Source organism: Vibrio sp. 2134-1, from assembly GCF_033339495.1.
Genome location: NZ_JAWOUS010000020.1, coordinates 1 through 57671, shown reverse-complemented (window position 1 = coordinate 57671; position 57671 = coordinate 1). Strand labels below are relative to the sequence as shown.

The window sequence follows — 57671 nt, the reverse complement described above, 5'->3', positions numbered from 1 at the left end:
TGAGCTGAGGCTTGATCCATTCCATACAACAAGGCATCACTCGCTTGCTGGCCTATGTTGTACATACCCCAGAACATGGCAGGGAAGACCGCCAGCCACACCATGATCATAATACGTTTTAAATCGATGCTATCTCGAACGTGAGTCATGCCCTGGTTTACCTTACCAGGCGTGTAAAAAATGGTTTCGACAGCTTCGAAAAGTGGGTAGAACTTGTGATACTTCCCACCTGGACCAAACTTAGGTGTCGCTTTCTCAAAGTAATGTTTAAGGCTCATAACGCTCCTCCTTTATCTAAAAGATGGTACGCACATGTGTAAAAAGCGATCGTTTTTTAATCTCTTCGTCTTCCTTCTTCGTATTTCACCTTGTTCGCCACTCTTCTGTCTCCTCTTTAAATCCGGCGAACAGTTTATCCAACGAAAAAGGGACCGCTCATGGACACACTCGCCATTGACCTAGCTAGATTCCAATTTGCCTTTACTGTCTCTTTCCACATTATTTTTCCAGCTTTTACGATTGGTTTGGCAAGTTATCTCGCTGTATTAGAGGGCTTGTACTTAAAAACGGGCAACAAACAGTACATGCAAATCTATAAGTACTGGCTCAAAATCTTTGCCATCAGTTTTGGTATGGGTGTGGTGAGTGGCATCGTGTTGAGCTATCAATTCGGTACTAACTGGAGCGTGTTTGCCGACAAAACAGGCCCAATCCTAGGCCCGCTAATGGGTTATGAAGTTTTTACTGCGTTTTTCCTCGAAGCTGGGTTTTTAGGCGTGATGCTTTTCGGTATGGATAAGGTGGGTAAGAAGCTTCACTTCGCCGCGACTTGTATTGTCGCATTCGGGACGTTTTTGTCTGCTTTTTGGATACTTTCGGTTAATAGTTGGATGCAAACACCAGCGGGCTACAGTATCAACGAAGCCGGACAGTTTATCCCAGAAGACTGGTGGGCGATTGTCTTCAACCCTTCTTTTCCTTACCGGCTCGTTCATATGTTGCTCGCCGCTTACCTTACTACTGCCTTTGTTGTAGCTGGCGTTGCCGCTTATCACTTACTAAAAGCAAACCATAACCCTCTAGCCAGAATTATGTTCTCGATGGCAATGTGGATGGCTGCCATCGTGACACCAATTCAAATCGTTGCTGGAGACATGCATGGATTAAACACCCTTGAACATCAACCCGCCAAAGTCGCCGCGATGGAAGGGCACTATGAGTCTCACCAAGGCGCGCCATTGATCCTCTTCGGTATCCCTAACGATGAAGAAAAACGTATGGAATACGCACTGGAAATCCCCAAACTCGGTAGTTTGATTTTAACTCATGACCTCAACGGTGAAGTGAAGGGATTAGATGCTTTTCCAGAGGAGGAACACCCTCCTGTCTCTATCGTTTTCTGGTCTTTCCGAGTAATGGTCGCGCTTGGTTTTGGCATGCTTGTTATTGGTTTGTGGAGCCTATGGCTAAGAAAGCGTCGCAAACTATTTGATTCAAGGGCACTTCAACGTATTTGTGTCCTGTTTGCCCCTGCGGGGTTCATTGCAGTTTTAGCAGGCTGGATAACCACCGAAGTCGGTCGACAGCCTTACACCGTATACGGTCTTTTAACCACAGCCAATTCGGCATCGCCTATTGATGCCGCCGCGGTGAGCGTCTCCCTGACGGCGTTCATCGTGGTTTACTTTGTGGTTTTTGGAGCTGGCTTCTTCTATCTCCTACGTTTGATGCGCAAGTCTCCAACTCGATATGAAGAAGGTCTAGATAGCCGACTTCCTGATGGCACGAAAACTGATGCCATCACACATTCTAACCATCTAACCTAGGAGCTAACTCATGGATTACGCATTAATTTGGTACGCTTTGATTGGGCTCTCTGTTCTGATTTATGTCGTGTTAGATGGCTTTGATCTCGGTATTGGTATCCTATTCCTCAGCGCTAATGACGATGAAGAGCGCGACATGATGATGAACAGCATCGCTCCTGTTTGGGATGGGAATGAAACTTGGCTAGTTCTTGGCGGTGGTGGGCTTTTTGCCGTGTTCCCTCTCGCCTACGCGGTCATTATGCCAGCACTCTATGCTCCTCTGATTTTAATGCTGCTCGGGTTAATTCTGCGCGGGGTTTCTTTTGAGTATCGCTTCCGAACACAACGCGGAAAGTTTTTATGGGATAGCGCTTTTTTCATTGGTTCACTCACCGCGGCATTGATGCAAGGCATTATGCTCGGAACCCTGCTCCAAGGTATAGAGGTTAGTGAACGAGCATACGCAGGTGGATGGTTTGATTGGCTTTCGCCATTTGGCGTATTTTGTGGCTTGGCGCTTGTTTGTGCTTATATTCTGCTCGGTTCATGCTGGTTATTAATCAAGCTTCCAGAAGAGCTGATGGGGCGCTATTACGTGGTCGCGCGACGATGGGGGCTAGCGATGGTAGCCTGTATATTCATCGCCAGTTTGTGGCTGCCATTGAGCCAAAATATCGTATTTGAACGTTGGTTCTCATTACCAAACTCGCTACTGTTTTTCATATTACCAATTATTGCAGCGGCACTTATTTGGCAGCTATTCAAAGCCTTACTCGATCACAAAGCCGTCCGAGCCTACGTTCTTGCGATCGGCCTGTTTCTTTTGTCCGCGATGGGTTTCGGTGTCAGTACATTCCCTTACTTGGTCCCATTCGCACTCACTTATCAAGACGTCGCCGCGCCAGATAAGAGTTTGGCATTTTTACTTGCCGGTGCGGTGGTATTACTTCCTCTGATCATAGCCTACACGGCTTATTCGTACTGGGTTTTCCGCGGCAAGATTAAACGTGGAGAAGGATATCACTGATGAAACTAAAACCCATTTTGTGGTTCATTGGCATTTGGCTGGTAAGCGTGGTCGCCTTGTTTATCATCAGTTCGTTGATACGAACTGCGATATTGTAGGCCCAGAGTCTACTGCACCACATCTGAAGCCATTGAGGTCTATACTCAAGCAAGAGTAAAACAACGGAGTGTTTTTATGACCTTAAAGCGGTTTCTGGTAACTTTGATTCCTTTGACGGTTCCACTGTTTTCACCAAATGCTTTGGCCGTAGACAAGCAGATGTCATCCGCCATGAAAAGTAAAATGCGGTCTATTTGCTCCGCAACAAACGAGCAGGGCCGTTGGCAACTTGCTGAGGCAACTCCTGACGCCAGACGCTCACTCAACATGGTGCTTTATCAAATGAATGCCGATGATAAATTGAAAGCAATTCATGAGGTGAGAACCAAAATGGTCGGCGGCACCCATTATGCGTTTGAGTTCGAGTTGCAAGATGGTCAGGTCTGGAATGCAATTGTATTGCACAGTGCCCGAGGCGATTACATGATAGAAAGACACGCCAAGAAAGGCGAACTCTGCCCTAAAGATGGCAACTCCTAATTCCCAGATTCAAATACAATAAAGGCGACAGTTACATCGCCTTTGTTTTATACCGTTTTCGCCTCTATCTTTTCATTCACTTTATCGCAAATGTACTCCCCAATCGGCATTGCAGATGTCGCTGCTGGAGAGGGGGCGTTGCAAACGTGCAGGCTTCTTGCGCTCTCGGCAAACAAAAAGTCATGAACCAAAGTGCCATCGGATAACACCGCTTGCGCACGAATACCCGCAGGATATGGTTTGAGGTCTTCGACCTTGATGCTTGGGCAGTACTTATTGACCAGTTTGAGATAGCCCGGCTTCCACCACGAGTTCTTGAACTCATCCAATCCGGTTTTTAGATGCTTTTGTGTTACCTTCCAGAAACCGGAGAATCTCAGCATTTGCATGGTATCTTGCAAGCTGAAGTTGACCTTATCGTACCCTTCTCGCTTCCAGCCTTGCACCGCATTTGGACCAACAGTCACACTGCCATCAATCATACGAGTCAGGTGGACGCCCAAGAATGGCAAATCAGGGTCGGGAATTGGGTAAATAAGATGATTCACCACTTGGTCGTGTTTGCTATCTAAGCGGTAGTATTCACCACGATAAGGGATGATCTGAAAGTCAGTTGGAATACCCATCATCTTAGTCATTCGATCCGCCATCAAGCCGCTGCAAGTAACCAAGAACTTAGTATTAAGCTGCATCGTTTGACCGTCTGAAATGCAGGTCAGTTGGACTTCCTCGTCCTTCTCTTCGGCAGCCACCACTTTGGTTCTCAAGCTGATTTGACCGCCGAGCTTTTTGAATTCTTCCGCCATCTGCTCAGTGACCAAACGATAATCAACAATACTGGTGGTTTTGACATAAATCGCGCCCAAGCCTGTGATGTTTGGTTCAGCCAGTTTGAGTTGAACTTCATCGAGTAGCTTTACGTCGATGCCGTTGACATGGCAGCGCTCATAGAGCGCATTCATGCGTTCGACTTCTTGCTCATTAGTGGCAACCAACAACTTGCCACAGTTCTCCACCGGAATATCGTGCTCGGCGCAGAACGAAATGGTTCGCTCTACCCCACGCTTACAAAAATCCGCTTTTAAGCTGCCCGGTACGTAGTACACCCCGGCATGAATCACGCCGCTATTGTGTCCGGTTTGGTGCTGGGCAAAACCGGACTCTTTCTCAACCAATAAAATGGATTTGTCTGGATGACGTTGCTGTAGTTGCCATGCTGTCGACACACCAACGATACCGCCACCAACAATGATGTAGTCATAAACTGATTTCATACGACCTCTTATAAAACCGATAGTTGAGATTGTTGCAATTTGAACTTGCGACCACTGTAAATGAACACCGCGACAAATACCGCGCAGCTTGCCACACGAACCAACATTGGGATGTCGTGCCAAACCAGCAATGTACCCACCACTACCAACAAGAGACGCGTCAGAATGTTTAGAGGACCTTCCAAGTAGCCTTCAATCGCACCAATCAATGCATAGGTACCGATGATGGCAAAGAAGCCTACGGTAATTACCGACGTCACATCCCAACTGACCAAGCCTGTATAGGCAATAAGTAGCGGTACAAGATACAAACCTTTGGCGATTTTCCACGCCATCAAACCAGTGCGCATCGGTGGTGTTTTGGCGATGGTTGCTGCTGCAAAAGCGGTCAAACACACTGGTGGCGTAACGTTACTGTCTTGCGATAACCAAAAGATGATGAGGTGAGCAGCCAGCAATGCCAAGCCTACCGCTTCCATACCCAAACTTTGCTCTAGTAGGGTTTCCATAAAGTCCGCAGGTACTAGCGCCACCATTTCTTTCGCGGTTTCCAACGCCATTGGTGCATTAAGCAGTTCCAACTTTTCTGGCGCCGCCAACATGAAGATCGCTTTTGCTTGTTCAGGCAATTGACCCGACACCATCAATTCAAGCAATTGGTTTTCCGCAATCAATTTGTAAAGCGCAGGGGCAGACAGTGTACCCAATACAATATACGCCGCTGTCACGGGTAAACCCATACCTAAAACAAGAGAAGCGAGCGCAATCAGAACGATCATGATGAACAAGTCGCCATTCGCCCAACCGTCGATCATCAATGAGAACGTGTTGCCGATGCCCGTTGTACTGATCACGTTGATCACCAAACCAATACCCACCAGCAATACCGCAGTTGTCGCCATGTTTTTCGCACCTTGTGAAAGTGCTTCGATGATCGCTTTTGGTCCCATCTTGTGACCTTTCGAGAACCAAGAAGCCACCACCACAGAAATGATCGACAAGCCCGCAGCGTAAGTTGGCGTAAAGCCTTGAACCAACAAAGTAACCAATACCGCCAACGGGATAAGGTTGTGCCAACCGCTGATCAACACTTTTAATAGAGATTCATCGCTGGTCGTGATTTTTTGAACCCCGCTGCGTTTGGCTTCGATACGCACAAAGAACGCCACAGACAAAAAATAGATAAGAGCAGGAATGAAAGAAACGGCAATAATATCAACATAAGGAATTTGCGTGTAAGACGCCATGATGAAAGCACCCGCGCCCATCACTGGTGGCATCAACTGACCACCTGTCGACGCCGCAGCTTCAACGCCCGCTGCAAAGCGCGAAGGGAAACCTGCTTTTTGCATTAAAGGAATACTGATAACACCGGTGGAAACCGTATTTGCCACACTAGAGCCAGATACTGAGCCCATCAAACCGGAGCCGATCACAGCAATAAAACCGGGGCCGCCGATGATTTTGCCAGCCGCAGCACGTGCCACATTGATGATGTAATCACCGACACCAGAGCGCACAAGAAACGCACCAAACAGAATGAACATGAATACGAAAGTCCAACTGATGCGCGAGATAGAGCCAAACATGCCCTCAGAAGAATAGAAGCTACGGTAGAGCAAGGTTTCCATGCTCAAACCCGGGAAGTGGAAAATACCTGTCGCCCACTTACCCCAAAGCACAACGTAGCTCAGACACACCACAATCAGCACTGGAATAAACCAACCCATGGTGCGTCGGATAAGCTCAATCACAATCAGGATTGCCATGATGGCAAAGACCCAATCGCTGGTCACGAACTTGACGCCACGTTCATACAGCGCATCTTCGGCATAGGGAATGTAGAGCAAACACGCGACTGCGCCCATGGCAATTAACACATCGATGCCGAGTGCAATCTTACTCTGCTTAAGAGAGATATGAGCCGGATACCAAAGCGCACAAATCACCGCAAAGCCAGCAAAGTGGGTCGCGGAAATCCATAACTCTGGTAACGTCGATAAGGTATTAAACCAAATGTGCAAAGCAGACAACACCACGCCAAACACTGTGATTGTGGTGGTTACCCACGGAAAATCAGTGCGCGTGGGCAGCTCAAATTTCTGCAATTCCTTTTCTATTGAGTCGCTCATCTCATACTCCAAGCTCTGGCGGCTTTTTCCATCTTAGAAATCGGTAGGGATAAAATGCCCCGAGCCGAAACTCGGGGCGAAGTTGGCGTTATTTCGCCATTAGGTCTGATGGGATTTCGATGCCCATTTCTTTGTAGTAACGCACCGCACCTGGGTGAAGAGGCACTGGCAAGCCAGCGATCGCTTTCTCAATCGCCATTGCTTTTGTTGCTTTGTGGATGCCTTGTAGGAAAGGCAGGTTCTCGTAGATTGCTTTGGTTAGCTGGTAAACGTCTTCTTCCGAGATATCTTCACGGACTGCCAAGAAGTTAGGCTGTGCAATGGTAGTGATCGGCTTATCTAGACCCGGGTACGTGTTCGCTGGGATCTCGTACTTCGTCCATAGGTTGTAATTGCCGTTCGCCTCTTTGATTTGTTCGTCAGTAAACGAAAGAATCGAAATGTCTTTACCCAACGCAGCAAAAGCTTGAGTGACCGCACCAACAGGTACACCCGCAGGCGTGTTCATGCCGTCAATGGTGCCGTTTTGAAGTGCGCTCGCACTGCCGCCGTAACCCATGTAAGCAAGATTGAATTTATCAGGGTCGACCTTCAGACCTTTCATGATTTGGCGACCAGAGTTCTCAGTACCTGAGTTCTTCTTACCGATAGAGAACTTCTTGCCATCTAGGTTGTTCAGATCAGTAACTGTGCCCGTTTTTGCTAGGTCAGAGCGAACAATAAAGTGCTCAACGTTTTGCCACAGCATAGAGACTGAACGCAGCTGCTCTTGGCGACCGCTCTTCTCATAAGGACCTTCACCAGACCAAGCCCATGCACCGTAAAGACCTTGCAGAATCGCGAACTGTGCTTCGTTTTCGTTCAGCAGTTTGACGTTTTCACCAGAGCCCGCAGAGCTGATTGCAGAAAGGGAGAAGTGGTGCTTTGGTGCCAATTTCACTTTGCTTAACGTCGCCAACGCTACGCCCACAGGGTAGTAAGTACCACCTGTCGATGCCGTTGCAAGAATGTAGCTACGATCTTCTGCCGCAGCGTTAGCAGCAATACCAAAAGAAGTCACAGCGACAGCCAAAGCTTTTACCAGCTTATTCATTTTCATTATTACTCTCCGTGTAGTCGTTTCACGATTGGGGATTTACATCATGTTAAACCTTTATTAACAACACATTCCCTAGAGCAATTGAAATGCCAACTTTTAACCCTTTGTATTTATTGAACTAAGCGCTGAAAGACATCAAAAATGAGCAAAATCATGCTGATTTGATAGCAAAGTAATGAGCAAGATCTTGCTCATTGAAGAGAAGAAGGTTGCACGCCTAGATCGCAAAAGGTTAATAAAATGTGATCAAGACAAAACAAATGCACGATTCACTAATGAGCAATATTTTGCCGATGCAATTTTGGATTGAACTGCAACTAATGAGCGTCTTAACAATAAGAAGAAAAAGCGCATCATTCTAAACTGCTCACTTTATCAGCGGAGGTTTATAGCCTAAACGACTACAAACAGAACAAAAATACAGCAAAACAAGCCATGTTAAAGAAATGAAAAGTCATTTATTCTAATTTTGAATTTAAAAAGCAGTTCGATCCACCAGTTCATAAACAAACATTGACCGTATCAACTTATTTTCTACTTCGGGGTTGTGCCAATAGCCCTATGTTCGTTAGTGTAACAACACGCCAAGGCAAACGTATTCCTTGGTATTTTTTCGTCTTTAAGGATCACCCATGTCAGCAACTGCGCAATTACAATTCGCTTTAAAACGCCCATCTGGCGTTACTGCTGCGATCCTCCTGCTCTCTCTGGAACTGATTCAGAGCTGACAGGCTATATCTAAACTTTCTGTCAGCTTGAGAAGAAGCTGACGGGAACACCACATACTCCTCCCATTCCTTTCAGTTTCTTCCAAGCGAAACATAAGAGGAATAACAATGTTAAGCGCACGCAATATCGCCGCTTTGGGCTTCATGACTTTCGCCATGTACTTAGGCGCGGGTAACCTGATCTTCCCTCCATTTTTGGGTTACCAAGCAGGTGAAAACTTTCTGAGCGGGATGTCTGGCTTCCTCTTAACGGGCGTCGGTCTGCCTGCAATGGCATTAGTGATGGTGGCTATCGTAAACGGTTCAGACAAACTAACCGCCGCCCTACCTAAACCTTTGGCAACCAGTTTTTGGGTGATGGTGTTTATCGTGATTGGCCCTGCGTTCGTAATCCCACGTGCGATTACCGTCGCTTACCAATTTAGCTTTGCACCAATGTTTGGTGATGCCGCTTTGGTGCCTTTCACTATTGCCTTCTGCGCTATCACCATTCTATTTGCCCTATATCCGGGTAAATTGGTCGACAACCTAGGCAAGATCTTAACGCCTGCATTAATGGCTATCTTAATCATCATGTCCGTGACTGCTTTGGTTTCTCCTGTAGGAGAGCTAACTGCCGCAACGGGACCATACGTATCTGGCGCATTTGCTGAAGGCTTGACCCAAGGCTACATGACGATGGATGCGCTAGGTTCTATCGGTTTTGGTTGGATTATCTTCCGCGCGATTCGCAGCATGGGTGTGGATTGTCCGAAAGCCACCGCAAAATACACGCTAATCGCAGCTTTGATGTACGCGGTTGCCATGGCGTTTGTTTACATCTCATTGGCTTACATTGGCTCAACAAGCTCATACTTGGGTTCTGAGTTCAGCAATGGTGGCGACATTTTAACGGCGTTCACCTTCAGCCACTTCGGCGCATTTGGCTCACTATTACTAGGTGCCGTGATGGTATTAGCGTGTTTGACTACTGCTATCGGCGTAACCACTGCAGGCAGTGAGTTCTACGACAACACTTTCAGCAAAGTGAACTACAAAGGCTGCGTTATCACGACCATGGTATTGGCTGGTTTGATCGCCAACGTAGGTCTAGAGCAACTATTGGCGATCACATTGCCAGCGGTTGTGGCGCTTCACCCAGTCGCGATTGCGTTGATGATCATGGCACCAGTGCGCAACAAGATGTCGCAAATCATGGTGGTCGCGACCGCATTCACTGCTCTAACGTTTGGTTGTGTTGATGCTCTGCACATCCTAGGTTACATGCCAAGTTCCACTGATGAGTGGATGGGTAATTACATGCCTCTGTACAATGACTTTGCTAGCTGGATTGTGCCTAGCGTATTTATGATGATTGTTGGTCTGCTGTTTACGACGAAAACCAACCAAACCGAACAATTCGAGCTGGTGAATGAATAGCCGTTTAACATAAGACATCGCTCAATAAGTGCGTTACTATGTAGCTCGCTTATTGATATCAGGCAAAGGAGTTGCCTGAATGAAAGATTGATATGGGTCGCCTATGGATAATCAGTATCTAGACATCAGAACACTGAACTTTATCGTTATTCTGTTCTCTTGCATTTACTCTATTAGTCTGCTTTGTTATCAATACACTCAGGGTAGAGTCAAAGGCTTAAAAACCTTCTCGATATCACTACTGTTTATTGGTTTAGGCCCTTTTTTACTTGGCTTTAGAGGCTCTGCGCCAGAATGGCTGACCATCGTCATAGCCAACACTCTCATATTAGTCGGCTTCTTGCTTACGCTATATAGCGTAAGCATTTTTCGTCAATACCCTTTAAAATTGGCTCACTGTCTCACCTTGTTAACACCTGTTTTCAGTGGTTCATTTTACTATTTCACCTTCCATGATCCTTCTATCAAAAGCCGTATTATTTATCTGAGCATGTATATTTGTATCGTCACCTTCTTTAGTGGTGTCGCCATGCTTAAAGGTACCCAAAAGGACTTAAAGCTCCCTGTTAAAGCAATGGCTTACTCTTTCTTTGGATTTAGTTTTTTTATGGGATTTAGGGCGCTTTGGAGTACTTTTTCAGGTGAGTTACCAAGTTTTATGGTCGCAGGCCTTATCCATCAGCTGACTTTCTTATTTAGCATCTGCCTGATCGTTGCTTTGAGCTTTAGTATGCTGTGGTTAATTAACGGACGCTTGGTGCAATCCATTAATGCTCTCTCTCATTTAGATGCACTCACAGGGCTATATAATCGTCGAGCCATGGAAGAAATCGTTCCAAACTTGGTTAGTAAAGCACATAAAAAAAACCAAGCAATCAGCATTATTATGACTGATGTCGACAAGTTCAAAGCGATTAATGATCACTATGGTCACACGGTTGGCGACTCCGTCATGGCAACGATCTCCACTATTTTTAAAAAGCATCTTCCTGAGTCAGCCTGCATTGTGCGATTTGGTGGTGACGAGTTCATGATTGTTTTGCTCGAAAAAGCACAGCAAGCCAAAATTTTCGCAGAGCAAATTCGCCTTGCGGTCGAAACTGAAACCGCTTTGCAATCATTTAAAACTGAAGTGACCATGAGCTTTGGTATCAGTCAGTTATCTGAGGGGCAATCACTTCAAGAGGCGCTTGCTGAAGCAGACGAAGCGCTATATAGCTCTAAACATACAGGAAGGAACCTCGTTACCTTGTTTGGAGAAGGTAAAGACCTAAATTATAAGTTTGTCCCAGCTCCTGCCAAAAGCGCATAACATGTTTGTTATGCCAGTGATTTCGAATTAGCTAGAAATCGCACTAAGTATAGTCGGAGCGATTCAAACCAAACTTCTGCATCTTTTGGTTAAGGGTTCGACGTGGTAAATCCAACTCCTGCATCACCTCATTGATGCGTCCATGATGCCTGACTAAAGAATCATGCAGCACTTTACGCTCAAAATTATGTAGCTGAATCGCCAACGGAACGCCTGCTTGTGTCTCTTCGGTTGTAGAAGATGGTCGACTGGAGAGAATTTCCATCACGGAGACGGTTTCATCCAGAGCAAAACGCATTGCTACATTTCTAAGCTCACGCACGTTACCGGGCCAAGCGTAAGCAAGAATGGCTTTTCTATCGGCTTCACTCAGCGGACGACTCTCAGGGTTACTTTTCAGGGCAAAGTGTTCGAACAAGATCAACGCGTCTTCTTCTCGCTCACGTAGCGGAGGCAAATAGATCTGCGCCACATTAAGACGATAGTACAAATCCTGACGAAACTCGTCATGCTCATTGAGATCTTCTTTCGCGGCGGCGATCACTCTTAAATCAACCGAGATCTGTTGGTTACCCCCAACGCGCTCAACCGTATGTTCCTGTAATGAACGCAACACTTTCACCTGCATAGACAGTGGCATACTCTCGATTTCATCAAAGAATAAAGTGCCTTTATCCGCGTATTCCAACTTACCAATGCGCTTTTTACCCGCTCCGGTAAATGCCCCTGCTTCATGTCCAAACAGCTCACTTTCAAACAGGTTCTCAGGAATAGCGCCACAGTTGATTGGCACAAAATGATAGGATCTGCGTTGGCTTTCATTATGCAAACTGGTCGCCACCAGCTCTTTACCACAACCTGTTTCGCCGTAAATGATCACGTTAGTATCAATGCGTGCTAACTTGGCAACTTGTTCTCTAAGCTGTTGCATCACACGGCTTCGGCCAATCAGCACTTCTTCTAAGCCGCTAACGCTAGATAGATACTCTTGGCGATCTTGAGTAGACGTTTGTGCGCGATAACTCTCGACCGCATCGGTCACTCGCTGGGATAGGCGCTCAGGTTGGAAAGGTTTCTCGATAAAATCGAACGCACCGTTTTGCAACGCCCCAACTGCCATATCGACATCACCATGTCCGGTGATCAAAATAACTGGCGTTGGGATGTGATTAGCAATCAGGCTTTCTAGTATCGACAAGCCGTCGGTGTCCGGCAGGCGAACATCACTGACAATCGCATCAAATTCTTGGCTAAGAATGGCCGCTTTCCCCTCTTCTCCTAAACTGAATGCGGTCACGTCGAACCCCGCCAGTTGCAGCCACTGACTGGTAGCCTGACGAACAATGTCATCGTCTTCGATAAGTGCAATTTTAGGGGTGTCGTCAAAAGCCATGAGTTACTACCGTAGGTGGAATAGAAATCGCTCTTTGCTAACGGTAGCAAAAACCACTGAGGAGAAAAGGAGCTAGATCTCACTTCTTGCTTACAAGTCTTTAACATCCAACCAGTTAGGCGCACTCTTTAATAACTGTTGGTGAGAACGCACTAGCTGAATGGAGTCGGTATGCAGCGCAAAAGGAATGGCAAAACATGGCTTGTAGTCGCAATTGCGGCAGTGCTGATGTTGTCTTGCTATAGCGCCAGCAGAGAGGTTGCCCGTCAGTGGTTGAGTGTACAAACTCAAACCGAAGCTCAACAAAAACTACTCGACTATATTGGTGAAGTTCGCCGTGCACTCAAACGCTTCTACCACTTACCTTACCTCGTCACCAATAACCCAGAAACCATCGCGTTTGTGAAAGGAAACCGGACTTATTACGAGCCATTGCAAACCCAACTGACTCAGCTAGATAAAGCCGCCAATACGGAAGGTTGGCTAATCCTGTCTAACTCTGGCGAAGTATTGGTATCGAGTTTGATCGAAGAGCGCTTTAGCCTGTCTGACCGAAAAGCCATTGTGGAACAAATTCACAATCAAGGCGGCGGTGTTTCCTTGGTGAACAAAACCAAAGGTTCGAGCCCGTTGTATTATCTTGCAGCCCCTATCTACGACGGTCTGGATATCGCAGGCATTGTAGTGGTGCAAATCAACCTCAGTCTGTTGACCGAACAGACTATCACTAGCCAAGACATCATTACGTTGCAAAATCGCCAGCAACGCTTTTTCCTATCAAGCAGCTCGCTCTATAACGCAGACTGGTTTAACGAACCGAGCAACGCCGTTCAGTTAGAAACGCAGCGCTTATACGACAACACCAACATCAGTGTGTGGACGCTCAACCAGCAACGCTATTTTGCGCACACCGTTAAATTGGATGATTTGAATTGGTACGTCAGCTACCTCACCCCTTCTCAGCCGATTCAACAAACCATCAACGTGATTGGTTGGAGCGTAGCAGCGCTACTCTTATTGGTTATACTACTCGTCATTATTGGCTTACAACGCCGCCAAAAGCACATCAACCAACAAAGAATTCAAGCTCTGTTAGAAGAGTCTCAACGCCGCTTGAAACAGATGATCAATAAGACCCACGTTGGTTTGCTATTGATTGATGAACAAGGGCAACTGTTCGATCTCAACCCAATGGCGAAGCGTTTATTCTGTTTACCAGAAAGCGTCAATCGACATGCTTTTGCTTGGGAGTTATTCGATGCAGGCAATCCTAATTCCACCACACTTAAGTTGCTCAAGGACTTACCTAAACATAAAGAGCTCGCAGAGATCAGCACGGTCGAAACCATTGCCAGACGCAGTGACGGAAGCGTCTTCCCTGTCCTGTTCTCGCTAACCAGTTTCCCTTGGCATGGCGAGCAGTATTTCCTTGCGACGATCATAGACATCAGTAAGCGGAAAAAAGCCGAGCAATCGCTGCAACAGGTCAACCAAGAACTGGCGCAACGGGTAGAAGAGCGTACTCAAGCGCTAAAAGAAGCGCAAAACCAATTAATTGAATCGAGCAAAATGGCCGCCTTGGGTCGCATGTCGAGCGCGATTACTCATGAGCTCAATCAGCCACTGACGGGCTTACGTACCTTGCTCACAACAAACGAACTGTTAGCAGAACGTGGCGAAACCGAGATGATGAAAGCCAACAACGTATTGGTGCAGAAGCTGATTGATCGCATGGCAAGCATGACCAGCCAGTTAAAGACGTTCGCCTATAACAAACCAGAAAGCCTACAAGCGATTTCTCTTACCTCCGCACTCGAAGAGACCTTGCGCGTCTATCAATCCCAATTAGATAAGGTGGATGTGCGTGTTCGGGTTCCTCATGACTTACCTAACATCATGGGTGAAGAACAACGACTGCTGCAGGTGCTCGGTAATCTTGTCTCGAATGCGCTAGACGCAATGAACAACACCACCAACCCGCAGCTCAACTTGATCGTCAATCCAACTGTTAATCAGGTCGAACTGATCGTCAGTGACAATGGCTGTGGCGTGTCGAATGAGATGCTTGAATCCATGTTCGAACCCTTCCAAACCTCAAAGAAAATTGGTGAAGGATTGGGGCTGGGTTTAGCGATTACGGCCAACAATATGCGTGATATGCAAGGGAAAGTCAGCGCACAGCTCAACACTACTGAAGGAATGTCCTTCATCTTAGTATTTAAACTCGCTCCTCACCGAAGCTGACCCAACTTCTCCCATATCTCAATCCTTTTCTCTCAATAAGAGAGCAATATAAACCCTGTTCAACTTTATAAAGCGAGTTGCCTAACCTACGCTTAACTTGATGAATCGCCACATACCATTCATCAGAACAATTTTTGGTGGTTGACACCAGTTTTAGCTCCCACCGTCTAATTTAATGATAAGTAATTATTTAAAATAAGAATGGATGCGTTATGAGAAAAATAACTTTAGCTGCAGCAGGAGCGCTTTTTATATTATCACCTTACGCTTTTTCTGCACCTTACGCTGCCGACGCTCGAAGTCATGGTATGGGAAATACAGGCGTCGTTTCTGCTGACTATTTGACCGCACCCCTACATAACCCAGCCTTAGGTGCCCTCTATCGAGAAAATGATGATATCGGTCTGCTCATTCCGGCTGTCGGGGTTAATATCCACGACGAGGATAAAGCGTTGTCAGCCGTAGATGACGCCCAAGACCTTTATGATAGTATTCAGGGCATTCCTACTCCAGCGAACGAGGCCGAGCTTAATCGCCTCCTCGATCAGTTGGATAAGAGCGTCCCAGTTGTCATTAACGGAGGGCTAAGCCTCGCAATTGCTATTCCGACGCGCTACATGTCTGTAAACCTGTTTAGCACTGGTTATGTGGAGATACTTGCTGCACCCGATATCTCAGATTCAACAAACACCGCAGATCGATACCTCAATTCTGCCGTTAACCTAGCTGCTTTCGGTAATGTGGAATATGGTATTGCTCTATCTCGTGCTTACACTATAGGCGAACAACAATTCGCATTTGGTATTACACCAAAATACCAACAACTTAAAACCTACACACAACGTACAACACTAGACGACTTTGATATCGAGGATTACGACAAAAGTGAAGTATCAAAGAATACTTTCAATATGGATCTTGGGGTCGCTTGGTATCACAACGCATTTAGAGCAGGCCTTTCATTAAAAGACGTCTTCGAGCAAGATATTGAAACAAAACTGGGCAACTATACCTACGAACTCACACCACAAGCGACAGTTGGCATCGGTTATGTCGGGAACTATGTAGCTCTGAGCTTAGACGCCGATCTCACCAAACAAAAGCGCTTTAAAGAGCTCGACGATGACACTCAGTTTATTCGTGTCGGTATCGAGGGGAATGCTTGGGGGTGGGCACAACTTCGCGCTGGTTATGAAATTGACCTAGAAAATAATCTCGATGACTCAGTGACAGGTGGCATTGGCATCAGTCCTTTTGATGTGATCAGTTTAGACCTCGCTGGCTCTTACGCTGGCGATAACCAGTTTGGTGCGGCGGCGAATTTAGCATTTACGTTTTGAATATGAATGCCAATCTAAATTCACTTAGGTTGGCATTGTTAACAACCATCCTATATATCAATGTTTATCATTACTGACGTTTGGTGATGAACTGATAAAAATACGATCTCGATACAAGTATCGAGGTGTCTCCTACACTATTCTCAAGCAATAAATCCACAAACATTTCCTAAATATAAAGAGTGAGAAGCATGATTAAGTTTCCTGAACATTTTCTTTGGGGTGGTGCCATTGCTGCAAACCAAGTAGAAGGGGCGTACAACCTTGGGGGTAAAGGGTTATCGACATCAGACATGCTGCCAAACGGTATTTTGAGTCCGCATCAAACCCGTGAAGAGCGTACACCGGGTATCAAAGACGTGGCGATCGACTTCTACAATCACTACCCAGAAGACATCGCGCTGTTCAAAGAGATGGGCTTTAACTGTCTGCGTCTCTCTTTAGCTTGGAGCCGCATCTTCCCGAACGGGGACGAACTAGAACCTAACGAAGAAGGTTTGGCGTTCTACGATAAAATTTTTGACGAACTTGCCGAGCACAACATCCAACCTTTCGTGACCTTATCTCACTACGAAATGCCTTACGCACTGGTTGAAAACTATGGCGGTTGGGGCGATCGTCGCGTCATCGAATTCTTCGAACGTTATGCTCGCACAGTGCTGGAACGCTACAAAGACAAAGTGAAGCTGTGGTTAACCTTCAACGAAATCAATATGTCTCTACACGCACCATTTACTGGTGTTGGTTTGCAAGAAGGCGCCAGTGAACAAGAGATTTACCAAGCGATTCACCACCAGCTAGTCGCAAACGCAAAAGCGGTAAAACTGTGTCAGCAAATCGTACCTAACGGCAAAATTGGTAACATGCTGCTTGGCGCAATCAACTACCCATACACCTGTAACCCTGATGACGTGCTTGCTGCAATGCATGAAAACAACAAGTGGTTGTTCTTCGGTGATGTACAAACACGTGGTCAGTACCCTGGCTACATGAAGCGTTACTTCCGTGAAAACGGCATCGAAATTCAGATGGAAGCAGGCGACTTAGAAGAAATTGCATCGGCAAGTGTCGATTTCATCTCATTCAGCTACTACGCAAGTGGCTGTGCAAGTGCGGATCCGAAACAGAAGGAAGTGGGTAACATTGTCGATAGCGTACCAAACCCATACCTTGAAAAGAGCCAGTGGGGTTGGTTGATCGATCCAAAAGGCCTTCGCGTTCTGCTGAACTTCCTTCACGATCGCTACCAAAAGCCACTGTTCGTCGTAGAAAACGGCTTAGGTGCACGTGATGAAATCGATGAAAACGGTGAGATTCAAGATGATTACCGCATCGCTTACTTGAACGACCATCTTGTACAAGCACATGAAGCAATTTTGGATGGCGTTGAGCTGATGGGCTTCACCAGTTGGGGACCAATCGATTTGGTCGCGAACTCAACCGCTGAGATGAGCAAACGTTACGGCTTTATCTATGTCGATCGTCATGATGATGGGCAAGGAACGCTAGAACGTAAACGTAAGAAAAGCTTTTTCTGGTATCAAGACGTGATTCGTACTTCAGGCGGTTCATTGAAAAGCTAAGCCTGTTGTTTAGGTACAAAGTGCAACTAGGCATTCGCCTAAACCATCAAGCCCTGCAATTGCAGGGCTTGAATTTTAAGGTGTTTATTCATTTAGAGATTAAACTGCAATCTCTCCACCGTCTTCACGGCGAATAACCACTGTCGCCGCTCGTGGGCGCACAGAAACACCAGCAGGCGTTTCTTCGGCTGCATCTTCACTGTATGGCCAGTTGCCTGGGTGCTGAATATTCACAAACAATGATTTGTAATCAGGGCTGATGGTAAAGCCTGTTACTTCACAACCATTTGGTCCGACAAAGAAGCGTTTCAATTCAGCTTGATTATCCGCACCAATCACAGCTTGATCACCATTCTCATCTGTTAGCTTAGATGGCACAACAGCCAACATTTGATCATTGGTGTAAGATGTAACTTCATCTGCGCCGTTATCAGTCTGAATCCACAAAATACCACGGCCATCAAACGCTAATCCGTCTGGACTCGCAAACTGGTTTAACTCATTCAAGCCAGAACGGTTGGTATCTGCATCACCATTTGCTGGCGAACCAAACACAAAGATATCCCAATTAAAGTCAGTTGCTGAAGCACCTTCATCCCAACGAATAACATGACCAAACTTATTATTCAAACGTGGATTCGCAGGATTGGTTTCATCTGTACGGCGCGTATTGTTCGTCAATGTTAAATATACTGAACCCGTGAATGGATCAACCGTACACCACTCTGGTCGATCCATTGGTGTTGCCCCAACTAAATCCGCCGCACCCGCAGTATTGATGATAATTTCAGCCAGTGAATCAAAGTGATCCGCTAATGTACCACCAGCGGTTGTTACGCTATCAAGCGTTAATGGTAACCAAGTACCTGTGCTGTCTTCATTGAAGCGCGCCACATACAGTGTGCCTTCGTCCATGTACTTGTCACCCATCGCCAAGCGGTTATCAGGGTTAGCATCTGCTGGATCCCACGCTGCCGCAGATTCAAATTTGTATAGGTACTCAAAGCGAGAATCGTGACCAGAATAAAATACCACTGGTTTGCCTTCTTCAAGCTTACCGAAAGTACAGCCCTCGTGACGGAAACGACCTAGCGCAGTACGTTTCTTCGCACGTGAGTTTTGCGTGTAAGGGTCAATCTCGACAATGTAACCGTGACCATTGGCTTCATTACGGTAATCATCCATCGCACTTGCTCCTGTTGGAGCCACATTAAAGCGAGAGAACTCATCAAGACGCTCTTCTGCATTTCCTGCTAATGTCTCCCACAAGTAGCGTGTGCTTTGGTCATCAACACCAATGCGATCTTGCTCTTCTGTACGAGTCCCGGCGTTAACAAAGTAACCAGGCCAGTTCTCTTCACACGTTAAGTACGTGCCCCACGGCGTGTAGCCGTTGCCACAGTTGTTTAACGTACCACGCGCTTGGCTGCCATCTGGTGAGAAACGAGTGACAGTTAAAGATGTGTAGGCCACCGGGCCAGACAAATCCATGACTGTCGCACCAGTATAACGACGGTTTAGTGGGTCGGTATCAACCAACTTCCACATGTTGTCTTCCAGTTGAATGCGAACCACTGACACACCGTGCGCGTTAATCTCTTTACGCACTTCATCTACAATGGTACGTACGCCATTTTCAACCGTCGGACCATTTGGATGCAGTGCTGATGTGTCGATGTACTCGTGGTTAATACATAGCAAGCCATCTGTAGTACTATCGTTCAATGGGAAAAAATGCATGCCGTCATGGTGCATGCCTAGCGCATTTAACTGATCGGTACTGGTGTTGGTACCATCATTTTGCCATGCGCTGCCTTGCGCATTAAGTGGTGTTCCCCAAGGTACTAGTACTTGTGCGGTGTAGCCTTGTGGAATTGAAACTGCGTCAGTGAGTGAGCCAGGGATAGATTCAAAGTTAAGAACGGCTTTAGATGCGCCCGAACCACTGCTTACTGTACTCCCTGAGTCAGACGAGTTACAACCAGCCAATCCGAAAGCACCAAACGCTGTCATCGCACTGATACCTAAACCACCTTTCAGAATGCTGCGTCGAGATAGGCTCGCTTCTAATACTTCTTCAAATGGTTTGTTTTCACTTTGGTTATAACGCGTCGCGTCAAAGGTTTCCTTGCTCATTTTTACTTTCCCGATCTTATAGTTTAATTAATAAATAAGTGATTAGTTGAACGGCAAGAAGTTTGGATAAGAAAAATGACAAAAGTGCTTAAAACATATGAAACTTGTGTTTCAACAATACTGCAAACCAACCAACACAGCTAACGAAGCAATTAAATTCTGGTCACATAATCACCAACTGTATCGCTTCATTCTGATTTTACTTGGGCTAAAGTGTGATAGAAGGTATAAGGTGTACGAAATCAAATCATCTACGAGAGATAATCATGAAATTAGACAAGATCGATAACAAGAGCCGTCGTATCCGTAAAAAGCTGTTCTTAGGTGAGTTCGCAATCCTAGGTTTCGAGATCAGCTGTGAAACAGACATTAACGACTTCGACCGTTACGATGCATTCGTTGATGACTTTATCGACTACATTGACGAGCTTGGTCTTTGCTTCGGTGGCGGTGGTCTAGAACTGTTTGAAGGCTTCCTATGTTCTACTGACCGTTACGGCAGTGCGACTGAAGAACAGAAAGCGCAAGTTATTAAATGGTTAGAAGCACGTCCAGAAGTGAAAAGCGCGCAAGCGGGCGAACTAGTTGACGCCAACTACCTGTAACTAAAGGGCAACCTGTAATACGCAGAGCTCAGTAAATGGTAGAGAAAGCTGGTCTTAAGACTGGCTTTTTTATTTTTTGAAGAATGCGATAGTAAAAATAGGGGTTTGGGAAGTTGCGCGGAGTGAATGTGATTGTGGTGTTTTTGAGCTGGCAATCAACGGGAAACTGTGTTCCACAGCCAGCTCGTGCCTTTAGGTATAATTAACTATGATTTTTTAGCTGGGGCGTCTTTCGTGTCTTTCCAGTATTGAATACGCACACGATGTAGCTGAGCTCTTCTAGTCTTTTTCATAGTAAAGTCCCTCATCTTATATAAGTAACGCTCCTCATGGAGCTTATTGTCTAAGGTCGTATCCCCTTCAATCTATAAGGGAATCAATCATTTAACCGTGACATATTTCACAACATAATGATAAATACCGGTTTCTTGCAGCCTGTTTTTACTGGCAAACGGCATATTATCTATCTGACACGGTTAACTTACTCACCAGATATGACAGAAAAATGGCAATCAAGTTCCCTACTTATACTGTCATTGAATCTTAATAAGGATTAACAAGGTGGGCATTTCAGATTTACCATACTGTTTATAAAAACCGCAAGAATTTTTATTTCTTTTCAAACAAACCTCTACTCAAGATCAATTCACTTTCATCTTTATCGTCTCCCTTTTAACGCATTGTGATCCAGTTCAATCCACAGAACTCGGAACAAAAAGCGCACATTAATACATTCACCACCAAACTTGTGCGAGATCTCTTACAAGAGTTGTAAGCAAATAGATTAATCACCTCTAAGAGCAATGCCAGAAAAAACATTAAATATATGATTTAAAAGTAATATTTAAATTCACTTAAAATAATAAGTAAAAATAATTTAGAAAAGTTAATTGAGTCAAATCAGCAAAACATCAATACTCAATTTGTCGACAGGATGTTGGCGGGAACAGGAAAAAAGCCTAAAGGATTGGGTATCTTCAGGATGAAGATTTGATAGCTTAGGATGAGTTGTCAGCAAGGATGTAGTTAAGCTCTAGGATAGAGTTCGCCCGTCAGGATGATAGGCAAGAATGGACACCGCTAGGAAGGCGATGAACAAGGAACTCGGTTAAAGGACTTAGCCACAATCAAGGATAGATGCAGGGAGCACCTATTAGTAGCTGGATTGCTGCGAAAAAGAATAAGCCCCGTCTGGGAAACCAGGCGGGGTTTTATTTTGTCTGTAATGTATTGATAGCGATTCATCTTTATCGTTTAAGTCTTCTCTGTTTTCATAAAACACCGTGCTATCATTTTCTTTACGTCTCCCAACAAAGCTCTCAGAAAATCACACACTATGCTTAATCCTGTTTGGTTACATACATTTAAGACATTGATTGAAGTCGGTCATTTTACGCAAACGGCAGAAAAACTTTTTATGACTCAGCCTGGCGTCAGCCAACACATCAAAAAATTAGAGCAAAGTTGTCAGCATGCCTTGATCAAGCGCGAAAACAAAAGCTTCGAATTAACCGAGCAAGGCAGGATTGTCTACGCATATGCGCTCGAGTTAGAAGATAGAGAGAAGAAGCTGCTCGAAGAGCTCAGTTTTGATGATGCGTTTTCAGGCCACTGTAAACTGGCTTGTTCTGGTGCAATGGCGTTAATGTTGTATGGGCCCATTTTGGAGAAGCAAAAACAGCACCCGAGCTTATCGTTACATTTAGAAGCCGCGCCAAATCAATCTATTCTCAACGCCATAACGCAAGGGCACATCGATATTGGTATCGTGACTGATGTTCCCAACAAAGGTCTGTTTCACAGTGAGCGAATTGGTAAAGAGAGGTTGTGCTTGGTTCTGCCAAAGCATTATCAAAATAAGCAGATAACGCCACAACTCTTGCATGACTGTGGTGTCATTAGCCACCCTGATGCCGAGCATTACATGACGCTGTTTTTTGACCAATGTGAAGAACCACAGCTCCAAGAAATTAAGATGAGCGATTTACCATTATCCGGCTACGTAAATCAATTGAGCCAAATTTTGCTGCCTGTCAGCAAAGGACTTGGCTTCACCGTGCTGCCTCAAAGTGCGGTCGACAATTTTCCATTAAAAGACACGTTATACATTGCTCAACTGAAAAACACTGTATGTGAAGAGCTATTTCTGGTTCGTAAGCGCAGTCGTGCTCTACCTCTGCGCTATCAGACCATCAAAGAAGTGTTATTGGATGTGATCGGTGGTGCGCATCAATGATGCTAGCCACTCTTCGCTGGTAATGCGTTCCTCTTGGCAATCCACCCAATATGGTTTGCCAGATAACCAACTTTTCGACGCAACTTCTTTTATAAACACATCCACGGAATCAACGTCATCTTTGGCGTAATCCCATTTATTGCGCATGTGTTCTGCTGCTTCTTGATTAGTGTACGACTTGCCGTTGCGGATAAAGGTGCAAGAGGATTGCTCAACTCGTGTTATCAACGTCGAGATATCTTGCTCTACTCCTGCTAGTGCAAAGGTAGGCAGAATGCTTAATGTAAGTAACAACGTCCACTTTGCTTTCATCGCACCTTTATCCTTATCCCTGACCAAGTAACTACTAATAAGTGACTTAACTATTCTGATGTTTGGCTGTTTAGCTCAGCCATTATTGCCACCATGCCTTCGCAGGCTGAGGCTCCGCAATCGCCAAGCGTTGACCAATCTCAGGGCTCACTAACGTTACACCGCGCTCTTCACTGATATCTAACGCGCGTTGCATCGGCTCATTCCAATCATGCATCGATAAATCAAACGTACTGTTGTGAATTGGCATCATCACTTTGCCCTGCACATCAATGTGTGCTTGAACGCTTTGCTCTGGGAACATGTGAATGTCTGACCAAAGTTCATTGTATGCGCCGGTTTCGATCATAGTGAAGTCAAACGGACCGTACTTTTCGCCAATCTCTTTAAAGCCATTGAAGTAACCAGAGTCACCACTGAAGAACACTTTATGTTGCTGTGCATTGATAACCCAACTGCCCCACAGCGTCGTATCGCGGTCTGTCAAACCTCGACCAGAGAAATGCTGAGTCGGAGTTAGTGTATATTCAATGCCGTCAACAGAGTGTGACTCCCACCAGTCTAGTTCGATCACTTTCTCTTTGGGTACACCCCAATTCACCAGTAATTGGCCTACTTTTAACGGCACCAAGAAAGTGCCCACCTTGTCGCCTAGCACTTTAATAGAAGCTTTATCTAGGTGATCGTAATGGTCATGACTGATCACCACCACATCGATAGTTGGCAAATCTTCTATCGTGATGGGGGTTTGGTGAAAGCGTTTTGGCCCTGCCCATTGTACAGGAGACGCGCGATCACTGAATACAGGGTCGGTCATTACCAGTTTTCCATCGAGCTTCATTAATACGCTTGAATGACCCAGACGATAGATGACGTCATCTTGCTCTTCTAACAGTTGCCGCGCTGTGATCGCATGCACTGGAATTTCAATCGTTGGTGTTGGGTTAAGGCGCTCAGTCGTAAAATACGCTTTCATGATTTCGAACATGTCGCCCAAACCGCTTTTGTATTCCAACTCTGTATTTGCAAATTTGTCCGGGTATGTTGGCGCTTTTTCAGTATCAACATTAGAACAAGAAATCATTGATGTACCCATCGCGAACGCTCCTACTGTGGCTAGCAAAGTTTTTTTCATAAAAAGTTAACCCGAACAAAAGTAAACTACACGGTGCAGTTTACATTCTAATTATCAAAAGTAAACTACTTAGTGTAAAATAGATCAAGAAATGATCTTCTTAACTTAGCAAGCTTATGAATGTAAAAAGAAAAAGTCGTAGCGAAACCAAAAGAGAAGCCATCTTGTGCGCGGCAAGGCAAGCGTTCCAAGAGTTTGGGGTGCAAAACACCAGCATGGATAAGCTCTCTGCAATCGCACAAGTCTCTAAGCGCACGGTCTATAATCACTTCCCTTCTAAGGAAGCGATCGTGACGGAGTTGCTGACTGAGCTTTGGCGTTCGTCAATAATGGAAAGCGATATTAAACGCTTGGCCACTCTGCCACTCAAAGATCAATTGATTGAATTACTCTACAGCGAGATCATTGTGGTGACGGAACCAAACTATATTGAGCTGGCAAAAGTGGCATTTGGGCACTTCTTATTTAAGCCAGAAGATCTCAAAGAACAAGCAGAACAAATGTCGAAACAGGAAACCGCCCTGTACCGCTGGCTTACGGAGAAATCGAACAGTGGCGCTTTGCAAATTGATGATGTACATATAGCAAGCACTCAATTGCACAACTTACTTAAAGGCAGTGCATTCTGGCCGCAGTTAATGGGAATTCGCCCCTCTTTGTCGAATGAAGAATCTAGGCTGTTAGCTACCCAAACGGCGGAACTTTTTTTAAGTCACTATCAAAACAGCTAAAAACAGCGGTCAAATTGGCCGCTTTTTTAAGCGATAATTCGTGACAAAGCGATGAAATTTTTGCTCAATTTTATTTATCTCACCCTTGACAGTCTCATACCGCAAGGCGTGAGCGTTCGATAAAATATTTTTGTCGTGTCGACGATGCTTTTTCGTTTTCATCTCACAAAAAAACGCCCTAAGGTGCGCACCTCTGACGACGTGGTTGTTCAACCACAATTCTAAATCGTTGAAGTAAGTAGGTTATGTCATAACATGATCACCTGCCTACTGCATTCTATGCTCTATACTTATATTTTAATTTGGTACTGACTTACTAAGGAATTGCCATGCGTATTGCTATTCTCTCTCGTAATGAGAATTTATATTCAACCATGCGCCTAAAACAGGCGGGTGAAGAACGTGGGCATCAAATCGATGTGATCGACACGCTTCACTGTTATATGGACATTACGAGCAACAACCCTAAGATCCGCTACAAGGGTGAAGAATTACCGCAATACGATGCTGTTATTCCACGTATTGGGGCATCTATTACGTTTTACGGCACTGCTGTTGTACGTCAGTTTGAAATGATGGGTACATTTTGTGTCAACGAATCTGTCGCGATCAGCCGCTCTCGTGACAAGTTGCGCTCATTGCAACTGCTATCACGTAAAGGCATCGGTTTGCCACGCACTGGCTTTGCTCACCATCCTGACAACATTCAGGACGTGATCAAAAACGTTGGTGGCGCACCTCTAGTAATTAAATTGCTAGAAGGCACTCAAGGCATTGGTGTTGTACTTGCTGAAACAAATAAAGCGGCAGAAAGCGTGATTGAAGCTTTCATGGGTTTGAAAGCTAACATCATGGTGCAAGAATTTATCGAAGAAGCAAAAGGCGCGGACATCCGTTGTTTTGTTGTCGGAAATAAAGTAATCGCCGCAATGAAGCGCCAAGCAAAAGAAGGCGAGTTCCGTTCTAACCTTCACCGTGGCGGCTCTGCACAACTCGTGCGTTTGAGCAAAGAAGAGCGTGCGACCGCTGTAAATGCAGCGAAAGTGATGGGCTTGAACCTTTGTGGTGTGGATATCCTTCAATCTAAAAATGGCCCAGTGGTAATGGAAGTGAATTCTTCCCCTGGTCTAGAGGGCATCGAACTAGCAACGGGTAAAAACATTGCAGGTATGATCTTCGATTTTATCGAGAAAAACGCTAAGCCAAATTCAAACCGTACTCGCGGTAAAGGTTGATTTTTGTTTAACGCACAAGAGAGCCAAAAACCGGCTCTCTTGTTACTCGTCGCTAGGATGACACTATGAATCAGAAAATGATCATTGGGAATGCCGAAGCTATTTGCTTGCCAGAGTTAGGGATTACTCACCTTGAAGCGCGTATTGATACAGGCGCTCAAACCTCTTCATTACATGTAGACAATATTGATTGCTTTGAAAAAGATGGTCAGTCTTATGTTGCATTCGATCTGCACCCAGATGTATACCATTTAGAACAAGTGGTTCGCTGCACAGCGAAACTAAAAGCAAACCGTAAGGTTAAATCTTCTAACGGTACTTTTGAGCACCGCTGCGTGATCACAACGATGCTGCGTATGGGCGACCAACAATGGCCAATCGACATTACGTTGACTAACCGTGAAAAAATGACTTACATGATGTTGTTAGGTCGTCAGGGCATGGCAGACAAAGTGCTCGTTGATCCTAGCCAATCTCACTTATTGGCATCTTAACCCCGTAGCTTCAGATGAGTGATCGAACGTTTTTGTTGAGCATCACTCGTCTGGCTTTATCTTCGCCTATTTCCTACGAAATAACGCAAACAACAATCCCTTCGCTTTAACTTTTGTCACTCGCCAGTGCGTCATTGGCTTAGTCGGCGCTGTATTCAAAATGTGCTGATACGCTTTTTCATCCAAAGTCACCTCTCCCCCATGTGCCAAAAGCAAACATTGCGGATTCATCTCAAACACACGCTTTAATGATTGCCGATATTGATTCGGATGAAATATGGGAAACGGCGCAATCAGATGCTTTTTCACCTGCACCATTAAATCCGCCACATACAGCACATCTTGTTCAGAATGATAAACCGACAGATCTCGGTCGGTATGCCCAAGCGTTTCTAGCACCTGCCAATCATCAAATCCAGGAATAAACTCTCCATCAATAAGTTCAATATCTGGATTTAACTTGCGGGAATACCAAAGGTTTTGCTTTGGTTTACGCATCCGATTCGCCATCCAGCGTGCTAACATTAAATCGGTCAAATGCATTAGCCAACCGTCTACACCGCTATACCACTGGCTCTCTCGCTTTGCGGCCAATAGCTTACATCCTGTTAAATCACGTAGTTTGTGCGCACCACCAGCATGGTCTGGATGCATGTGGGTCACAACAACCAACTTTAGGTCAGAAAAAGGACGATGGAGTTGATGTTCAATAAAGTCTTTAAGATGAGGAATGTCTGCTCGACTGGCACCATCAAGCAACAATAATTTATCGGGATATTCGGCGAGATACATGGTCTGAATGTACCCCTGAATTCTGTGCAGCTGCAAAATATGTCCTTATTTTAGTGAGATGCTTCATGACCGAATCCTTACTGGTCAGACCAACTATAACAGCAGAATGGACGCTTCGGTAAACAAATATTCACACGTAGCGACGACAACAAATCATAATCGAGATGATAGATTTTAATCATTAGACTCAAGGGCCCTTTTATCCGTTAATGCGCGCACACGGAGTTCGTGTCAGGGTATGAGGTAAATACCTCATGATTTGCTTTTTTGTACTTTTCCTTCTAATTAATTAAGGAGTTAAGTACATTTTTGTGAGAATCGAGTTGGAAAAAGCAACTAAATTAGACCGCATCCGCGCGGACTACAACGTTCACTACTGGAGCCAAGGTTTCTACGGCATTGATGACCAAGGCGAAGTATATGTATCACCACGTAGTGATCGTGCACATCAAATCCCTTTCAGCGCTATTGTAAATGAGCTAGAAGCGAAGCAGTTAAATCTGCCTGTATTAGTACGCTTCCCGCAAATCGTGCACCAACGTGTGCATGGTATTTGCCACGCATTCAACCAAGCAATTGAAGAATACCAATATCCAAACAAATACTTGTTGGTGTACCCAATTAAAGTAAACCAACAACGTGAAGTGGTGGATGAAATTCTAGCGAGCCAAGCTCAACTAGAAACCAAGCAGCTTGGTCTTGAAGCGGGTAGCAAGCCAGAATTGTTGGCGGTACTTGCATTGGCTCAACAAGGTAGCTCCGTGATCGTGTGTAATGGCTACAAAGACCGTGAGTATGTGCGTCTTGCACTGATCGGTGAAAAGCTGGGTCACAAGGTATTCATCGTACTAGAGAAGCTTTCTGAGCTGGATCTGGTACTAGAAGAAGCGAAAAGTTTGGGCGTAAAACCGCGCCTTGGTTTACGCATTCGCCTCGCCTCTCAAGGCGCAGGGAAATGGCAAGCAAGTGGCGGTGAAAAATCGAAGTTTGGTTTATCAGCATCGCAAGTGCTTAGCGTTATTGAACGTCTTAAACGCGAAGGCAACCTAGACGCGATGCAACTGGTTCACTTCCACCTTGGTTCACAGATGGCAAACATCCGTGATGTACGCAATGGTGTGAACGAGTCTGCACGTTTCTACTGCGAACTACGCGCACTCGGTGCAAACATCGAGTACTTCGATGTGGGCGGCGGCTTGGCAGTGGATTATGACGGCACACGCAGCCAATCATCGAATTCGATGAACTACGGACTTGCAGAATACGCACGTAATATCGTCAACACAGTGGGCGATGTGTGTCTGCAATACGAACAACCAATGCCAGTGATCATTTCGGAATCGGGTCGCTCGCTAACAGCGCACCACGCTGTATTGATTTCTAACGTAATTGGTACCGAATCGTACCTACCGGAAGAAGTACATGAGCTTGATGATGACGCTCCGCTTTTGCTACAAAACATGTGGCGAAACTGGGAAAACTTACAAGATGGTACAGACGCTCGTGCGTTAATTGAGATTTACAATGATACCCAAAGTGATTTGGCAGAAGTGCACTCTCAATTTGCTACAGGCGTGCTTAACTTGGAGCAACGTGCGTGGGCAGAACAATTGTCACTGCGCATTTACTTCGAATTAAGCCGCAAGATGAGCACTAAGAATCGCTTCCACCGTCCGATTCTGGACGAGTTGAGCGAACGTCTTGCGGATAAGTTCTTCGTGAACTTCTCTCTCTTCCAATCTCTACCAGATGCTTGGGGTATTGATCAGGTGTTCCCTGTTCTGCCACTTTCTGGTCTTGGCGAGGCGGAAGAGCGTCGTGCAGTGATGTTGGACATCACATGTGACTCTGATGGCGCGATCGATCACTACGTTGATGGTCAAGGCATCGAGAGCACGCTACCTGTACCTGCTTGGAGCAAAGACAAACCGTACCTAATGGGCTTTTTCCTAGTAGGCGCATACCAAGAAATCCTTGGTGACATGCACAACCTATTTGGTGATACCCACAGTGCTGTAGTCAATGTTGATGAACATGGTCAATTTGAGATCAGTTACATCAACGAAGGTGATAGTGTAGAAGACATGATGCGCTACGTTCATATCGACGTGGATGCGATTCGTGACAATTATAAACAATTGGTTTCACAACGAGTTGAAGCCAATGAACAAGCACAAATCCTAGCAGAACTAGAACAAGGTCTAGCAGGATACACCTATTTAGAGGACTTCTGATATGAATGATTTGTTTACTAAAACTGATTATTCGCTTTACTCCAACTCTATGTCGTTTTTACGTCTGCCGTACATTCGTAACCCGGTATCGGCAGACGCAGACGTTGTGGTGTTGGGAGTCCCTCTGGACATGGCAACATCTGGGCGTCCAGGTGCGCGTATGGGTCCAGATGCAATTCGCCGTGCCTCAGTCAACTTGGCATGGGAAGGTAAGAAGTTCCCGTGGAGCTTCAACGTATTGGATAAACTGAAAGTGATCGACGCAGGTGATCTCGTGTTCGATTGCGGTGATGCGGAAGATTTTACTTACCGCCTTGAAGCGGCAACCAGTGAAATTCTAAAAAGTGGTAAAACCATGTTGGGATTGGGCGGTGACCACTTCATCACACTGCCTATCCTGCGTGCCTATGCGAAGCATCATGGCCAAATGGCGTTGATTCACTTTGATGCTCATACGGACACCTATGCAAATGGCAGTTCATACGACCACGGTACGATGTTCTACCATGCGCCGAAAGAAGGTTTGATCTCAGCAAAGAACTCAATACAAATCGGCATTCGTACGGAGTACAAACAGCAAGATCACGGCTTCAATGTGATTAATGCGATGCAAGCGAATGACATGTCGGTGAACGAGATCCTAGAAGAAATTCGTCGCACCGTCGCAGACAAGCCAGTATATGTCACTTTTGACATCGACTGCTTAGACCCGGCCTTCGCACCGGGAACTGGTACACCAGTTTGTGGTGGCTTGAACTCAGACAAAGCGCTGAAAATTATTCGTGGTTTAGCCGGCATGAATATCGTGGGTATGGATGTTGTCGAAGTATCGCCTCCATACGACCACAGTGATGTTACCGCACTAGCGGGAGCAACCATCGCACTAGAAATGCTTTACGCATACGCATCTGAGCGCGAATAGACATAATCATTTCTAAGGGAGCTTCGGCTCCCTTTTCTTTCTTATGCCTTCCTCTACCTTTTATTCACTCGTTTCATCTTGAACTCAGATCAACCGAGCAGACGCTTTATTTTTGCACTTTAACCATTAAAACCAGTTACCTATAAGGCTCATTCTATTCACGAAAAGTAAAAGATTTAACTTAATTAGACAAAGAAATGCATCTCTTTTTGAAAACAAAATCGGATTAGTTTTTCTAATTTAAATCATAGATTTTTATCTTGCTCGACTTCACACTTTTCGATTGCTAATTATACAAGCAAGCACTATTATCTCGCGCAAATATCCCCGCAACACAAGAAGTCAGTTGGCACTCTGTAAAAGAGCGCTAAGGGTTTTTACGTCTTAAATTTTTTGGAGAGATACGCAAATGTCTGCTTCGTTTCCATTAGCGAAACTTACCTTTTTAATCGCTATATTGACTGCCGTGGGTCAAATGACCCAGACAATGTACGTGCCTTCAATCGGTCATATGGCGGGCGAGTTTTTGGTATCTGCGTCATCACTTCAAGCTGTGATGGCTTGTTACCTAATCCCATATGGCTTGTCGCAATTTGCGTATGGCACACTATCGGACCGCTTGGGACGCAAACCGATCATCATCGTCGGGCTGCTTATCTACATCGTGGGTACACTGGTAGCATTATTTGCACATCAATTTGAATGGTTCTTGATTGGTAGCTTTATCCAAGGCTTAGGTATTGGCTGCGGCGGTGCGATGTCACGCACTCTGACTCGCGATTGCTTTGAAGGCTCTGATCTACACAGAGCAAACAGCTTAATTAGCATGTGTGTGATTTTCTCACCATTAATGGCACCAGTATTAGGCGGTTACCTAACAGAAGCTTTCGGATGGCGGTCGAGCTACTTGTTCTTAGCGCTATTTGCTATCGCGGTTGTGATCACCATGATGACAAGCATGATGGAGACGCTACCAAAAGAGAAACGCAAATTCGAACCAGTAGCCAAAAGCTACAAACACGTTTTGTCTGACCGTCGCTTTCAAGGCTTTTTGATTTGCCTGGTTGCAACATTCGCTGGTGTGGGTGTATTCGAAGCGGCGGCTGGGGTGTTGTTAGGTGGGGTATTAGAATTACCAGCAACAACGGTAAGTTTGCTGTTTATATTGCCGATCCCAGGTTACTTGGTGGGTGCAGGCTTATCTAGCTACATCGCAAGACATCGCTCTGAGCGTCGTGCTCTAAATGTAGGCTTGGTCTCTATTTTTGTAGGCTCTGCTATTGTGCTCATCCCAGGCTTGTTTGGTTTAACCACGGCATTAACGCTGGTTGGAGGCGCAACCGTGTATTTTTTGGGTGCGGGTATTCTCTTCCCAGCAGCAACAACTGGAGCGATTGCGCCATTCCCATACCATGCAGGAACAGCAGGCGCGACATTGGGTGGCATGCAAAACTTGGGGGCAGGTGTCGCAACTTTGCTCGCGTCACTATTTCCAGCGCATAACCAGATGCCTTTGGGCATTTTGATGATGGTAATGTCGGTAATTGCAATGCTTGGGTTAATGTGGGTGAATCGAGCACACAATCACTCAAACGAAGTACCGCAAGTTATCTGATCATTATCAGCTTACTTTCAAAATCCAAAAGGGACACACTCAACAAGTGTGTCCCTTTTTTCATATCACACTATATCGATTTCCCGATGAGAATGATTTAACTTTCGAATTGATATTTGTTAAAAATAACAGCTGCTTACACAATGTGTTTTCAGCTTCCTTCAAATTGAGTATCCAACTCGGAAATATTGAGGATTCTCACTTTTTCGGTATACCCCATAACAAAGAATGGACAACTGAAAACCACTAACAAAATGAAAGCCCAGCCCTCAGGATGAGGCCACTTGGGTGTACAATAAGGATAAAATCAGATGCGTTTCACTTTAACTACGTTGGCCGTCTCGGTCGCGCTTGTCGCCGGATGCAGCAATCAAGGAATCCCCAGCATGACTCAATACTCCCAAACACAGATCGTTGCTCAACAAACTCAAGCTCCGGTTGCGAAAAAAGTCCCTCACTCGATGACTATTCATGGCGATACCCGCGTTGATAACTACTACTGGATGCGTGACGACGAACGTAAAGACCCTGAAATTTTACAGCACCTAGAGAAAGAAAATCAGTACGCAGAAACCGTTCTAAAGCACACTGAAACACTTCAAGATACGCTATTTGAAGAAATTAAAGGGCGCATCGCAAAAGACGACAACTCAGTACCTGTTCGTAAAAGCAACTACTTCTACTCCAGTGAAGTGACCGGAGATAACGAGTACGAAGTCCATTTGCGAGCTAAAGACTTTGCAGGCAAAGACAAACAAATCATTTTAGATGTCAATGAACTTGCAAAAGAACATGAATTTTTCAGTATCGGCGGCCTATACGTTAGTCCGAATGAAAACTTATTGGCGTATGGCGAAGACACATTAAGCCGCCGCGTGTACACCCTTAAGATCAAAGACCTGACAACAGGCAATTACCTACAAGATGAAATCGAAGGGGCCTCAAGCGCTGTCGCATGGCAGAACGATAACAACGCCTTTTACTACATCAAAAAAGATCCACAGACCTTATTGGGCTACCAAGTTTATCGTCATGTATTGGGCACACCACAAAGCAGCGATGAGCTGATTTTTGAGGAAACCGACAGCGCCTATTACACCTCACTAAGCAAAAGCAAAGATGGCGAAGATATTTATATCTGGCATTCGAGTACAGAAACCAGTGGGGTCTCTATTATTGATGCGAACAACCCTAAAGCAAAGGCGAAACCGTTCTATCCTCGTGAAGATGGCATTGAATACAGTATTTCTAAGCTAGGCGATTGGTACTACATTTATACTAACTACCAAGCCGTCAACTTCCGTTTGATGAAAGTTCATCAAAATGACATGCATGACCGCTCTAAATGGCAAGATGTGATTGCCGCAGACGACAACACTCAACTTGTCGACTTCGAGTTATTCGATGATCACATCGTCTATGAGCAGCGCTCTAACGGCCTAGCAAGCGTCACTGTACGTCAGCTTTCAACAGGAAAAGAATTCGCCCTCACATTTAATGACGATGCGTTTGCTGCCTATTTGACAGGTAACCTAGAGCTGGATAACGAGAAAGTTCGTATTTATTACAGCAGTTTAACCACTCCAGGAACCTACTACGATTTCGATCTAACAACGGGCGAGTCAGAAATCATGAAGCAAACACCTGTACTTGGTGATTTTAATCCTGACAATTACCAATCAGAACGCATCATGGTCACAGCCCGTGACGGTAAAGAAGTACCCGTTTCTTTGGTGTATCGTAAAGACTTATTTAAGAAAGATGGTACGAATCCACTCTACCAATATGGTTATGGATCTTATGGCGCAACCATTGAGCCAACTTTCCGCTCGACACGTTTGAGTCTATTGGATCGCGGCTTTGTTTACGCCATTGCTCATATTCGTGGATCTGAAATGCTTGGCCGCCCTTGGTATGAAGACGGTAAAAAACTAACCAAGCAAAACACATTCAACGACTTTATTGATGTGACTAAAGGTTTGGTTGAACAAGGCTACGGCGCGAAAGATAAAGTCTTCGCTGTTGGTGGCTCTGCAGGAGGTCTCTTAATGGGGGCTATCATCAACCAAGCACCAGAACTGTACCGCGGTATCGGTGCACATGTTCCGTTTGTGGACGTGGTAACCACTATGCTCGATGAATCAATTCCATTGACCACCAATGAGTATGATGAATGGGGTAACCCAAATAACAAAACATACTATGACTATATGTTGAGTTACTCGCCTTACGACAACATCAAGGCGCAAAACTACCCGAACATGTTGGTAACGACTGGCTTGCACGACTCTCAAGTACAGTACTTTGAACCAATGAAGTGGGTCGCCAAACTTCGTGAAATGAAGACAGACGATAACGTCTTGTTGTTCAAAACCGATATGGAAGCCGGACACGGCGGCGCATCTGGTCGATTTAAGCGCTTAAAAGAAGATGCGTTAGAGTATGCGTTCTTCCTCGATTTACTCGATAAAAAATAAGCGTATTAATCGAACTGCATCTCTTCTAACAACAAAAATGCCCGCAAATTGCGGGCATTTTTATAGACGCACTCTCTAAACAAAGAGTTGGGTTACCTAAGCACAGAACTACCAGTGTCTCTTATAGCCAACGGAAAGCAGAAAGAAAAACGCCTACTCACAACGAGTAGGCGTTAACACAATAAATGTGTTTAGGCAGTAGAAACTGGCCTATTTATTAGAAGTAGTAACGAGCACCTAGAGTCCAGTAGTCGTTCTCTTCATTGTTGTAGTCGTTACCTAGATCAAACTGGTAAGCTGCAAACGTTACGAAAGCAGGAGTTACAGCGTACTCTGCTTGTAGCGCAGTTTCGCTTGAAAGTGTCTTGTTGTCTTCTTCGTCTTCTACGCCTTCGTAGTTAACGCTGAATGTCCAATCGTTTACGCCGTATGCCAAAAGAGCTTCAAGTTGAGAAGTGTCTTTACGCATTTGGTAGAAGTACTCGTTCATACCGTATACTACTGCTGCGTATAGACCTGAACCGTACTGACCGTAGTTTACAGAGAATAGGTGTGATTCAGCGTTCTTAGTACCTAGAGTCGCGTTTTTAACATCACCGCCGCTGTATACGTAGCCTAGACCAAAGCCAGCTACAGAACCGCTCAATGCAACTTGACCACGTTGCTCGTATGTTGTTGCATCTGAAGTTTGCTCACCTTGCCAACCTAGACCTAGGTTGAAAGCAAAACCTTCACCAAATTCAAAACCTTTACGGTAGCTAAGCATTTTATCAGCACGAGCTGAGCCTAGGTTGCCGTGGTTGTCGTACAAAAAGTCGTTCGCAAACGCGATTGGTAGATCCGCAACACCAGCTACATCGTAGTAAGGTGACCATTGAGTACCTGCTACTAAACGGCCAAACTGCTCATGAGTAGCACCGATGTAACCTAGACGAGTTTTGAACGATTGTTCACCACCATTTAGGTAGTTAAGCGCCCATTCGCCTTTAGCGTCGATAGTGATACCGTTGCCAATGTCTTTCTTACCCGCAACGTTAATACGTGGAGACACTTGGTGAACTTTCACATCTTCCTCGTAGTACTCACCTACGCCAACTGAAACGTGACCGCCGATCGATAAAGATGTACCATCGCTGTTGTAAACTTCTGCTGCGAAGGCCTGTGAACCACATGCTAGTGCCGCCACTGCAACGGCTAGAGTTTTCATTTTCATTGTTAACATCCGTATAGTTGTTTGTACCGGTTCGCTTAGAAACAGATTAAATCCGAATCAATCGCAACGAACACATAACAAAGTAGTAATGAAATAGAAATGAAACAAACACTTTCTTATGCAACCAGTGGTATCAATGCTCACATTTTGAACTTAGTCACAAAAAAATGGGGAACTTTTCATTCCCCATCATAAAATATGTGGCTTTTTACGTGTCACATCTCCCAACGTGCGAGTGGCTTCTCAGTTTTGATACCCTTACTGCCCCAGCGGTCAATAACATCAATTTGCAGTATGCGGCTCGGTTTAATAAGCGATGTCAAGGTTTTCGACGGTCGTTTATCCGTCACTAACCACAGCGTTTTATCTTGTTCAAACTGAGCTTTTAAAGATAATTTGTCTTCTTCTGTCCACTCGAGCTCCGGCTTAAATTCGCGCCCAACCACAAACAATTGGTTGCCAGAGGCAAAGTCCTCTAATGACTCACTCATCAGTACCACTGAATCGATGCCTTTATCGAAGATCTCTGCCTGTTGTTGGTTGATCAGTTCACTCACGTTGAGCATTAGAGCCTGTTGATTCGTTTGAATCGCCTTTTGGTGTTCAGGATATACACGTTGTAGATCCTCTCCAACAATGCCCGCCATTCGGATTAAGTTTGTAGGGTTCAGCCATGCGTACTTCGATGTTGACCCGTTTTCCAATGTCAGTACTGCAACTCCTTGAGCTCTAGGAGAAATGGCCTGCGATGCATCGATTTCAATCAAGTGAATGTTGCCCTGTCGAGCGTAAACATAAGTCGGGTCTTGTTTCCAAATCGCACCAAGAGTAATAGCAACCGTCGCGGCTTGACCCGCTTGCTTAACTTGCTCTGTACCTTTATTTGCGAACCAGTTCTCAAGACGCTCAACGCCGTAACGCTTTGGAGGCAGATACTGAGTCTCTATCCCTGTACCTTTCATGAGTTGCTCAGACAACATGTACGTGACGGGAGTGCTGGTTAAAATGTCTTTGGCGCTTGCCAACGATGGAAGTGTCGTCGCTATAACCAAACCAAAAGTTATCGCTAATTTTTTTATCTTCATGTTCATTACTTTATAAAAAGGGTTACGCTTTTTGGATAATTCGGTAAACCGTTGCTGTTAGGAAAAATGCCGCAGAAACAATGATGATGGATGCGCCTGATGGCACTGGTAGCTCAAGCTCCATCGGCAGTATGGTTCCTACTAAACACGCAATGGTTGCCAATAAAGAAGAAAGGAGAACAAAACTGCCCATGCGTTTAGTCAATAACCTAGCCGTTGCACCAGGAATCAGTAGCAATGCACCAACCAATACCGCGCCAATAATCTTTACCGCGGCGATGGTGACCAAGGTGATCATCATGACAAATAAGTAATCATAAAAGCTGGTATTAAAGCCGCGTACACGTGCAATATCCGGGCTGATACAAGTTAGCAAAATGCGGTTAAACGTTGGAATAAGAAGCAGTAATATGATCAAACAACTGATCGCTAAAATAAGGATATCGTTGTCCGTCACAGTCAAGATCGAGCCAAACAACACGTTCTCCAACATGTGAATGTTGATCTTACGAGCAACGTACATTAACAGCGCAGCACCAACCGCTAACGCTAATGCAAGAAAAACTCCAACCAGTGTGTCGTAAGGTACATTCGTACGATTACGAACAAAGTGAAGCAACAGCGCAAAAATCATACAAAAGCTAAACAATCCGATGATCGGATTCTCTGGCGGCTCACCGAGCAACACACCAATCGCGATTCCGGTAAGCGCAGCATGCCCAACCGCTTCAGAGAAAAAAGCCAGTCGCTTGGCGATGACTAATGTACCAAGACCACCAAGTAATGGTCCTAATATCAGCGCTGCCACAATTGCGTTCACCATGAAGGCATAAGAAAAGCTATCGCTTAACCATCCAGCTTCAACGCCGCTAACCGCTAACTCTCGCAACCAATCCATTATGCAGCCTCCACTTTTGCTGTGTAGTGCTTGAATAATGTTTCTATACGATCAGGGCTTAGCACATCTGAATGGTGCCCTGACGCCACAATTTGACGATTTACAACATGGACCTGCGCATCTAAACGGCGCACTGCGGTCACGTCATGGTGTACTGCCAGTACCGTTTTGCCTTCTCCAACGACTTCATGAATCAAACCTTCAAGATATCGAACACCTTGCTCATCCATGCCAGTTGTAGGTTCGTCTAAAACCAATAAATTGGGCTCATCCAGTAAAGCTTGCGCAAACAAAACACGCTGTTGCTCACCGCCAGAGAGTTGCCCCATACGACGGTCGCTACGCGTTGCCATACCCACGCGATCCAGCTGGGCCAGGGCATGTTGAGTTTGTTTCGTTTTACGTCGCCAAAATAGAGGGATACGAGTTTGGTTAAGCAGTACAAAATCCATCACGGTTAACGGGAGGCTTGCTTCAAACATCGCTTTTTGTGGCACATACCCTATCTTCCCCGATGCAGCTGATGGTTCTGGCCAATTGAGCGCTATGTTTCCCGAAAATGGCGTAAGTCCAAGTACCGAACGAAGCAAAGAGGTTTTACCACCGCCGTTCGGTCCCATAATCACGTGACATTTCGCGTTCTCGAATTCGGCGCTGATGTTCTGCAAAATGATATTGTCGGCGTATTTTAGGCCCACGTTACTTAAGGAAACGGAAGGTCCAGTCATTACGCCTTTTCCCCTGCTCGCTTACTCGCCACAAATTTCATGGCTTCGATTAGTGTTTCCACATTATCTCGCATCTCAACCTCGACTTTATCGGCCTCATACTCACCGTGAGTCATGTGAGAAAAGCGATAAAGCTGCACCCCAGTCGCCTCTTCGATGGTATCAACAAAGCGATTCGGCATATTGAGCTCATAAAACAGAACATCAATGCCCGATTCACGAATTTTCTCTATCGTTTCCTGTAGCTGACTTGCACTTGGTTCTACACCATGAGCAGGCTCAATGACAGCGGCAACGTCAACACCAAACTCCTGAAGGATATATCCGTAAGCATTGTGGGTTGTCGCCACCTTCATACCAGCCGTGTCCAACTCACCAAGAGACAACATTGCATCACGCTTCATCAGGCGAAATGTTTTCGCGTATTTACGAGCATTTTGGCGATAGAACGTAGCATTGTCTGGGTCCAATTGGCTTAGCTCACTCGCGATGGTGTAAACCTTTTGAATGGTTGTTGATAAACCGACAAAGGTGTGAGGGTTCACTGCTCCTTGACCAACAGACTGCCCCATAGCAGGCAATAAAGGCACTTCTTTGTTCGCTTCGATAACCACGAGATCATCACGCTGAGAAGCCTTGATCACTTTCAGTGCAAAATCGTCATGACCAATACCATTGATCACTATTACGTCCATTTCATTTAAGCGCTTAAGATCATTAGGTTGTGGCAAATAGTTGTGAGGATTAAAACCAGCATCAACCAAAGGAACGATGTCCGCCTTCTCACCAACAACGGCTTTAACATAGCTGTAATAAGGTTGAAGCGTAATACCAATACTGAGTTTATCGGCAGCAAAGCCAGTAGAAGACACCGTCAATAACGCGGTGGCTGTAAGAATACGACGTAAAAGAGAGCGTTTGATCATAGTACTTATCAATTATGTTGTCTTAATGGGCGTGAGAGTGGGAAGAAGAGTCTGACAGAATGATTTGTTTCCACCCGAAATCGTGGCGTTTAGCTAGATCGCTTAGTCCCTCCACATTTAACGAACGGCTAGAATCATTAAACCAAATATCAGCTTGAGAACTGCGGCTATCCAACAGCATGGAAGCAGAGCCTTGGGCACTGGTCTTCACGCCAATGTAGACACCGTCATCAATTCGTTGCCACTGATGAGAACCTTTACGCTTCCAGTTTTGGTCTTTCACGAACGGAGCAATCCAAAGCACCTCCATATCAGAGATCTCAGGCCAAGTTCCGGTATCTAACTGCAAATCACGAATCTCTTCATGAGCGAGCTTAAGCTCAGCGATCAACCCCAACTCATTTTGATGTAAATCCGTGATTAACACTTGATGAGACTGCATGTCTGGCTTTTCAGTCGCGACCTGATGGTAGGGCATAAGTATGGCTGCTGAACTGAGAATTGCTGCGATTGTCAGTGCGACCCATTTTCCTTCTCGGTTACCATCATCAGGGCGAACTTTCTGTACACTCATTTCTCTTTCAGCTCAACGATATCCACTTCCACCGGGCTTTCATGTCCGGCATCAAATACCAAATAGAAATCTGTTTCAGGGTGAGTAAATTCTGCGATGGAACGCTTATCTGTTTTTTCTTTGGCGATCAGATTGTCGTCGTAATCGTACATTTCGACATCGTAGTCGACCGCTGTCGATCCATCCGAGTAGCCCGCTTCACAAATCACTTTATCTTGCGCCAAGTGACAGCTCATCAGAGGAAAATGTGCAGCAGCGTGAAAGGACGCAAATCCAGAAAAAAGCAAAACCGCTTTTAGAAGAGAAGTGTTATTCATGATAATTCCAAAATGGCCCAGCAATTGCTGAGCCTAATTCGATTAGTTAAGTTGAGTTTCAAACGTAAGATGAACATTGGCACTCGCTTTATCCGCCAATGGATTATCTCTTAATTCACCTTTGTAGTTCGCTTTCATTAAGTAGCGCCCGGCGACTTCTGGCGTGAAGATCACTTTGCCATCTTTATCGCTCACCACATCGATTTGTTCTTGATGGTTTCGGTACATGGTCCCTTCACGTGTAATCTCAGCAGTAACGCCCTCTTGTGGCTCTCCGTTAAAGAAAAACTGGAAAGTCACAGGCTCACCTTCAATGATGTCCGATGGATGCGTGATCGGTTTCATCTCCAGCATTTTGCCTTCAATCTCCAACGCTTTGTCCGTTGGCATACCAACCGTAATGTAGCTTTCTGCTCGGGTGTAACTTAGTTGAGTAACCACATCACGCGCTTGCTCAGGAAGCACGTCACCACGCTCAGCTTTGTTTGCTCGCGCCCATTTCACCGTATCACGACGGCCCGCTTTGTATTGTGTGTAGTAGCTCGGCTGATTATTAATCGCGACTTTGTGCGTGCCTTCTTCTGTAAAAAAGAAATCAAACATAGAGCGACGCTTGCCACGAACAACAAAGTTAGGACGCTCAGAGCGGCCATCCGGCATCACCACAAATGCCTGGTCACTACCCGCAGGCTTATCAAAAACAAACGTTCCGTGAGAGGCAGTAACATCAAATGTCAGCCAGTCACCGCCTTCTTTAGAAACCGTAAAGTGAGAGGGCAGAACCCAACGTGGATGTGCTTGTGCGGTGGTGGTTACAGCCAATCCCATTGCCATTACACTCGCCAATGCCACTGCTTTCATTTTGGTTTTCATTGTTGTGTCCTTTAATCACTTAACTTGATAATTGACGGTGATGACACCCGTCTCTTGTGTTGGTTTAAGCTCATAGCGTACGTCACTGTCCGCTAGCGTTATTTTTTGACGTAAGTAGTTTCGCCCACCGTGTTCACGAACGACTTCGACGTACAACGTGTAATTTCCTTGTTCCAAACGCTCCCCTGAGTCATTGGTTCCATCCCAGACAAAGCGGTATTGACCAGCAGGACGTGTTGCAGAAGTCACCGCATCAACAAGTTCACGATCATAACGACCCGTTTTTCTCCACCAGCTGCGTAGATCTTTTAACCATTCGTCTTTCCCTACCCATAACTGAATGGTTTTAACCGGTTTACGCTGATCGTTTTCAACCCAAACCGCCACATAAGGGCGTGCATACATTGAGGTATCTATCTTTGGAAGTTCGAGTTCGAAGTCGACCTTCGCGTTATCTGGTAGAGGCGCCGCGGAAAGAGAGAAAGGAGTAAAAGCCGCGATCAAAGCGGCTTTACAAAAGTGATTACGGCGGAAAAATCTTCCTGTGTTCAACATAAGTGTTCTCTAAAAAGCTGTTATGGAACAGCAACAAAATAAATTACGAGCGACAGTAACGTACCAAAGCTCATCCATTGCATTGACGTTCTGAGCGTCTTCTTCTTAGGCAGTAACAAGCACACGCCTGTAAGAACAAAAAACACCATCAAAAGCGCAGTGACGTCGATAAACCACTTCCAAATCCCACCACTGTTGCGTCCTTTATGTAGATCGTTCAGCAGCGCAACAATACCGTAGTGCGTCGTTTCGACGTCTGCTGCACCAGTAGTCATATCAATAAAGACCGTAGCGTTATAACCCGGGCCTTTAAAATCCATAGAAAGCTCTCCGAGTAACAACTCACCTTGCTCAACTTCGGTATACACATCTAGTGCGGAGGGAGTGCCGCGAAGCTCGGTTTCTTTAGTCAAGAAAGCTACCAGTTCTTCACGATTAGGTTGAAAGGTATCTGAATGTGAGAATAGAACTGAGTGCGGAACCGTCAGAGTATGTTGTTGAATGATAGGTTCACTGCGTTCAAACAATTCGGGGCGATTGAGGGTAATACCAGTTACTGCAAAAAACAGCGTAACTAAGAGAAGAGCCATCGAAATATAGATATGTAGGCGGCGAGCCCAAGTTTGAACACCTTTGCTTTTAAGCAACATAGAAACAATCATCACCAATAAATGTGGGGCATAATTTAGGTGATAATCATTCGTATTGGCATTTAATTTACATTGTTTACTTTAAACAAAAAAATACCCGAGACTGAGCTCGGGTATTTAATAAAAATGTTCGCTATGAGTCCTGCGTCGATTCTACTTTGCGTAGCTGAGATAGATACTTAACCCAACTTTTTGCCTGATTCGATGGCTTAATCTCATTCGCTCTTTTGGCATTAGCGAGCGCATCGTCAAACCGCTTAAGTTTGTAGTAAGCGCGAGTTTTGATAAGTGCAACATCCGCTTTACGACCTCTGACATTATCGAGCGCGGCAATGGCATCTTTATAATGGCCTTCTTGCACCAGCAGTTGAGAATAGTTCCAGTAATACTGCCTATCTAGCTGAGCTGCAATACGCCAGCTATCAATAGACTCTTCCCACTCTTTTGCCATTTGCCAATACGTTGCTTGCTGAGCTTTTAGCTTACTATTCGAGTTTACATCCTCTAGCTCGTTCATCACCAACGCAGCTCTCTCAGGAATACCTCGTTTCGCGTACAATTGTGCCAGCAGCTTTAAGTCATCTTGGCTAAGTTGTAACCCTTTCAGTTTTGCCAACGCCAAAGAGTCTAGGGCACGTTTGTTGTCATCAACCCGTAGGTATAGAGCAACAAGCTGACGCCACCATTCAATTCGCTCAGGTTCAATCACTATTAAGCGTTTGATGGTCGAGATTGCCGGCTTCCACTTTTTCAGTTCTAGCTCAGCAGAAAGCTTTATCGACAATGCGCCAAGCTTGTCTGGCTGACCAAATTTCTCATAACGAGCCATTGCTGAAAGCACTTTTTGCCACTGACTCAGTTGATAATGAGATTGGGAAATACGTAGCCATAGCTCATGCGCTTGTTGACCTTTAGGAATGTTTTGGCTCAAGGCATAGTAATGAGGTAACGCCTTAGAAAAACGTTGCTCGTTCAGCAGTATATCAGCCAACATTTTTCGGGTTTGCCATGCTTGCTCATCTTGTAGCAAACCACTATTGACTGCCAACTCAAGTTGCTTAATCGCCGCTTGAGTTTGCTCGTTCTGCCAGTAAAAAATACCCAACATTCGAGCGACATAAGCTTGGTCATATCCACGAGAAAGCTCCATAGCTTCAAGAGATGAAATCGCTTCTTTTAGTTTCTCCTCTTGAGCCAAGTTGTGTGCTCGTTGAACTCTCGCTGCGGTGTATTGGCTTAACTCACTGGCAATGGTTGAGAGTGCACTCAGGCTTAATACCGTACCGATTAAGAATTTTTTCATCATTTGGCTAACTTGAACTCCACTTTAGCGGTTTGTCCGAACTGCTCAATTGACACACCATCCTCAACTTTTGGCTGATACTTCCATTTTTTAAGCGCACGGATTGCTTCCCTTTCAAACATGCGCTCGGGCTCAGCCTCGATCACTTCAATATCTTTTGGTCGTCCAGTTGCATCGATCGTGAAACGCATAATGACATAACCTTCCACTCTACGTTTCAGCGCCTTACTTGGATAGCGAGGATCAACACGATACAACGGCAGTGCTTGCTGGTTGCCCATTGTTCCCTTCAAGTTTGGGGCACTGATCGCGATACCTTCAAGGGCAGTGTTTAAACCTAAAGCACTGACTGGCGTCATCTGACTCATTGGTTCCATTTGAGTGTCAGCTTGAGACAGATCCATTGGCTCCGGCGCTTGAGGTGGTTCTGGTTGCTCCGGCACTGAACGTTGACGACGCTGCACGTCTGCGTCATTCTCTACCATCACCATATCAAAACGAACGGCTTCTGAAGCTTCTGGTGCACGCTGGTTGCCTTTATCAACCATCCACGCCATAAAGCTAAACAAGCTCACAGAAATTAACAGTGATGCTGGTAGTGCAAGTAACAGCCTGCCCATTAAGGTTTCTCCGCCGCCAATGCAATGTTCTTCACACCCGCCGCCTTTGCAGCGTCCATCACTTTCACGACAGTGCCATTGTAAGCATGCTCGTCAGCTTGGATAACTAACGAGGCATCAGGCTGATCAAGTAACAAGTGCTCAATAGAGGCCTCAACACGCTCAATATCAACCACTCGTTTGTCGATGTACACATCATTCGCTGCCGTTACTGCGATAAAAATGCCCGCATCTTTTTGGCTTACTACATTAGAAGCCTGAGGGCGATTCACTTCTACACCGGATTCACGTACAAACGAACTGGTCACAATGAAGAAGATCAACATGATGAAGACGATATCAAGCATCGAGGTTAAATCGACTTGAGCTTCATCTTGTTGGTTAGGTCTGCGTCCGAGTCTCACTTTTGACTCCTTAAAGATTGTTCTAACTGGATAGCTTTTCGTTCACACACTTTGCTGAGGCGAGCATGAATAAACATGCCCGCAAGCGCTGCTACCATACCTGCCATGGTTGGCAGCGTAGCAAGTGAGATACCAGAAGCCATCAATTTCGGATTGCTGCTGCCTTGCGATGCCATTACGTCAAACACCGTAATCATGCCTGTCACCGTCCCTAACAACCCTAGCATTGGGCAAACCGCCACAAGTAGCTTAATAGTCGATAGGTTTTGGCGCAGTTCGATTTGCGCTTTTGCAATCCATCCTTCACGGATTTGATGCGCGTACCAAGAGTGGTGCTCTGATCTTGCTTGCCACTGCTCACAAAGCTGTTTTTTTACCCCAGGGAAAACCGTTGTGAGATAAATAACTCGCTCCATAACCAACAGCCAGCACACCGCCACGACGGCGGCCAGCCACCATAGGATTTGACCACCTTGCTGCATAAAGCTCATCAAGGTTGTGGCCCAATCCTCACTGATCAAACCCAATGTGCTGAGTAGGATCTGCTCCATTACGCTGCGTTCTCCGCTAAGGTGTTAGAATGGCTTTTGTTACTCGGCATATCACGCTCAGCTTGTTCTGCAACTAAACCGATGCCTTGTTTTTCTAAGATACTGCGAATATTTTCTGCTTGAGAGCTCAATACGTTGTGCGCTAATAGCAAAGGCATGGCTGAAACAAGGCCAAGTACGGTAGTCACAAGTGCCATTGAAATACCACCCGCCATTACTTTCGGATCACCATTACCAAATTGAGTGATGACTTGGAAGGTTTCGATCATACCCGTTACCGTGCCTAGTAGGCCAAGCATAGGAGCTAGAGCAGCAAGAAGCTTAAGCATCGACAACCCTTTTTCTAGGTGGGTTTGCTCATCAACAACAGCTTCCAAAAGACGTAGTTCTAACGCTTCTACGCTGCGATGCTTGTCTTTCTGGTATACCGCAAGCACGCGACCCAAAGGGTTGTTTCCTGGCTGCGCTGGGGTTTTCAGTTGCTTCATGATTTTCTGGCGCGAAATCATCAGTGATGCACCACGTACGAGCGCAATCAATAGGCCGATAGCCAATAAACCAAGGATTATTTTACCGACAACGCCACCCGCATTTAGGCGATCAGCCAAAGTCGGTGAGTTTGCAAGCTGTTCAAGAAGAATGCCACGTGATGGATCAATGACAAGTGCATCAATGTCACCAGAGGAAATAGTATTCGCTGTTGGACCGTTCTCAGGCTGACGAAGATAGTTTACCGCGTCTCCGCGTTGACCATTCCACTTAACGTAGCCAGTCTCATCCAGCAGCGCCATAGAACCAAGACGAACACCATTAACCGTTTGTTCACGACCTTCGCCATTTAGCAGTGTGAAAGAGACGTTTGCCATTTCACCGCTTGCTTTGATTTGTTCTTCCATGCTGTGCCACATCGCCTGAAGTTGGGTCAACGTTGGCAGTGATTTAGCCGCAACAATAGCATCGATATCTTTCTGATATGAGTTTGCATCTACACCCGTTACTGAGCTCTTGAGCTCTGACTCTAGCTCTTTTGCGTTCTGGCGAACGACGCCAAATAGCTCACCTAAGCTCCCGGTTTCTAGACGTAGCTTTTCTTCTAGCTGCGCCAGTTCCGCTTCGTTTTCACCGAAAGTAACACTTAATGAATCCGCTTCTGCTTGAAGAGCAGCTCGCTCTGCGGCCAATTTATTCTTTATAGCCTGTAGCTCTTGCTCTGTTTTCTTAAAACCTGATTCACGCGTGACATTGTGCGATTGCTGTTGACGATTTTCTTGCTGCGCCTTTTGTAACAACGCATCACTAGCAACAGTTGTATGAGGCATTAATGCGGCTGTCGAGATTAGTGCAACCGATAACCATTTTTTCATCATTTATTTGCCCTCCGCAGCGGTTAACGACACTGGCAGAGTTAACATACTCGGCGCGATCTGTTTATTCGCCATAGCGAACGCTTTATCTAGCTCTGATTTTTGCTCAGAACCCACTTGTTGCCATGCTTGTTGTTGCTGTGACCAGCTCCAGAATGTCTCACCAGATAAGCTACGTGCTACCAAAGACAAACGCCCTAAATAGAGAATGTCCGCCTCCACAGCTTCATTGTCACCCAGGTTAATCTTGCCTTGGTAAACGCCAAGCTTGGTGCCGTAATCCATTTCAATTTGGTACGCTTCTAAAATACGACGAAACTTCTCTGCATCCGCAACGTCTGCACGCGTCATCATGGAATCCAGCTTTGCAATTCGTTCCTCACGTTGCGCTTTGCGTATAGGTTTGTCGTTAGCAACGAGCGCTTTTAAGCCTTCAAGCATGTGATACATCAAAGGCACGACACCTTGACGAGTTTGAGCAATCTGCTCAATTTGCTCGTTCAAGCTATCAACTTCTTGATTTTGGCTCTCAACAAGGCTTGCAAGATGATCGCGATAAATCTTCAAGTTACCGACTTCCTCTTGCAGCTGCTCAATTTCAGCTTCTAGAGTAAGTGATTTTTCTGCGCTTGCATCAATACGTTTTTGGCTTACCGCCGACGACTGGTTTGTTTTACTCTGCACAGCTTGTGCATCGTTTAAGTTCGCCGCGTGAGCGGGAATCAAAACCGATGATATCAACAGAGCGATACTTGATTTCATTAGATTCATACGAGTTATATTTCTGTGTTCCAAAAACGACCAAAGGGGAAGACTACCCTTCCCCTTTAATAATCAAATTGTTATCAGTACTTGAACTGGATTGTTGCCATGTAGTTGCGGCTTTCTCCAACCACAACCCCACTCGCACCTTTTTGCTCGCCATTCGTGCTACCACCACCTGCGAAGTAGTCGGTATCGAATAAATTCTCGACATTGAATCGAGCGATGATATCCAAGTTTTCATCGTACTTATGTTTGTATGACACGCCCATATCAACGCGAGCGTAGCCATCTTTCTTGAAGGTGTTTTTTGCATCACCGTAGCGATCACCTTCATAAATCAAACCAAGGTTTAAGTTAGTGTTGTCTTGAACCTTGTAGCTAGACCATAGGCTTGCCGAGAACTCTGGCACGTCTACAGGGCGGTTGCCCTCATATCTTTCTGCCTTCTTAAGCTCTGCATCCAAATACATTGCAGAAGCGGTTAGCGACAACTCTGGGGTCACAAAACCTTGAGCCATTAACTCAGCGCCTTTGTGAACTTGCTCACCACCTTGCGTTTTCTTGTGTAGGAGATTGCCGCCCGCGTCTTTGCCGCTTTCAACATCCAGCGAGATGTTCTCTAACGTGATATCAAACACAGCACCAGATACAAATAAACGCTGATCAAACAGTTCCCACTTCGTACCGATTTCATAAGAGATACCACGCTCAGCGTCGAGTTTCTCACCTTCATTGATGTAGGTACGACTACCGTTGCTGACTTCACCTTGAGGCATGAAGCTTTCAGAATACTGAACGTAAACCGAGCCATTCGTCGATGGGTGGAAAATGACACCAAATTTTGGAGAAACCTGGTTTTCGGTCAGTTCATCATCACGCTTTTCGTCATAACGAACACCTGCAAGCACTTGCCAGTAATCATTAATCGTCATCATATTTTGCGCGTAGATACCCCAAGTATCGTACTCAGCAGTTGGTGATTTCTTCGAACTACGATAGCTAGGCTTAGGCACCGTTTCTCCTGGCGCAATACTCGCCTCATTATGAAATGCCATAAAGCGATCATAACTGTAATCTAAGTAGTTAGCGCCCACTAACAACGTGTTTTCCGTACCGAACAAAGTAAAGTCCGTCGTCACATCTATATATGCAGTATCAAATACCCAATTATCGGAGCGATCGTTGCCTCGATGCTTAATCGTATTTAACTCTTCATACTGATCAAACTTAGGGTAAGACTCTACATCAAAACGCTTAAAGTCTTGGCGGTTGTAACCTGCTTTTACGTTCACGTTATCCGTGACTTGCGCATTAATATCGACACCGTAGTTTTCTACTTCGTTATCAATTTCAGACCACTGCGCATCCCAAATGTACTTATCACCGCGAACCGCTTTGCCATCAACAATGTATGCGCCAGAGTCCACGCTACCATCGTCTTTCGTGCGATCGTAATGAGCCGATACCATAAAGTTGTCTGTGATATCGTACTCAACCACTAGGCCCGCAACCGTACGATCCGTTTCTGGCTCGGTGCCATCACCGTACCTGCGCCAAGAGCCGTAGCTTTCTTTGGCAAAAATTGCGCGCGCTCGCAGTGTCTCTGCATCATTTAGCGCGCCACTCACATCAAGCACAGTGCGTGAGTGATCATTCGAACCTAGATCTTGACTCAAACTTGCTTGTGTTTGAGTTGTTGGTTTTTTCGAAACCATGTTTACCAAGCCACCCGGCTCAGATTTACCGTATAGCAGACCTGATGGACCTTTAAGCACTTCAACACGCTCTAAAAGCTCAATTGGCTGACGGTAGTGTGACCAGTGTTGACGACCATCACGAAGAAAACCGTCTGAACTGCTAAGTTCAAAACCACGTAGAGAGAAACGTTCGCGGTTACGGCTTGTACCACCCGCGCTAACACTTGCATCGTTACGTAGCACTTCACCAAGTGTACTTGCACGCTGCTCATCAATTACCGTTTCATCGATAACCGCTACTTGTCCCGGCGTTTCCAGCTGCGTCATTTCCATGCGCATTGCTGTACTGTTTGTATCTGCCTTGTAGCCGAACTCTCGACCTTCTACAACTACATGTTCGTCTGTTTGAACTTCCGCCACTGCAGGTGTTGCTAACACTGCACCGATCACTAACGCCAAATGGCTCTTAGTAAACATATCCTTTCACTCCGATTATTATTTTTCGGGTCACATACTTGTTGAATGCGATTCCCTCTTAATTATTTCGCGGGTGAATATAAGTGATAAGTATTACCATTTGCATTAAATTTACATTCTTTGCATTTGCAAACTTTTGTAAAGTACTCTCTGATGATGCGCTATGATAATGTGATATTAATCACAAAAATTACGACTTAATCATACTTATTGCTTGAACACTAAAGTAACCCTCAGACCACCTTGCTCACGGTTTTTCGCCGTAACTGCTCCACCCATAATACGCATGGATTCTTTGACAATCGCAAGACCTAAACCGTAGCCACCAAGCTTTTTATCTCTAGAAGCATCTAAGCGTGTAAACGGATCAAAAATATCGACCAGCTTGTTCTCTGGAATACCAGGCCCATCATCAGATACTGACATTATGGTGAACTGCTGCCCTTCTTTGACATAATTTTCCAGAGAAACTTCTATCTGAGATGCTTGTCCTGAATATTTAATGGCATTACCAATAAGATTGTTCAAACAACGAATGACCAGCGTTTCTTCACAAATGGCTTTAGCACATACAGCTTCTGAGCGGAAAGACAACGTCTGTTCTGACTTCAAATCTATTTTGCAACGTTCTACTTGCGGGGAGAGCAAAACTTCTAAATCACAGCGTTTCGTGGCTTTGTCGAAGCGCGCATTTTCCAAGCGACTGAACTCCAATATATCGCTGATCAAATGGTTTAGCTCTTTTGCTTCATCTTCTAGCCTTGTCACTAGGCTTTGCTCACTTTCTCCAACACGCTTTCGCAAAAGATGCAGAACCAAGTTCTGCCTCGCTAACGGCGTTCTCAATTCGTGAGAGACATCTCTTATAAGCAGTCGCTGCTTTTCAGCGAGAGAATGAATCTGTTGCGTCATGTGATCGAAATCTTGCGCTAACTCGTTAAACTCACGCGTGCTCGACTTCAGCTCTTTCACGACACTGACATTAAAATCGCCATTAGATAGCTTTTTGCTTGCTTCTCTCAATCGATCCAATGGTTGCTGTAAGTTACGTGCCATTAGCAGCGAAAAGAGCGCCAAAATAACCACTGCAATCACGACTTTGAGAATAGAGAAATACAGAATGAAGTCATTTGCAGGGTGCAGTCGATGTGGCAATTGAATCACTAAAGTATTGCCATGAACTAAAGGAATATTGATGATGGGGCGATTCACTTTCCCCTCAAGTTGATCATCAATGCTTCTCTTAAATTGGAGTTTGAACTCGAAGTGCGGATGCATCAGACGGTGCGTAACTGGTTGCTGATGTTCATTCAACACAAATAAATAAAAGTTTTGCGCATTTGCCCAGTCAGCAAGTTCGTCCATGTCTCCGTGCTCAATCAATACATTGGCTTGATGTGCAAGGTCTAGCATTTCTTCTCGCACACTATCGGGCACTTTCAACATGGCTTTCACCAGAGCTTGTTCCGCTAAGGATTGCACGACCAAAATACTAATGACAATTGCGGTCATGCAACTAAATAACTTGAACGCTAAGCTATCTTTACGTTTTGCAATAAAAGGTGGACACCGGAGCTTCATTAACGGTTTACAGCCTCTAAATAACTGTAACCTTTGCCACGGAAGGTTTTGATATGTTGCTTGGAAAGCCCCGCTTCAACTAACTTGCGACGTATGTTGCTGATGTGCATATCAAGGTTGCGATCAAAAGGACTCAGCTCTTTCTTTAACACTTCAGTTTGAAGCTCTGCTTTTGAAATCACGACTCCTTGGTTTTTTACCAAGTAGCTCAATAGTTCAGCTTCCGTACTTGTGAGGGGTAAGCTATTAAGCTGGTCGCTGATCGTTTGAACGGTACTACACATCGTCTGACGTTGACGTTCCAAGCCAACACGACGAAGAATCGCTTTGATGCGCATTAGAAGCTCAGCGACATTAAAGGGCTTTCCGATATACTGATCGGCCCCCGCTTGGTAACCATCAAGCATCGAGTTTTCATCGTTGAGAGCGGTAAGCATTAGAATAGGTGTCGCGAAGCGCTGACAGATCCTACGAGCAACTTGCATGCCGTTAAGGTTTGGTAACATGACATCAAGCAATACAAGATCTACAGGCGTTTTTTCCATATATTGCAGCGCACTTTCACCGCAATGCACAGAAGAGACGATGTAGCCCTCCTCTTGCAAAACCGCTTCTAACAGCTCACACAAAGGAACGTCATCATCGACTATCAAAACTCGTGACATTACCACTCACCATTCAAATAAAAATGGTTCGCATTTTATTACTCATTTACCAATTAAACAACTACACACTCTAAGGCTTTAAGTCAACAGGACTCAGTCCAAGAAGCAGCAACGTACTATTAGAGTTTAATGTTCACTTGCACTAAAGGTTCCTAACAATATGCACCTAGATATATCTTCATAGAAAAAACGAGTACAATCTGGCAACCACAAAGCAAAAGATAAAGCGAATGGAAACGTTATTAATTGGTCACCGTGGCGTGGCAGGTTCATACCCTGAGAATACAAAAATAAGCATTCAGGCAGCCATTGACCTGGGGTTGAGGTGGGTGGAAGTGGATATACAGCCTACCAAAGATAATGTTTTAGTGGTTTGCCATGATCATACCGTCAATCGATGCAGCAATGGACAAGGGCGTGTTGATGAGCTCACCCTGGAAGACTTAAAAGCATTAGATTTCGGTAGTTGGTTTAGCACAGACTTTTCAGGCGAGAAGATCGTGACACTAGATGAACTGCTCACTTTAGCTACTGAGAATAAGCTTAACTTGAATATCGAAGTTAAAGTAGACAACCATCCAGCGGAAGAAGTGGCGCAGACTCTAGCCAATGCGTTAGCAAAAAGTCCAATGCCGCAAGAGAATGTACTCCTATCGAGCTTTAGTCATGACGTCATTAGAGCGATGCACAAATACTGCAGTGGCTACCGATTGGGTGTGTTAAGTGAATTCTTTACGAGAAAAGATAAACGCCTTTTGGAAGAAGTTAGTGCCTATAGCTGCAACCTAAACATTAACTGGGTTCGTACTCGCCAGATAAACAAACTCCAACAAGCCGGTTACAAAGTGATGTGCTATACGGTGAACAATCCAAATAAACTGAAATACCTGCCTCAGTTAGACGGTATTTTTAGTGATCATCCACAGCGCTTTATGCCATAGCCTATAAGAGCCAGAACATTAAAGGGGACCTTTTGTTACCACTCAATCTGAATTGGTGTCCCCATCTCGACAAGCTGGATAAATTCGTCCATCTCCTCGTTGGTAATCGCAATACACCCATTAGTCCAATCAAAACTTTGGATGTAAATCGGCAACTGACTCTCACCGTTTTTTAAGCCATGAATTTTGATGTTCCCTCCAGGGGACACACCTCGGCGCTTCGCTTCCAACGTATCAATCGCATCAGGGTAACTGATATGCACAGAACGATAAAAAGCAGAGTCCTCTATAACATAATCTAGAGTGTATTCGCCCTCTGGTGTGCGATTGTCTCCCTCTTCTTGTTTATGTCCTTGAGGGTTCGCTCCTAAAGCAATTCGGTATTCTTTTAGCACTGCTCCTTGTTCCATCAAATACATTCGACGCTTAGACTTGTCGACTTTAACGAGGTCAACAGCTGCGTGAGTGCCAGAAGCAAACACACAACACAAGAACATAGAGAACCATTTTACTGACATTGTCGTAACGCCTAAGCTAATAAAGTGAACAAGAAAAGAGCGATAATGCTAGTCAGTTAATGCTCGTAAAGCAAACAGTATCTAATGCGGAACCATAAGATAGACTCGCTGAAAGGCGTACTTCTTATCGTTATTTGATACAACAAAAGTCAAAGAGAAGATTTCTCTATTCATTGCGGCTAAGTTGCATTACTTTATAAGCATATTTATTTATAAAGTCCGCACTTTTTGAGAGGGAACCATGATTAACATTGCTTTTTTTAGTGCAAAATCCTACGACGAAGCCTCTTTTAATAAAATTAAAAATAACCGCGATTTTGAATTCCACTATCACGACTTCCGACTAACCGAAAAAACAGCCAAGATGGCGCACGGCAGTGATGTTGTATGTGCGTTCGTTAATGATGATCTTTCAGCTCCCGTTCTTAAACAGCTTTCTCTAGGCGGGACCAAGCTTATTGCTATGCGCTGCGCGGGATTTGATAAAGTTGATCAACAAGCAGCCAAAGAACTAGGCTTACAAGTGGTTCGAGTTCCTGCTTACTCACCAGAAGCAGTGGCAGAGCACACGGTTGGTTTAATGATGTGTCTAAACCGCCGTCTTCACAAGGCCTACCAACGGACACGTGACGCCAACTTCTCGCTAGAAGGTCTTGTTGGCTTTAACTTTTTCGGAAAAACCGTTGGTGTTATTGGTACGGGTAAGATTGGTATCGCGACGATGCGTATCTTCAAAGGGCTTGGCATGGAACTGCTTTGCTACGACCCCTACGAAAACCCATTAGCACTAGAAATGGGAGCCCGTTACTGTTCGCTTGAAGAAATCTACGCTAATGCGGATGTTATCTCTCTCCATTGTCCAATGAGTGAAGAAAACTATCACTTATTGAACGAAAAAGCCTTCGCGCAAATGAAAGATGGTGTAATGATCATTAACACCAGTCGAGGCGAGTTGCTAGATTCACTAGCGGCGATAGAAGCGTTGAAACAAGGTAAGATTGGTGCGCTTGGCCTAGACGTGTATGACAATGAAAAAGACTTATTCTTCCAAGATAAATCTAACGATGTCATTGTAGATGATGTTTTCCGCCGTTTATCGGCTTGTCATAACGTGCTGTTTACTGGCCACCAAGCATTCTTGACTCACGAAGCACTTAATAATATTGCCTCTGTGACGCTTGATAACGTCGAAGCCTTTTTCTCTGGTAACGTATCGGGCAATGAACTGATTAACTAAAGCCAGACAATCGAGAAGTATAGTAGAGCGTGTGATCTCAGCTATGCTATACTTCTCGACTATTTAAAATTTGAGCCAAATTACCATGAGCATAAAAACTGATATTCAAAAGCTGCACAACCGTTTAGATACATGCCAACGTAAACTTGATGCGGCACGTTCTCGTGGTGATCACGAAATGATTACAAAGTTCACGGATGAAGTAGAACAGCTTACCAAAAAGCTTAACCAGTTAAAGCACAAGCAAAACTATGAGCTGAACAAAGAACGTAAAAGCTTACTTGATATGCCTTTCTCTCGTGAAATCACCAAAGCAGAACAAGCGGACATCGGCAAACTGAAAAAACGCGTACGCGGCTTAGTAATCGTTCACCCATTAACAAAAGTTGGTAAAGAACTTCGCCTTGATGTGATGACAGGCTTTGCGCCAAAAGAGTTTTAAAACTCGCATTAACATTTATGGAGCCCAAGCATTTGCTTGGGCTTTTTATTTTGTACTGCTTCATTAGATTTCATCGAAATATCAATCCATAAGCTATTAAAAAGGCCAGCGACAAAAGCCACTGACCTATTTCGACCAATATCGTCCGCATTACATCTCAACGTTACGACAGTTGCTGCAACTTGTGCTCCACAACGGGATCATTCGGAACCAACTGCTGAGCGACTTCCAAAAGCTGTACTGCATCTTGCGGGTTGTCATACTCATGCTTAAGTGCAATATCAACAAGTGGCTGAATATCGATTTGTGCTTTATGCTCCTTCACATGTTCTTTCTTTTCTTCAATTAGTACATTATGAGCGGTACTCAGTAAGTTTAAACGATGCTGTGAGCTCGCATTCGCCTTGTTAAGGCACTGATAGTAATCTTCTTTTAAGCGCAGCGTTTTGGTCTGATGACGAAACTGCGCTATATCTATCTTCTGATAACGTATAAAGTCTACGGCCACTTGCTTATAAAAACCGAATTTATTCAAATACGTCGCGTGGGTACCATGCCCCATCCCGAAGACTCTTAAGTGAGTGAGCTCTGGGTAGCGTTTGGCGTGAAGGCGGTCGATTTCATTAGTTGGATCATAAATGATATAGCCTTTTGCATCGCCAAGGTCAAGGTCGTGATACTTTCCTTCCCAATCAAATTGTTGGGCTAGTTCAGTACTTGGCCTATCATCCCATGGCACCAAAACTTTGTTTTTTGTGCTGACCGGGTGAAACATCAATACTTGATCCAACTTTAATAGATTGGAAAAGGCACCAATAGCAAAACCACCGCGGCTAAGTCCATAGCCTAAACGACATTCAAAGGGCTCAAGTAAAGTCGACAGTTGCTCTAGAAAGAAAATTAAATTACGGCTACGAAACCAGTTACTTTTCCCAAGGTGCTGAAATGAAATAATATTTACTTTTTGTTTCTGGGCTAAGCGATAGCCCCAAGGCGCAAAGTCTGAGTGTAAGTCCTGTACTTGTAGATTCGTACCAGCAGGGGAAAAGGTGAACAACAACGGTTTATTGCGGTCGACAAACTCATACTTAACAAATACATCATCAAGTAAGTCCTCCCCGGACATCGGTAGCCTGGTTTGCTGTTCTTCACGAGAAAGAGCCAGCCATTCATCCAACCAGTACAGTAACTTCATTAATCCTCCATCTAAATTGCGCCTAGCAATTGTGTTAAAAATCTAGTTTTTAGTGTGTGATCATCTCCCCCTGGTTACAGGGGACTCTGATATCAGTCCTCTTTTAAAACAAAGCGTGAATTTGCTTATTAAATTGGTCAATATCTAAGGTTTGATGGCGAACAAACTCCTGCGCCACCAGATTAAAAAATTCTAATTTATCTAATTGTGTGGATTGAGTGCCGTGTCCCATACCGACGACTTTTAAATGGGTAAGCTCTGGATAACGTTCAGCATGAAGACAATCAATGCGATTGGATGGGTCATAAATAATATAACCTTTGGCATTGCCCAAATCTCGATCATGGTAGCCGCTTTCCCAAGCAAACTGCTGAGCAAGCTCAGTACTCGGCCGATCATCCCAAGGCACCAACGCTTTATTTTTTGTGCTAACAGGATAAAACAACAAAAGATGTTCTAGTTTCAGCAAGTTAGCAAACGCGCTAATTGCAAAGCCACCTCGACTTTGCCCATAACCCAAACGACATTTGAAGGGGTGAAGCAACTCAGATAGCTGCTCCAGAAAGAAAATCAAATTCCGACTACGGAACCAATTACTTTGTCCTAAATGTTGAAAGGCAATAATGTTTACTTGTTGTTGTATTCCGAGCTCGTAGCCCCAAGGAGAAAAATCCGGAGTTAAATCTTGTACCTGCACATCAGTACCGGAAGGAGAAAATGTGAACAACAATGGCTTGTTAAGATCGACGAGTTCATACTTCACAAACACATCATCAAGTAAATCGTAGCCAGAGATAGGTAAAGCCATCTCTTGTTCTTGTTGAGTAAGAGCTTGCCATTCATCTAACCAGTAAAGTAGCTTCATTTTTTTCTCCAAGTGCATCCGCAGTATTTAGACTGGAACTCTATCAAAATGCGTTTAAGCATCCCACGTTGAGACTTAACAAAGCTCTATTTGAAGCCCAAATGAGACGTATGGAAATGTCTTCGATTGAAGGTATTACTGCGTAAACTAAACCCAAAGTAGGTACGCAAAAACTTGGAGAAAGAGCTAGAGAAAAACCAATTAGAAGTTTCGATAACAGCGGTTAAAAAACAGCAGATAAAAAAAACCGCAGATAAAAAAAACCGCTGTAAGAACAGCGGTTTTTTTTAAAAGTGGCGGAGAGATAGGGATTTGAACCCTAGATACGCTATTAACGTATGCCGGTTTTCAAGACCGGTGCTTTC

At 45.0% G+C, this 57671-nt stretch carries 51 protein-coding genes (1 of these 51 running past the window's edge); 20 read left to right on the top strand and 31 right to left on the bottom strand.

Features of this window, described 5'->3' with window-relative positions:
* Nucleotides 1-278 carry the 5' portion of an NADH:ubiquinone reductase (Na(+)-transporting) subunit B gene (locus tag R7R78_RS19455; RefSeq protein ID WP_005374169.1) on the bottom strand. The gene continues 967 nt to the left of window position 1, outside the view, so 278 of the gene's 1245 nt are visible here — the first part of the coding sequence; its start codon is at nt 276-278; the stop codon falls past the left edge of the window.
* 159 nt (nt 279-437) lie between these two features.
* Between R7R78_RS19455 and R7R78_RS19450 the strand changes: the two genes are divergently transcribed.
* The 3 genes from R7R78_RS19450 (at nt 438) to R7R78_RS19440 (ending at nt 3414) form a co-directional block, all read left to right on the top strand.
* Entirely contained in the window at nt 438-1826 is a 1389-nt protein-coding gene (locus R7R78_RS19450) for a cytochrome ubiquinol oxidase subunit I (protein WP_017635517.1), read from the top strand.
* A 10-nt stretch (nt 1827-1836) separates the two neighbouring features.
* Nucleotides 1837-2835: a cytochrome d ubiquinol oxidase subunit II gene (cydB, locus tag R7R78_RS19445; RefSeq protein ID WP_167415762.1), complete on the top strand. Its 999-nt coding sequence runs from the start codon at nt 1837-1839 to the stop codon at nt 2833-2835.
* A 174-nt stretch (nt 2836-3009) separates the two neighbouring features.
* Nucleotides 3010-3414 (top strand): cystatin, encoded by a 405-nt coding sequence (locus R7R78_RS19440; protein ID WP_167415763.1) that lies wholly within the window; start codon nt 3010-3012, stop codon nt 3412-3414.
* Between the two features lie 47 nt (nt 3415-3461).
* Here the strand turns inward: R7R78_RS19440 and lhgO are convergent, their stop codons facing one another.
* From lhgO to R7R78_RS19425, 3 genes are all read right to left on the bottom strand, one after another.
* Nucleotides 3462-4688: an L-2-hydroxyglutarate oxidase gene (lhgO, locus tag R7R78_RS19435; protein WP_167415764.1), complete on the bottom strand. Its 1227-nt coding sequence runs from the start codon at nt 4686-4688 to the stop codon at nt 3462-3464.
* An 8-nt stretch (nt 4689-4696) separates the two neighbouring features.
* Nucleotides 4697-6820, bottom strand: a complete 2124-nt coding sequence (locus R7R78_RS19430; protein WP_167415765.1) for a TRAP transporter permease — start codon at nt 6818-6820, stop codon at nt 4697-4699.
* 88 nt (nt 6821-6908) lie between these two features.
* A complete protein-coding gene (locus tag R7R78_RS19425) occupies nt 6909-7919 on the bottom strand; it encodes a TAXI family TRAP transporter solute-binding subunit (protein ID WP_017635521.1) in 1011 nt (336 codons plus the stop codon).
* 836 nt (nt 7920-8755) lie between these two features.
* Here R7R78_RS19425 and brnQ point away from each other — a divergent pair.
* Entirely contained in the window at nt 8756-10066 is a 1311-nt protein-coding gene (gene brnQ, locus R7R78_RS19420; RefSeq protein WP_053304665.1) for a branched-chain amino acid transport system II carrier protein, read from the top strand.
* Nucleotides 10067-10169: 103 nt separating this feature from the next.
* Complete coding sequence (locus tag R7R78_RS19415) at nt 10170-11378, top strand: GGDEF domain-containing protein (protein WP_167415766.1); 1209 nt, start codon at nt 10170-10172, stop codon at nt 11376-11378.
* A 43-nt stretch (nt 11379-11421) separates the two neighbouring features.
* Here R7R78_RS19415 and R7R78_RS19410 read toward each other — a convergent pair whose 3' ends face one another.
* Nucleotides 11422-12771: a sigma-54-dependent transcriptional regulator gene (locus R7R78_RS19410; protein ID WP_064354482.1), complete on the bottom strand. Its 1350-nt coding sequence runs from the start codon at nt 12769-12771 to the stop codon at nt 11422-11424.
* A 171-nt stretch (nt 12772-12942) separates the two neighbouring features.
* On the opposite strand from R7R78_RS19410, the gene R7R78_RS19405 reads away from it, so the two are divergent.
* The 3 genes from R7R78_RS19405 (at nt 12943) to R7R78_RS19395 (ending at nt 17938) form a co-directional block, all read left to right on the top strand.
* The gene (locus R7R78_RS19405; RefSeq protein WP_167415767.1) at nt 12943-15015 is read left to right on the top strand and encodes a sensor histidine kinase; all 2073 of its coding nucleotides are present in this window, start codon (nt 12943-12945) and stop codon (nt 15013-15015) included.
* Between the two features lie 212 nt (nt 15016-15227).
* Entirely contained in the window at nt 15228-16355 is a 1128-nt protein-coding gene (locus tag R7R78_RS19400) for a conjugal transfer protein TraF (RefSeq protein WP_225474143.1), read from the top strand.
* Between the two features lie 191 nt (nt 16356-16546).
* The gene (locus tag R7R78_RS19395; RefSeq protein ID WP_225474142.1) at nt 16547-17938 is read left to right on the top strand and encodes a glycoside hydrolase family 1 protein; all 1392 of its coding nucleotides are present in this window, start codon (nt 16547-16549) and stop codon (nt 17936-17938) included.
* Between the two features lie 99 nt (nt 17939-18037).
* Here the strand turns inward: R7R78_RS19395 and R7R78_RS19390 are convergent, their stop codons facing one another.
* A complete protein-coding gene (locus tag R7R78_RS19390) occupies nt 18038-20074 on the bottom strand; it encodes a PhoX family protein (protein WP_213893597.1) in 2037 nt (678 codons plus the stop codon).
* A gap of 266 nt (nt 20075-20340) precedes the next feature.
* Between R7R78_RS19390 and R7R78_RS19385 the strand changes: the two genes are divergently transcribed.
* Both R7R78_RS19385 and R7R78_RS19380 read left to right on the top strand, forming a co-directional pair.
* The gene (locus tag R7R78_RS19385; protein WP_005374208.1) at nt 20341-20679 is read left to right on the top strand and encodes a YggL family protein; all 339 of its coding nucleotides are present in this window, start codon (nt 20341-20343) and stop codon (nt 20677-20679) included.
* 1336 nt (nt 20680-22015) lie between these two features.
* Nucleotides 22016-22915 carry a LysR family transcriptional regulator gene (locus tag R7R78_RS19380; RefSeq protein WP_017635526.1) on the top strand — a complete coding sequence of 300 codons (900 nt, stop codon included), beginning with the start codon at nt 22016-22018 and terminating at the stop codon, nt 22913-22915.
* Here the strand turns inward: R7R78_RS19380 and R7R78_RS19375 are convergent.
* Both R7R78_RS19375 and R7R78_RS19370 read right to left on the bottom strand, forming a co-directional pair.
* On the bottom strand, nt 22883-23227 hold the full coding sequence (locus R7R78_RS19375; RefSeq protein WP_213893598.1) for a DUF5329 family protein: 345 nt from the start codon (nt 23225-23227) through the stop codon (nt 22883-22885). The genes R7R78_RS19380 and R7R78_RS19375 overlap by 33 nt on opposite strands.
* Before the next feature lie 82 nt (nt 23228-23309).
* Nucleotides 23310-24323, bottom strand: coding sequence for an MBL fold metallo-hydrolase (locus R7R78_RS19370; protein WP_031780877.1), 1014 nt, complete (start codon nt 24321-24323; stop codon nt 23310-23312).
* Nucleotides 24324-24478: 155 nt separating this feature from the next.
* On the opposite strand from R7R78_RS19370, the gene R7R78_RS19365 reads away from it, so the two are divergent.
* The 3 genes from R7R78_RS19365 (at nt 24479) to R7R78_RS19355 (ending at nt 26822) form a co-directional block, all read left to right on the top strand.
* Complete coding sequence (locus tag R7R78_RS19365; RefSeq protein WP_137282875.1) at nt 24479-25093, top strand: TetR/AcrR family transcriptional regulator; 615 nt, start codon at nt 24479-24481, stop codon at nt 25091-25093.
* 329 nt (nt 25094-25422) lie between these two features.
* The gene (gene rimK / locus R7R78_RS19360; protein ID WP_005374224.1) at nt 25423-26328 is read left to right on the top strand and encodes a 30S ribosomal protein S6--L-glutamate ligase; all 906 of its coding nucleotides are present in this window, start codon (nt 25423-25425) and stop codon (nt 26326-26328) included.
* A gap of 65 nt (nt 26329-26393) precedes the next feature.
* Nucleotides 26394-26822, top strand: a complete 429-nt coding sequence (locus R7R78_RS19355) for an ATP-dependent zinc protease (RefSeq protein WP_005384193.1) — start codon at nt 26394-26396, stop codon at nt 26820-26822.
* A gap of 66 nt (nt 26823-26888) precedes the next feature.
* Here R7R78_RS19355 and R7R78_RS19350 read toward each other — a convergent pair whose 3' ends face one another.
* Nucleotides 26889-27614, bottom strand: a complete 726-nt coding sequence (locus tag R7R78_RS19350) for an MBL fold metallo-hydrolase (RefSeq protein WP_005384195.1) — start codon at nt 27612-27614, stop codon at nt 26889-26891.
* A 323-nt stretch (nt 27615-27937) separates the two neighbouring features.
* On the opposite strand from R7R78_RS19350, the gene speA reads away from it, so the two are divergent.
* The 4 genes from speA to R7R78_RS19330 all read left to right on the top strand — a co-directional run bounded on the left by speA (nt 27938) and on the right by R7R78_RS19330 (nt 34862).
* Entirely contained in the window at nt 27938-29848 is a 1911-nt protein-coding gene (speA, locus tag R7R78_RS19345) for an arginine decarboxylase (RefSeq protein ID WP_033906546.1), read from the top strand.
* 1 nt (nt 29849) lies between these two features.
* Nucleotides 29850-30770, top strand: a complete 921-nt coding sequence (speB, locus tag R7R78_RS19340) for an agmatinase (protein WP_005374233.1) — start codon at nt 29850-29852, stop codon at nt 30768-30770.
* A gap of 409 nt (nt 30771-31179) precedes the next feature.
* Entirely contained in the window at nt 31180-32385 is a 1206-nt protein-coding gene (emrD, locus tag R7R78_RS19335) for a multidrug efflux MFS transporter EmrD (RefSeq protein ID WP_225474141.1), read from the top strand.
* 311 nt (nt 32386-32696) lie between these two features.
* Nucleotides 32697-34862 (top strand): S9 family peptidase, encoded by a 2166-nt coding sequence (locus R7R78_RS19330; RefSeq protein WP_225474140.1) that lies wholly within the window; start codon nt 32697-32699, stop codon nt 34860-34862.
* Nucleotides 34863-35079: 217 nt separating this feature from the next.
* Here the strand turns inward: R7R78_RS19330 and R7R78_RS19325 are convergent, their stop codons facing one another.
* From R7R78_RS19325 to R7R78_RS19235, 19 genes are all read right to left on the bottom strand, one after another.
* On the bottom strand, nt 35080-36075 hold the full coding sequence (locus R7R78_RS19325; RefSeq protein ID WP_225474139.1) for a porin: 996 nt from the start codon (nt 36073-36075) through the stop codon (nt 35080-35082).
* 215 nt (nt 36076-36290) lie between these two features.
* Nucleotides 36291-37160, bottom strand: coding sequence for a metal ABC transporter solute-binding protein, Zn/Mn family (locus R7R78_RS19320; RefSeq protein WP_225474138.1), 870 nt, complete (start codon nt 37158-37160; stop codon nt 36291-36293).
* A 22-nt stretch (nt 37161-37182) separates the two neighbouring features.
* The gene (locus R7R78_RS19315; protein WP_005393560.1) at nt 37183-38058 is read right to left on the bottom strand and encodes a metal ABC transporter permease; all 876 of its coding nucleotides are present in this window, start codon (nt 38056-38058) and stop codon (nt 37183-37185) included.
* A complete protein-coding gene (locus R7R78_RS19310) occupies nt 38058-38786 on the bottom strand; it encodes a metal ABC transporter ATP-binding protein (RefSeq protein WP_017635536.1) in 729 nt (242 codons plus the stop codon). The genes R7R78_RS19315 and R7R78_RS19310 overlap by 1 nt, the downstream gene beginning before the upstream one ends.
* Nucleotides 38786-39712 (bottom strand): metal ABC transporter solute-binding protein, Zn/Mn family, encoded by a 927-nt coding sequence (locus R7R78_RS19305; RefSeq protein ID WP_005374249.1) that lies wholly within the window; start codon nt 39710-39712, stop codon nt 38786-38788. Before R7R78_RS19305 ends, R7R78_RS19310 begins: the two co-directional genes overlap by 1 nt.
* Nucleotides 39713-39734: 22 nt before the next feature.
* Nucleotides 39735-40286 carry a DUF6162 family protein gene (locus tag R7R78_RS19300; RefSeq protein WP_033906233.1) on the bottom strand — a complete coding sequence of 184 codons (552 nt, stop codon included), beginning with the start codon at nt 40284-40286 and terminating at the stop codon, nt 39735-39737.
* Complete coding sequence (locus R7R78_RS19295; protein ID WP_005374251.1) at nt 40283-40603, bottom strand: hypothetical protein; 321 nt, start codon at nt 40601-40603, stop codon at nt 40283-40285. The genes R7R78_RS19300 and R7R78_RS19295 overlap by 4 nt, the downstream gene beginning before the upstream one ends.
* A gap of 42 nt (nt 40604-40645) precedes the next feature.
* Nucleotides 40646-41476: a DUF4198 domain-containing protein gene (locus R7R78_RS19290; protein ID WP_137282881.1), complete on the bottom strand. Its 831-nt coding sequence runs from the start codon at nt 41474-41476 to the stop codon at nt 40646-40648.
* Nucleotides 41477-41491: 15 nt separating this feature from the next.
* Nucleotides 41492-42031 (bottom strand): DUF2271 domain-containing protein, encoded by a 540-nt coding sequence (locus R7R78_RS19285; protein WP_025768071.1) that lies wholly within the window; start codon nt 42029-42031, stop codon nt 41492-41494.
* Between the two features lie 20 nt (nt 42032-42051).
* A complete protein-coding gene (locus tag R7R78_RS19280; RefSeq protein WP_021035904.1) occupies nt 42052-42681 on the bottom strand; it encodes a PepSY-associated TM helix domain-containing protein in 630 nt (209 codons plus the stop codon).
* A gap of 133 nt (nt 42682-42814) precedes the next feature.
* Complete coding sequence (locus R7R78_RS19275) at nt 42815-43987, bottom strand: tetratricopeptide repeat protein (protein ID WP_213886239.1); 1173 nt, start codon at nt 43985-43987, stop codon at nt 42815-42817.
* Nucleotides 43984-44604, bottom strand: a complete 621-nt coding sequence (locus R7R78_RS19270; RefSeq protein WP_213872764.1) for an energy transducer TonB — start codon at nt 44602-44604, stop codon at nt 43984-43986. The genes R7R78_RS19275 and R7R78_RS19270 overlap by 4 nt, the downstream gene beginning before the upstream one ends.
* Nucleotides 44604-45008: an ExbD/TolR family protein gene (locus R7R78_RS19265; RefSeq protein WP_005374257.1), complete on the bottom strand. Its 405-nt coding sequence runs from the start codon at nt 45006-45008 to the stop codon at nt 44604-44606. The genes R7R78_RS19270 and R7R78_RS19265 overlap by 1 nt, the downstream gene beginning before the upstream one ends.
* Nucleotides 45005-45559, bottom strand: coding sequence for a MotA/TolQ/ExbB proton channel family protein (locus tag R7R78_RS19260; protein WP_017635540.1), 555 nt, complete (start codon nt 45557-45559; stop codon nt 45005-45007). Before R7R78_RS19260 ends, R7R78_RS19265 begins: the two co-directional genes overlap by 4 nt.
* Entirely contained in the window at nt 45559-46926 is a 1368-nt protein-coding gene (locus tag R7R78_RS19255) for a MotA/TolQ/ExbB proton channel family protein (protein ID WP_065275095.1), read from the bottom strand. The genes R7R78_RS19260 and R7R78_RS19255 overlap by 1 nt, the downstream gene beginning before the upstream one ends.
* Nucleotides 46927-47694: a DUF3450 domain-containing protein gene (locus R7R78_RS19250; RefSeq protein ID WP_054574483.1), complete on the bottom strand. Its 768-nt coding sequence runs from the start codon at nt 47692-47694 to the stop codon at nt 46927-46929.
* Nucleotides 47695-47768: 74 nt separating this feature from the next.
* Nucleotides 47769-49862 (bottom strand): TonB-dependent siderophore receptor, encoded by a 2094-nt coding sequence (locus R7R78_RS19245; RefSeq protein ID WP_136976328.1) that lies wholly within the window; start codon nt 49860-49862, stop codon nt 47769-47771.
* A 207-nt stretch (nt 49863-50069) separates the two neighbouring features.
* Nucleotides 50070-51443 carry a sensor histidine kinase gene (locus R7R78_RS19240; protein WP_222711991.1) on the bottom strand — a complete coding sequence of 458 codons (1374 nt, stop codon included), beginning with the start codon at nt 51441-51443 and terminating at the stop codon, nt 50070-50072.
* Complete coding sequence (locus tag R7R78_RS19235; protein ID WP_005386018.1) at nt 51443-52108, bottom strand: response regulator transcription factor; 666 nt, start codon at nt 52106-52108, stop codon at nt 51443-51445. Before R7R78_RS19235 ends, R7R78_RS19240 begins: the two co-directional genes overlap by 1 nt.
* Nucleotides 52109-52338: 230 nt before the next feature.
* Here R7R78_RS19235 and R7R78_RS19230 point away from each other — a divergent pair, with 230 nt between their 5' ends.
* On the top strand, nt 52339-53049 hold the full coding sequence (locus R7R78_RS19230; protein WP_225474137.1) for a glycerophosphodiester phosphodiesterase family protein: 711 nt from the start codon (nt 52339-52341) through the stop codon (nt 53047-53049).
* Nucleotides 53050-53084: 35 nt separating this feature from the next.
* Here R7R78_RS19230 and R7R78_RS19225 read toward each other — a convergent pair whose 3' ends face one another.
* A complete protein-coding gene (locus tag R7R78_RS19225) occupies nt 53085-53567 on the bottom strand; it encodes a L,D-transpeptidase family protein (protein ID WP_005374271.1) in 483 nt (160 codons plus the stop codon).
* A 241-nt stretch (nt 53568-53808) separates the two neighbouring features.
* On the opposite strand from R7R78_RS19225, the gene R7R78_RS19220 reads away from it, so the two are divergent.
* Nucleotides 53809-54804: a 2-hydroxyacid dehydrogenase gene (locus tag R7R78_RS19220; RefSeq protein WP_033906222.1), complete on the top strand. Its 996-nt coding sequence runs from the start codon at nt 53809-53811 to the stop codon at nt 54802-54804.
* An 85-nt stretch (nt 54805-54889) separates the two neighbouring features.
* A complete protein-coding gene (locus R7R78_RS19215) occupies nt 54890-55246 on the top strand; it encodes a YibL family ribosome-associated protein (RefSeq protein WP_005374274.1) in 357 nt (118 codons plus the stop codon).
* A gap of 163 nt (nt 55247-55409) precedes the next feature.
* Here the strand turns inward: R7R78_RS19215 and R7R78_RS19210 are convergent, their stop codons facing one another.
* Together R7R78_RS19210 and R7R78_RS19205 are read right to left on the bottom strand one after the other, a co-directional pair.
* Complete coding sequence (locus tag R7R78_RS19210; protein ID WP_225474136.1) at nt 55410-56441, bottom strand: cytosolic protein; 1032 nt, start codon at nt 56439-56441, stop codon at nt 55410-55412.
* Between the two features lie 103 nt (nt 56442-56544).
* Nucleotides 56545-57306 (bottom strand): cytosolic protein, encoded by a 762-nt coding sequence (locus tag R7R78_RS19205; protein ID WP_225474135.1) that lies wholly within the window; start codon nt 57304-57306, stop codon nt 56545-56547.
* Nucleotides 57307-57671: the final 365 nt, after the last annotated feature.

Coding starts and splice junctions, on each gene's coding strand:
- R7R78_RS19450 (WP_017635517.1), top strand. CDS start 438: ATGGACACACTCGCCATTGACCTAGCTAGATTCCAATTTGCCTTTACT.
- cydB (WP_167415762.1), top strand. CDS start 1,837: ATGGATTACGCATTAATTTGGTACGCTTTGATTGGGCTCTCTGTTCTG.
- R7R78_RS19440 (WP_167415763.1), top strand. CDS start 3,010: ATGACCTTAAAGCGGTTTCTGGTAACTTTGATTCCTTTGACGGTTCCA.
- lhgO (WP_167415764.1), bottom strand. CDS start 4,688: ATGAAATCAGTTTATGACTACATCATTGTTGGTGGCGGTATCGTTGGT.
- R7R78_RS19430 (WP_167415765.1), bottom strand. CDS start 6,820: ATGAGCGACTCAATAGAAAAGGAATTGCAGAAATTTGAGCTGCCCACG.
- R7R78_RS19425 (WP_017635521.1), bottom strand. CDS start 7,919: ATGAAAATGAATAAGCTGGTAAAAGCTTTGGCTGTCGCTGTGACTTCT.
- brnQ (WP_053304665.1), top strand. CDS start 8,756: ATGTTAAGCGCACGCAATATCGCCGCTTTGGGCTTCATGACTTTCGCC.
- R7R78_RS19415 (WP_167415766.1), top strand. CDS start 10,170: ATGGATAATCAGTATCTAGACATCAGAACACTGAACTTTATCGTTATT.
- R7R78_RS19410 (WP_064354482.1), bottom strand. CDS start 12,771: ATGGCTTTTGACGACACCCCTAAAATTGCACTTATCGAAGACGATGAC.
- R7R78_RS19405 (WP_167415767.1), top strand. CDS start 12,943: ATGCAGCGCAAAAGGAATGGCAAAACATGGCTTGTAGTCGCAATTGCG.
- R7R78_RS19400 (WP_225474143.1), top strand. CDS start 15,228: ATGAGAAAAATAACTTTAGCTGCAGCAGGAGCGCTTTTTATATTATCA.
- R7R78_RS19395 (WP_225474142.1), top strand. CDS start 16,547: ATGATTAAGTTTCCTGAACATTTTCTTTGGGGTGGTGCCATTGCTGCA.
- R7R78_RS19390 (WP_213893597.1), bottom strand. CDS start 20,074: ATGAGCAAGGAAACCTTTGACGCGACGCGTTATAACCAAAGTGAAAAC.
- R7R78_RS19385 (WP_005374208.1), top strand. CDS start 20,341: ATGAAATTAGACAAGATCGATAACAAGAGCCGTCGTATCCGTAAAAAG.
- R7R78_RS19380 (WP_017635526.1), top strand. CDS start 22,016: ATGCTTAATCCTGTTTGGTTACATACATTTAAGACATTGATTGAAGTC.
- R7R78_RS19375 (WP_213893598.1), bottom strand. CDS start 23,227: ATGAAAGCAAAGTGGACGTTGTTACTTACATTAAGCATTCTGCCTACC.
- R7R78_RS19370 (WP_031780877.1), bottom strand. CDS start 24,323: ATGGGTACATCAATGATTTCTTGTTCTAATGTTGATACTGAAAAAGCG.
- R7R78_RS19365 (WP_137282875.1), top strand. CDS start 24,479: ATGAATGTAAAAAGAAAAAGTCGTAGCGAAACCAAAAGAGAAGCCATC.
- rimK (WP_005374224.1), top strand. CDS start 25,423: ATGCGTATTGCTATTCTCTCTCGTAATGAGAATTTATATTCAACCATG.
- R7R78_RS19355 (WP_005384193.1), top strand. CDS start 26,394: ATGAATCAGAAAATGATCATTGGGAATGCCGAAGCTATTTGCTTGCCA.
- R7R78_RS19350 (WP_005384195.1), bottom strand. CDS start 27,614: ATGTATCTCGCCGAATATCCCGATAAATTATTGTTGCTTGATGGTGCC.
- speB (WP_005374233.1), top strand. CDS start 29,850: ATGAATGATTTGTTTACTAAAACTGATTATTCGCTTTACTCCAACTCT.
- emrD (WP_225474141.1), top strand. CDS start 31,180: ATGTCTGCTTCGTTTCCATTAGCGAAACTTACCTTTTTAATCGCTATA.
- R7R78_RS19330 (WP_225474140.1), top strand. CDS start 32,697: ATGCGTTTCACTTTAACTACGTTGGCCGTCTCGGTCGCGCTTGTCGCC.
- R7R78_RS19325 (WP_225474139.1), bottom strand. CDS start 36,075: ATGAAAATGAAAACTCTAGCCGTTGCAGTGGCGGCACTAGCATGTGGT.
- R7R78_RS19320 (WP_225474138.1), bottom strand. CDS start 37,160: ATGAAGATAAAAAAATTAGCGATAACTTTTGGTTTGGTTATAGCGACG.
- R7R78_RS19315 (WP_005393560.1), bottom strand. CDS start 38,058: ATGGATTGGTTGCGAGAGTTAGCGGTTAGCGGCGTTGAAGCTGGATGG.
- R7R78_RS19310 (WP_017635536.1), bottom strand. CDS start 38,786: ATGACTGGACCTTCCGTTTCCTTAAGTAACGTGGGCCTAAAATACGCC.
- R7R78_RS19305 (WP_005374249.1), bottom strand. CDS start 39,712: ATGATCAAACGCTCTCTTTTACGTCGTATTCTTACAGCCACCGCGTTA.
- R7R78_RS19300 (WP_033906233.1), bottom strand. CDS start 40,286: ATGAGTGTACAGAAAGTTCGCCCTGATGATGGTAACCGAGAAGGAAAA.
- R7R78_RS19295 (WP_005374251.1), bottom strand. CDS start 40,603: ATGAATAACACTTCTCTTCTAAAAGCGGTTTTGCTTTTTTCTGGATTT.
- R7R78_RS19290 (WP_137282881.1), bottom strand. CDS start 41,476: ATGAAAACCAAAATGAAAGCAGTGGCATTGGCGAGTGTAATGGCAATG.
- R7R78_RS19285 (WP_025768071.1), bottom strand. CDS start 42,031: ATGTTGAACACAGGAAGATTTTTCCGCCGTAATCACTTTTGTAAAGCC.
- R7R78_RS19280 (WP_021035904.1), bottom strand. CDS start 42,681: ATGTTGCTTAAAAGCAAAGGTGTTCAAACTTGGGCTCGCCGCCTACAT.
- R7R78_RS19275 (WP_213886239.1), bottom strand. CDS start 43,987: ATGATGAAAAAATTCTTAATCGGTACGGTATTAAGCCTGAGTGCACTC.
- R7R78_RS19270 (WP_213872764.1), bottom strand. CDS start 44,604: ATGGGCAGGCTGTTACTTGCACTACCAGCATCACTGTTAATTTCTGTG.
- R7R78_RS19260 (WP_017635540.1), bottom strand. CDS start 45,559: ATGGAGCAGATCCTACTCAGCACATTGGGTTTGATCAGTGAGGATTGG.
- R7R78_RS19255 (WP_065275095.1), bottom strand. CDS start 46,926: ATGATGAAAAAATGGTTATCGGTTGCACTAATCTCGACAGCCGCATTA.
- R7R78_RS19250 (WP_054574483.1), bottom strand. CDS start 47,694: ATGAATCTAATGAAATCAAGTATCGCTCTGTTGATATCATCGGTTTTG.
- R7R78_RS19245 (WP_136976328.1), bottom strand. CDS start 49,862: ATGTTTACTAAGAGCCATTTGGCGTTAGTGATCGGTGCAGTGTTAGCA.
- R7R78_RS19240 (WP_222711991.1), bottom strand. CDS start 51,443: ATGAAGCTCCGGTGTCCACCTTTTATTGCAAAACGTAAAGATAGCTTA.
- R7R78_RS19235 (WP_005386018.1), bottom strand. CDS start 52,108: ATGTCACGAGTTTTGATAGTCGATGATGACGTTCCTTTGTGTGAGCTG.
- R7R78_RS19230 (WP_225474137.1), top strand. CDS start 52,339: ATGGAAACGTTATTAATTGGTCACCGTGGCGTGGCAGGTTCATACCCT.
- R7R78_RS19225 (WP_005374271.1), bottom strand. CDS start 53,567: ATGTCAGTAAAATGGTTCTCTATGTTCTTGTGTTGTGTGTTTGCTTCT.
- R7R78_RS19220 (WP_033906222.1), top strand. CDS start 53,809: ATGATTAACATTGCTTTTTTTAGTGCAAAATCCTACGACGAAGCCTCT.
- R7R78_RS19215 (WP_005374274.1), top strand. CDS start 54,890: ATGAGCATAAAAACTGATATTCAAAAGCTGCACAACCGTTTAGATACA.
- R7R78_RS19210 (WP_225474136.1), bottom strand. CDS start 56,441: ATGAAGTTACTGTACTGGTTGGATGAATGGCTGGCTCTTTCTCGTGAA.
- R7R78_RS19205 (WP_225474135.1), bottom strand. CDS start 57,306: ATGAAGCTACTTTACTGGTTAGATGAATGGCAAGCTCTTACTCAACAA.